The organism is Sporosarcina aquimarina (genome assembly GCF_019748715.1).
Classification (GTDB): Bacteria; Bacillota; Bacilli; order Bacillales_A; family Planococcaceae; genus Sporosarcina; species Sporosarcina newyorkensis.
On the sequence record NZ_JACLBZ010000035.1, the window covers coordinates 1 to 57,671 of the forward strand.

At 44.7% G+C, this 57,671-nt stretch carries 53 protein-coding genes, 1 pseudogene and 1 riboswitch (1 of these 55 running past the window's edge); of the genes and pseudogenes, 12 read left to right on the forward strand and 42 right to left on the reverse strand.

What is annotated here, in order from left to right:
• Nucleotides 1-198 precede the first annotated feature (198 nt).
• Both H7J92_RS15680 and H7J92_RS15685 read right to left on the reverse strand, forming a co-directional pair.
• Complete coding sequence (locus H7J92_RS15680; protein ID WP_139365970.1) at nucleotides 199-2,049, reverse strand: tetratricopeptide repeat protein; 1,851 nt, start codon at nucleotides 2,047-2,049, stop codon at nucleotides 199-201.
• A gap of 79 nt (nucleotides 2,050-2,128) precedes the next feature.
• On the reverse strand, nucleotides 2,129-3,631 hold the full coding sequence (locus H7J92_RS15685) for an MDR family MFS transporter (protein WP_221837847.1): 1,503 nt from the start codon (nucleotides 3,629-3,631) through the stop codon (nucleotides 2,129-2,131).
• 175 nt (nucleotides 3,632-3,806) lie between these two features.
• Between H7J92_RS15685 and H7J92_RS15690 the strand changes: the two genes are divergently transcribed.
• Nucleotides 3,807-4,691: a TetR/AcrR family transcriptional regulator gene (locus H7J92_RS15690; RefSeq protein ID WP_078817441.1), complete on the forward strand. Its 885-nt coding sequence runs from the start codon at nucleotides 3,807-3,809 to the stop codon at nucleotides 4,689-4,691.
• 50 nt (nucleotides 4,692-4,741) lie between these two features.
• Here H7J92_RS15690 and H7J92_RS15695 read toward each other — a convergent pair whose 3' ends face one another.
• Genes H7J92_RS15695 through H7J92_RS15725 form a run of 7 tightly spaced genes read right to left on the reverse strand, consistent with a single transcriptional unit; the run spans nucleotide 4,742 to nucleotide 9,704 of the window.
• A complete protein-coding gene (locus H7J92_RS15695) occupies nucleotides 4,742-5,704 on the reverse strand; it encodes a 2-hydroxyacid dehydrogenase (protein ID WP_221837849.1) in 963 nt (320 codons plus the stop codon).
• A gap of 13 nt (nucleotides 5,705-5,717) precedes the next feature.
• Nucleotides 5,718-6,737: a GTP 3',8-cyclase MoaA gene (gene moaA, locus H7J92_RS15700; protein WP_221837852.1), complete on the reverse strand. Its 1,020-nt coding sequence runs from the start codon at nucleotides 6,735-6,737 to the stop codon at nucleotides 5,718-5,720.
• Nucleotides 6,734-7,336: a molybdenum cofactor guanylyltransferase gene (mobA, locus tag H7J92_RS15705; RefSeq protein WP_176132521.1), complete on the reverse strand. Its 603-nt coding sequence runs from the start codon at nucleotides 7,334-7,336 to the stop codon at nucleotides 6,734-6,736. Before mobA ends, moaA begins: the two co-directional genes overlap by 4 nt.
• Complete coding sequence (moaD, locus tag H7J92_RS15710; protein WP_078817445.1) at nucleotides 7,303-7,536, reverse strand: molybdopterin converting factor subunit 1; 234 nt, start codon at nucleotides 7,534-7,536, stop codon at nucleotides 7,303-7,305. The genes mobA and moaD overlap by 34 nt, the downstream gene beginning before the upstream one ends.
• Nucleotides 7,537-7,538: 2 nt before the next feature.
• The gene (locus H7J92_RS15715; protein ID WP_221837854.1) at nucleotides 7,539-7,979 is read right to left on the reverse strand and encodes a molybdenum cofactor biosynthesis protein MoaE; all 441 of its coding nucleotides are present in this window, start codon (nucleotides 7,977-7,979) and stop codon (nucleotides 7,539-7,541) included.
• The gene (gene mobB / locus H7J92_RS15720; protein WP_078817447.1) at nucleotides 7,966-8,460 is read right to left on the reverse strand and encodes a molybdopterin-guanine dinucleotide biosynthesis protein B; all 495 of its coding nucleotides are present in this window, start codon (nucleotides 8,458-8,460) and stop codon (nucleotides 7,966-7,968) included. The genes H7J92_RS15715 and mobB overlap by 14 nt, the downstream gene beginning before the upstream one ends.
• On the reverse strand, nucleotides 8,448-9,704 hold the full coding sequence (locus H7J92_RS15725; RefSeq protein WP_221837856.1) for a molybdopterin molybdotransferase MoeA: 1,257 nt from the start codon (nucleotides 9,702-9,704) through the stop codon (nucleotides 8,448-8,450). Before H7J92_RS15725 ends, mobB begins: the two co-directional genes overlap by 13 nt.
• A gap of 60 nt (nucleotides 9,705-9,764) precedes the next feature.
• Here H7J92_RS15725 and moaC point away from each other — a divergent pair, with 60 nt between their 5' ends.
• Nucleotides 9,765-10,256, forward strand: coding sequence for a cyclic pyranopterin monophosphate synthase MoaC (gene moaC / locus H7J92_RS15730; protein ID WP_221837857.1), 492 nt, complete (start codon nucleotides 9,765-9,767; stop codon nucleotides 10,254-10,256).
• A gap of 100 nt (nucleotides 10,257-10,356) precedes the next feature.
• Here moaC and H7J92_RS15735 read toward each other — a convergent pair whose 3' ends face one another.
• The 14 genes from H7J92_RS15735 to H7J92_RS15800 all read right to left on the reverse strand — a co-directional run bounded on the left by H7J92_RS15735 (nucleotide 10,357) and on the right by H7J92_RS15800 (nucleotide 26,932).
• Nucleotides 10,357-10,878, reverse strand: a complete 522-nt coding sequence (locus H7J92_RS15735; RefSeq protein ID WP_078817450.1) for a MogA/MoaB family molybdenum cofactor biosynthesis protein — start codon at nucleotides 10,876-10,878, stop codon at nucleotides 10,357-10,359.
• Nucleotides 10,879-10,891: 13 nt separating this feature from the next.
• Entirely contained in the window at nucleotides 10,892-11,911 is a 1,020-nt protein-coding gene (locus tag H7J92_RS15740) for a ThiF family adenylyltransferase (protein ID WP_221837858.1), read from the reverse strand.
• Between the two features lie 42 nt (nucleotides 11,912-11,953).
• Complete coding sequence (locus H7J92_RS15745; RefSeq protein ID WP_009766328.1) at nucleotides 11,954-13,468, reverse strand: MFS transporter; 1,515 nt, start codon at nucleotides 13,466-13,468, stop codon at nucleotides 11,954-11,956.
• Between the two features lie 70 nt (nucleotides 13,469-13,538).
• Entirely contained in the window at nucleotides 13,539-14,072 is a 534-nt protein-coding gene (locus tag H7J92_RS15750) for a hemerythrin domain-containing protein (protein WP_221837859.1), read from the reverse strand.
• A 16-nt stretch (nucleotides 14,073-14,088) separates the two neighbouring features.
• Entirely contained in the window at nucleotides 14,089-14,739 is a 651-nt protein-coding gene (locus tag H7J92_RS15755; RefSeq protein ID WP_009766330.1) for a response regulator, read from the reverse strand.
• Nucleotides 14,720-15,802, reverse strand: coding sequence for a sensor histidine kinase (locus H7J92_RS15760; protein WP_221837860.1), 1,083 nt, complete (start codon nucleotides 15,800-15,802; stop codon nucleotides 14,720-14,722). The genes H7J92_RS15755 and H7J92_RS15760 overlap by 20 nt, the downstream gene beginning before the upstream one ends.
• Nucleotides 15,786-16,262: a GAF domain-containing protein gene (locus H7J92_RS15765; protein ID WP_221837861.1), complete on the reverse strand. Its 477-nt coding sequence runs from the start codon at nucleotides 16,260-16,262 to the stop codon at nucleotides 15,786-15,788. Before H7J92_RS15765 ends, H7J92_RS15760 begins: the two co-directional genes overlap by 17 nt.
• Before the next feature lie 30 nt (nucleotides 16,263-16,292).
• Nucleotides 16,293-16,988 carry a respiratory nitrate reductase subunit gamma gene (gene narI, locus H7J92_RS15770; protein WP_009766333.1) on the reverse strand — a complete coding sequence of 232 codons (696 nt, stop codon included), beginning with the start codon at nucleotides 16,986-16,988 and terminating at the stop codon, nucleotides 16,293-16,295.
• Complete coding sequence (gene narJ, locus H7J92_RS15775; RefSeq protein WP_040759004.1) at nucleotides 16,981-17,550, reverse strand: nitrate reductase molybdenum cofactor assembly chaperone; 570 nt, start codon at nucleotides 17,548-17,550, stop codon at nucleotides 16,981-16,983. Before narJ ends, narI begins: the two co-directional genes overlap by 8 nt.
• Nucleotides 17,543-19,153: a nitrate reductase subunit beta gene (narH, locus tag H7J92_RS15780; protein WP_221837864.1), complete on the reverse strand. Its 1,611-nt coding sequence runs from the start codon at nucleotides 19,151-19,153 to the stop codon at nucleotides 17,543-17,545. Before narH ends, narJ begins: the two co-directional genes overlap by 8 nt.
• The gene (locus H7J92_RS15785; RefSeq protein ID WP_221837867.1) at nucleotides 19,143-22,817 is read right to left on the reverse strand and encodes a nitrate reductase subunit alpha; all 3,675 of its coding nucleotides are present in this window, start codon (nucleotides 22,815-22,817) and stop codon (nucleotides 19,143-19,145) included. Before H7J92_RS15785 ends, narH begins: the two co-directional genes overlap by 11 nt.
• A gap of 401 nt (nucleotides 22,818-23,218) precedes the next feature.
• On the reverse strand, nucleotides 23,219-24,370 hold the full coding sequence (locus H7J92_RS15790) for a Ger(x)C family spore germination protein (protein ID WP_221837870.1): 1,152 nt from the start codon (nucleotides 24,368-24,370) through the stop codon (nucleotides 23,219-23,221).
• A complete protein-coding gene (locus H7J92_RS15795) occupies nucleotides 24,363-25,811 on the reverse strand; it encodes a spore germination protein (protein ID WP_221837872.1) in 1,449 nt (482 codons plus the stop codon). Before H7J92_RS15795 ends, H7J92_RS15790 begins: the two co-directional genes overlap by 8 nt.
• Before the next feature lie 20 nt (nucleotides 25,812-25,831).
• Entirely contained in the window at nucleotides 25,832-26,932 is a 1,101-nt protein-coding gene (locus tag H7J92_RS15800) for an endospore germination permease (protein ID WP_221837875.1), read from the reverse strand.
• Between the two features lie 397 nt (nucleotides 26,933-27,329).
• Between H7J92_RS15800 and scpC the strand changes: the two genes are divergently transcribed.
• Nucleotides 27,330-28,850, forward strand: coding sequence for a succinyl-CoA:acetate CoA-transferase ScpC (gene scpC / locus H7J92_RS15805; protein WP_040758581.1), 1,521 nt, complete (start codon nucleotides 27,330-27,332; stop codon nucleotides 28,848-28,850).
• A gap of 61 nt (nucleotides 28,851-28,911) precedes the next feature.
• The gene (locus tag H7J92_RS15810) at nucleotides 28,912-29,202 is read left to right on the forward strand and encodes a hypothetical protein (RefSeq protein WP_221837877.1); all 291 of its coding nucleotides are present in this window, start codon (nucleotides 28,912-28,914) and stop codon (nucleotides 29,200-29,202) included.
• Here H7J92_RS15810 and H7J92_RS15815 read toward each other — a convergent pair.
• The 5 genes and pseudogenes from H7J92_RS15815 to H7J92_RS17730 form a co-directional block, all read right to left on the reverse strand.
• Nucleotides 29,157-30,194 carry a ribonucleotide-diphosphate reductase subunit beta gene (locus H7J92_RS15815; RefSeq protein ID WP_221837879.1) on the reverse strand — a complete coding sequence of 346 codons (1,038 nt, stop codon included), beginning with the start codon at nucleotides 30,192-30,194 and terminating at the stop codon, nucleotides 29,157-29,159. The two genes, H7J92_RS15810 and H7J92_RS15815, sit on opposite strands and share 46 nt — an antisense overlap.
• Nucleotides 30,173-30,610, reverse strand: coding sequence for a flavodoxin (locus H7J92_RS15820; protein ID WP_221837881.1), 438 nt, complete (start codon nucleotides 30,608-30,610; stop codon nucleotides 30,173-30,175). The genes H7J92_RS15815 and H7J92_RS15820 overlap by 22 nt, the downstream gene beginning before the upstream one ends.
• Nucleotides 30,598-32,820, reverse strand: a complete 2,223-nt coding sequence (locus H7J92_RS15825; protein WP_221837884.1) for a ribonucleoside-diphosphate reductase subunit alpha — start codon at nucleotides 32,818-32,820, stop codon at nucleotides 30,598-30,600. The genes H7J92_RS15820 and H7J92_RS15825 overlap by 13 nt, the downstream gene beginning before the upstream one ends.
• A gap of 145 nt (nucleotides 32,821-32,965) precedes the next feature.
• Nucleotides 32,966-33,144: riboswitch (cobalamin riboswitch) on the reverse strand.
• A 118-nt stretch (nucleotides 33,145-33,262) separates the two neighbouring features.
• Nucleotides 33,263-34,690 (reverse strand): alanine/glycine:cation symporter family protein, encoded by a 1,428-nt coding sequence (locus H7J92_RS15830; RefSeq protein WP_221837886.1) that lies wholly within the window; start codon nucleotides 34,688-34,690, stop codon nucleotides 33,263-33,265.
• A 103-nt stretch (nucleotides 34,691-34,793) separates the two neighbouring features.
• Nucleotides 34,794-35,987, reverse strand: a pseudogene (locus H7J92_RS17730) (glycerate kinase).
• A gap of 404 nt (nucleotides 35,988-36,391) precedes the next feature.
• Between H7J92_RS17730 and H7J92_RS15845 the strand changes: the two are divergent.
• The 4 genes from H7J92_RS15845 to H7J92_RS15860 all read left to right on the forward strand — a co-directional run bounded on the left by H7J92_RS15845 (nucleotide 36,392) and on the right by H7J92_RS15860 (nucleotide 38,574).
• On the forward strand, nucleotides 36,392-36,568 hold the full coding sequence (locus H7J92_RS15845; protein WP_176132523.1) for a hypothetical protein: 177 nt from the start codon (nucleotides 36,392-36,394) through the stop codon (nucleotides 36,566-36,568).
• 130 nt (nucleotides 36,569-36,698) lie between these two features.
• Complete coding sequence (locus tag H7J92_RS15850) at nucleotides 36,699-37,136, forward strand: DUF4181 domain-containing protein (RefSeq protein WP_221837896.1); 438 nt, start codon at nucleotides 36,699-36,701, stop codon at nucleotides 37,134-37,136.
• A 103-nt stretch (nucleotides 37,137-37,239) separates the two neighbouring features.
• On the forward strand, nucleotides 37,240-37,995 hold the full coding sequence (locus H7J92_RS15855; RefSeq protein WP_221837899.1) for an arylamine N-acetyltransferase family protein: 756 nt from the start codon (nucleotides 37,240-37,242) through the stop codon (nucleotides 37,993-37,995).
• Between the two features lie 183 nt (nucleotides 37,996-38,178).
• Entirely contained in the window at nucleotides 38,179-38,574 is a 396-nt protein-coding gene (locus tag H7J92_RS15860) for a VOC family protein (protein WP_078817467.1), read from the forward strand.
• Nucleotides 38,575-38,615: 41 nt separating this feature from the next.
• Here the strand turns inward: H7J92_RS15860 and H7J92_RS15865 are convergent, their stop codons facing one another.
• Nucleotides 38,616-39,521 carry a chemotaxis protein gene (locus H7J92_RS15865; protein ID WP_078817468.1) on the reverse strand — a complete coding sequence of 302 codons (906 nt, stop codon included), beginning with the start codon at nucleotides 39,519-39,521 and terminating at the stop codon, nucleotides 38,616-38,618.
• Nucleotides 39,522-39,662: 141 nt separating this feature from the next.
• The gene (locus H7J92_RS15870) at nucleotides 39,663-41,717 is read right to left on the reverse strand and encodes a bifunctional diguanylate cyclase/phosphodiesterase (RefSeq protein ID WP_221837902.1); all 2,055 of its coding nucleotides are present in this window, start codon (nucleotides 41,715-41,717) and stop codon (nucleotides 39,663-39,665) included.
• 406 nt (nucleotides 41,718-42,123) lie between these two features.
• On the opposite strand from H7J92_RS15870, the gene H7J92_RS15875 reads away from it, so the two are divergent.
• A complete protein-coding gene (locus H7J92_RS15875; protein WP_078817470.1) occupies nucleotides 42,124-42,438 on the forward strand; it encodes a hypothetical protein in 315 nt (104 codons plus the stop codon).
• A gap of 44 nt (nucleotides 42,439-42,482) precedes the next feature.
• Complete coding sequence (locus tag H7J92_RS15880) at nucleotides 42,483-42,764, forward strand: hypothetical protein (RefSeq protein ID WP_221837905.1); 282 nt, start codon at nucleotides 42,483-42,485, stop codon at nucleotides 42,762-42,764.
• A 229-nt stretch (nucleotides 42,765-42,993) separates the two neighbouring features.
• Here the strand turns inward: H7J92_RS15880 and H7J92_RS15885 are convergent, their stop codons facing one another.
• From H7J92_RS15885 to H7J92_RS15920, 8 genes are all read right to left on the reverse strand, one after another.
• Entirely contained in the window at nucleotides 42,994-45,882 is a 2,889-nt protein-coding gene (locus H7J92_RS15885; protein WP_221837908.1) for a DEAD/DEAH box helicase, read from the reverse strand.
• A 22-nt stretch (nucleotides 45,883-45,904) separates the two neighbouring features.
• A complete protein-coding gene (locus tag H7J92_RS15890; protein ID WP_221837937.1) occupies nucleotides 45,905-46,312 on the reverse strand; it encodes a (deoxy)nucleoside triphosphate pyrophosphohydrolase in 408 nt (135 codons plus the stop codon).
• Between the two features lie 84 nt (nucleotides 46,313-46,396).
• Nucleotides 46,397-46,534, reverse strand: coding sequence for a hypothetical protein (locus H7J92_RS15895; protein ID WP_221837911.1), 138 nt, complete (start codon nucleotides 46,532-46,534; stop codon nucleotides 46,397-46,399).
• A 30-nt stretch (nucleotides 46,535-46,564) separates the two neighbouring features.
• Complete coding sequence (locus tag H7J92_RS15900; RefSeq protein ID WP_221837913.1) at nucleotides 46,565-48,385, reverse strand: DUF262 domain-containing protein; 1,821 nt, start codon at nucleotides 48,383-48,385, stop codon at nucleotides 46,565-46,567.
• A gap of 93 nt (nucleotides 48,386-48,478) precedes the next feature.
• Nucleotides 48,479-48,643 (reverse strand): hypothetical protein, encoded by a 165-nt coding sequence (locus tag H7J92_RS15905; RefSeq protein ID WP_176132524.1) that lies wholly within the window; start codon nucleotides 48,641-48,643, stop codon nucleotides 48,479-48,481.
• A 1-nt stretch (nucleotide 48,644) separates the two neighbouring features.
• A complete protein-coding gene (locus tag H7J92_RS15910) occupies nucleotides 48,645-49,112 on the reverse strand; it encodes a hypothetical protein (protein WP_078817475.1) in 468 nt (155 codons plus the stop codon).
• Nucleotides 49,109-50,389, reverse strand: a complete 1,281-nt coding sequence (locus H7J92_RS15915; protein ID WP_221837915.1) for a replicative DNA helicase — start codon at nucleotides 50,387-50,389, stop codon at nucleotides 49,109-49,111. Before H7J92_RS15915 ends, H7J92_RS15910 begins: the two co-directional genes overlap by 4 nt.
• Entirely contained in the window at nucleotides 50,390-51,160 is a 771-nt protein-coding gene (locus H7J92_RS15920) for a conserved phage C-terminal domain-containing protein (protein WP_221837916.1), read from the reverse strand. It lies immediately after the preceding gene.
• A gap of 159 nt (nucleotides 51,161-51,319) precedes the next feature.
• Here H7J92_RS15920 and H7J92_RS15925 point away from each other — a divergent pair, with 159 nt between their 5' ends.
• Nucleotides 51,320-51,670 carry a hypothetical protein gene (locus H7J92_RS15925; RefSeq protein ID WP_221837918.1) on the forward strand — a complete coding sequence of 117 codons (351 nt, stop codon included), beginning with the start codon at nucleotides 51,320-51,322 and terminating at the stop codon, nucleotides 51,668-51,670.
• Between the two features lie 266 nt (nucleotides 51,671-51,936).
• A complete protein-coding gene (locus H7J92_RS15930; RefSeq protein ID WP_139365974.1) occupies nucleotides 51,937-52,836 on the forward strand; it encodes an RpnC/YadD family protein in 900 nt (299 codons plus the stop codon).
• A gap of 327 nt (nucleotides 52,837-53,163) precedes the next feature.
• Here the strand turns inward: H7J92_RS15930 and H7J92_RS15935 are convergent, their stop codons facing one another.
• From H7J92_RS15935 to H7J92_RS15950, 4 genes are all read right to left on the reverse strand, one after another.
• Nucleotides 53,164-54,573, reverse strand: a complete 1,410-nt coding sequence (locus H7J92_RS15935; protein ID WP_078817480.1) for a sigma-54 interaction domain-containing protein — start codon at nucleotides 54,571-54,573, stop codon at nucleotides 53,164-53,166.
• Nucleotides 54,574-54,650: 77 nt separating this feature from the next.
• Nucleotides 54,651-55,850 (reverse strand): acetyl-CoA C-acyltransferase, encoded by a 1,200-nt coding sequence (locus tag H7J92_RS15940; protein ID WP_217698587.1) that lies wholly within the window; start codon nucleotides 55,848-55,850, stop codon nucleotides 54,651-54,653.
• Between the two features lie 25 nt (nucleotides 55,851-55,875).
• Nucleotides 55,876-57,609, reverse strand: coding sequence for a class I adenylate-forming enzyme family protein (locus H7J92_RS15945; protein WP_221837921.1), 1,734 nt, complete (start codon nucleotides 57,607-57,609; stop codon nucleotides 55,876-55,878).
• Between the two features lie 47 nt (nucleotides 57,610-57,656).
• On the reverse strand, nucleotides 57,657-57,671 hold the 3' portion of the coding sequence (locus H7J92_RS15950; RefSeq protein WP_221837924.1) for a carotenoid oxygenase family protein. Its footprint extends 1,416 nt past the window's final position; 15 of the gene's 1,431 nt are visible here — the last part of the coding sequence; the start codon falls outside the window, past its right edge — the gene reads right to left on this strand; its stop codon occupies nucleotides 57,657-57,659.

Genomic DNA, 57,671 nt, shown 5'->3' on the forward strand with positions numbered 1-57,671 from the left:
GGGGTCGGCCGTTGCCATGAGACAACTAGCGCTCTCTTTGCTAGTTGGCTCTTGGCGGGAGGCAATCCCCCAGCGGCGCAGCGGTGTCAATGTACAAACCCTGCACTTAGCTCGGTCACTTTAAAAAGTCGAGCAACGAAACGGAAAAAGCCGCTACAGCAAGTCCGATGAATGACTTGCCGTAGCGGCTGAATTTACTTACATCAAGTACCAAATATATTGTGCTTCATCCGGAGTGCCGGGTTTAAGGTCGGCGCTTCTTGGATAGTTTATTTTATCAGCTGACGTATGGATCAGCGCACCTACGTATGGGTTGGCTTGTTCAGCACGCTTGAATAGCTCTGCACTCTGTTCCGAATTCCCTTGAGATTTTTCCATCTCGATCAGCCACGCCAGATATAGATAAGCTGCGTCGCCTTCAGAAATTTCCGCGCCCGCTTTCAGGACTTGTTCGGCTTGTCCAATTTCATTCTGATAAATTAAGGATGAAATCGCCAGATAGCGTACACCTTGGTGATCGTAGAGATCAAGTGTCAATATACGTAAAAACAGTTCGCTCGACTCCATGTAACGTTCTCTATCATAAAGCCAGACACCGTAGCTCAGTAAAGCACGCAAGTATGGACGGTTCGTCGCGAACGCCCAGGCGTCTTCGGCACGGTCATCAAATTGCTTTTCGCCAGAGAAAACGGCTTGCTTCAAGAATTTCTCCTGCTCTTCATTGGAATCGGTCATTTGAGCTTGCAGCAATAATGCATCGACGTTCGTCGGGTCAGCACCATATGCTTGCTGCGCGAAATCGTAGCGCTGTTCGGCAGTCTCTGCGGCGTATGCCATATAGCAGAGCATCTGTGCTTCCTGCTGACGATTTTCCGGTTCGAACGGGTGCTGGATCGCTTCTTGGATATGGGCTTGCGCTTCTTCCATCGTAGCGAATTCATGCTTTGTGGACAGCATATGTACATGCCAATTCGTCTGTTCAATCGGGCGTGGATCGGTGCCGACATAATAAGTCGCCGAAGTATTGCCTTCCTGCATCATCGTTTCCAATTCACCGATTTTCTCCAGCAAGACATCCGTATGTTTTCTAAATGAAGAGACAGAAACTCCAAACAATTTTCCTACTTCTGCCTGCGTATACGTTTTTGCCATCATGCTTACCTCTATTGCGAGCTGAAATGCCGCCGCTGCAAGTACTTCGGGCTTACGGAATTTCGGTTGTTTTTCCGTAAAGTAATAGGCCATCAATGAAAGCAGCATCTCATAGGCGCCTGGATGTAATTCCTCATTCTCGAGCTTCGCATCCAGTACCTCGATCACTTCACGCTGCAACGGCGTGAAATTCTGCTCAACGACTTCCATCATTGTCTGTGCATCCAACTGACAGACGACTTCGTAAATATCCATAAGATAGTTTTTGAAGAAATCAAAGCTGTTCTTTTCATCGCTGACCTCTGCAAGCTTCTGCACTTTCGTTATTAATTCTTCACTCATATGCTTATTGACCGCAATCGCAGAAATTGGCATGACCCAGCGTTCGTCATTGCGCCATTCTTCCAGCACGATCGCCAAAACAGCCCGCACATCTTCCGGCTCTCCCGGTTCTCTTGCCAATAAATATTCACCGTCTCCAAGAATCTCTTTCATTCGGTAGACATGTTCGTCGGACGAAGTCACTTCAGCAAAAGTAATGAAGGCGTTTTGCCAACTTTTCAGTATAGTGCGCACTGCTTTGTTCTGCGTCCGATTCAGTGCCTTCACGATATGACGGCGCCAGAGGTCTTTTCGGACGATGAAGAAATAATAATCACTGACGTTCGTCACCAACTCTTTTTCTTCCATCCACTCACCAAGGTGCTGGCCCCATTCCGCTAACAGGCCTTCCAGCTCTTGAACTTCTGCAGGTGACAAGGAAGTTTCATAGTAGTTGTTCAGAACAGTCTTCAATTCTTCTTGAATTTGATTCTTGCCCGGCCCATCGGTTCTGCCGCAGCAGTCCTGTACGATCTTTTCACTTCCGCACGGGCATTTCTCTTTATTTCCTATCACATCGAACACAACCTTTTCTTTTTACTATAACATAAAAAAAAGAAGCCCCGCATGCCCACGACATGCGAAACTCCTTCTTTTACTTCTTAAATTCTTCGACAGCATCTGCAGAAGGTTCAAATTTTGGCGGAACCACTCGTTTAATGAAAAGCGCCAATATTAAGGCCCCAAGCGTAATGAGGGTAGAGATGAAGAAGGCATGATTGACTCCGTCAAGCATCGCAGTTCGTTCAATCTCCCCTTTCATTGCTGAGATGTCAACACCGGAAGCCATCAATTCTTTCGCCTGATTGGTAGCCGACTGCTCCAAGCGATTAGTCATGATAGTCAGCAACAATGCTGAACCGATAGCACCCGATACTTGCTGCAATGTATTGTTCATCGCTGTTCCGTGCGGATTGGATTTCATTGGCAATGAATTCATACCGTTCGTCATAATTGGCATCATGACCATCGACATGCCGAACATCCGGATCGTGTATAACATCATCAAATAGTAATATCCAGTATCAAGCTGCAGACGACTCAGGAAATAGGTCGTGACGACAGATATGGTTAAACCGGTATACGCAAGTGCACGCGGTCCGTACTTATCAAACAGCTTTCCTGTAATCGGCGACATGAGCCCCATAACCACCGCACCCGGCAACATGAGCAAACCCGCATGAAATGGAGAGATTTCCCGGACTTTCTGCACATAAAGAGGCGTCAGAATCATCCCGGAGAACATCGCAATTGATAGAACGATGGAAACTGCGGATGCCAAGGCAAACATCGGATGCTTATAAATACGGAAATCCAACATCGGCTCTTCCATTTTCAGTTGCTTCACAACGAAAATGATAAGGGCGATGGTTCCAATTGTGATCGTACCGTATACTTCAAGTGCTCCCCAGCCCTTATCGGCTGCAGAACTGAAGCCGTATAACAGACCCCCAAAACCGATACTTGAAAGCAAGAGTGACAAGAAGTCTAATTTGACATCACTATTCGGCGTAATGTTTTTCAATTTGAACACCGCAAGGACGATCGTCAAAATTGCGAACGGCAAGACAATTTCAAACAGTGTCCGCCATGAGTAGTTCTCCACAATCCATCCGGACAGCGTCGGCCCTATCGCTGGAGCCGTGAACATAACCAAACCGAACATGCCGAGTGCAGCTCCCCTTTTCTCGATCGGGAACGCTGTCAACATCACATTCATCAGTAAAGGCATCATCAAAGCAGATCCCGATGCCTGCACCATACGTGCCACGATCAGTAAGCCGAACGTAGGCGCGACGATTGCCAGAAAGGTCCCTAACGTAAAGAGTATCATCGCTGTGAGGAAGATTTTTTTATTCGTGAATTTCTGTATAAAAAACGCACTGGCTGGAATCATGATCCCATTGACCAGCATATAACCCGTCGTCAACCACTGTACATCGGATGGACGCACCGAAAATTCATCCATGATGACAGGCAGAGCAATATTGAGCAATGTATTGTTCAATACGGCGACAAAAGCACCAATGAACAGTATGGCAATAACCCCATATGGAGGTTTTTCATGCATTTTTTTAATATCTAATGATTCTTCCATAGTATCCTCCTAAACTTCATAAAAATTATATCAAGGATTCATTTTATACCGATAGTCCATTTATTTCAACTAAAAAAATTGAAAGTCTAAAAAAGTTGATAACAAAGGGTTTATTGTTTACTATACTAGTTGTACCCAAAGTATAATTCAAGTTAAAAGACATAGGTGATTAAGAGTGAATGATCGAAAAAAACATGTACTGCAAACTGCTAAACAACTGTTTACAGAGAAAGGTTTTCAATCTACATCCATTCAGGACATATTGGATGAAGCCTCTATTTCAAAAGGGACTTTCTATAACTATTTCTCTTCGAAAAATGAATGTTTGATGGCTATTTTGAGAGATGCGTACCACCTATCCTATTTACGGAGGAATGAACTCGCCATCGGGAAAGACTTGACCGATCCCCAGCTTTTATCCGATCAGATCCAAATTCGCCTGACGATGAATCGGGAGCAGAATTTGCTTCCTTTATTTGAAACGATTGTCCATTCGCCTGATGATGAACTGCGGCAGTTCGTCAAACAGATGCACTTCAGGGAATTGGCTTGGATCGCTAAGCGTTTGGTGAATATATATGGAGAAGAAGTGAAGCCTTATTCGTACGATTGTGCTTCTTTATTTTTTGGCTGCGTGCAACATTCGCTGCATATCTGGAAGGGTTCAACTACTGAACACCTAGATACGAAACAGCTAGTGGATTATGTCATGCAACGCATGGAAGCCATCGTTCCAGATGTCGTTAAAAAGAATGCGCATTTTTTGCCGCAAGATCTAGTGGAGAGGATTCTGGCGCATGCGGAATTTCATCCGATGACGCAAGAAGTGCTCGTCGGGGAACTGCGGGATTTCATCGGACAACTGCCCGCCGACGAAAATACCGGAAAGCTCTATGCACAGTTTCTTTTTGAAGAAATGACGAGTGAATCCCCCCGGATGTATTTGCTAGAATCGGTCGTACGCTCTTTCCGCCAGGCCTACGAAGGCACCGACCTGCAACATCGTACAATTGAGCTATCCGCTGCGATATGGTTGTTTATTGATAAAACGGATGGATAAAAAGCGCGGATAATCCTAATGGATTATCCGCGCTTCTTCATGTAGTTAACTTAAGTTACTCGATTGTTCGGTTCTTCGCCTTTGGCCCATGCCTGCAGTGCTTGTTCATTGAGTTTCATCATCGCCAAACGTGTTTGGACAGTCGCACTTCCGATATGCGGCAGCACCGTCACATTCGGAAGCGTCAGCAATGGATGATCTAGGGGGACAGGTTCCGTCTCGAAGACATCCAATCCGGCTGCATGGATTTTTTTCGTATGCAACGCTTGGAACAATGCCTCTTCATCGACGATCCCGCCACGTGCGACGTTGATCAGAATCGCTGTCTCTTTCATTTGAGCCAGTTCTTTTGCTCCAATCAACCCTTTCGTCTCCTCGCTGTACGGCACTAAGATGAGCACGAAATCAGATTGTGCAAGCAACTCGGGAAGCTCGGCGTACTGACAGCCGTACATTTCTTCCGTCTCCTGTTTCCTGCTGCGGTTATGGTACAGCACTTTCATATCGAAACCTTTCGCACGGCGCATGACTGCTTCACCGATCCGTCCCATGCCGATGATGCCAAGCGTCGAACCGTAGATATCCACACCTGTAAAACCAAGCGGCTCCCATGATGTCCATCTGCCTTCACGCAATGCATTTTCCGCCCCGATCAGATCGCGAGCGGTTGCCATCAATAAAGCAAATGCCAAATCCGCAGTTGTTTCCGTTAGAACATCCGGTGTATTCGTCACGATAATACCTCGCGCTTTAGCCGCTTCCACGTCAATATTATTGTAGCCGACTGCCATGTTCACAATGATTTTTAGATGTGAAGCAGCCTCCAGCACTTCTTCATTAATTTGATCGGAAATAACTGTCCATAACGCATTTGCGGTCGCGATTTTTTGCAACAGCACATCGCGTGGCACCGCCTCACTCGTGGATTGCCACATCTCCACTTCGTATAACTCACGAAGCGGTGCGATGAGTTCTTCCGGCATTTCACGACAAATATACAATGTAGGTTTCATAGAAATCGCTCCTTCAGCCACCGATATAGTTCATATCAATTTTCTTGCGGTTTTTCACGGTCTGCTCTGATCGTTCGTCCGAATATCGATCAGTTCTCCGTCTCCAAACCGCTGCAATTTCATCCAGCAACTCCTGATCCGTCTTGCCTGAGCGAATCAACTTTCGAATGTCAAAGCCTTCAGATGCGAATAAACACGTATACAACTTACCTTCTGAAGACAGGCGCGAACGCGTACAAGTTGAACAAAATGATTCGGAAACCGACGTGATGAAGCCGACTTCCGCTCCTGTATCCGTGTAGCGATAGCGTTTCGCCACCTCGCCGTAATACTCTTCTTCCGCAGGCTCCATGTCATAAACCGCGGCAAGCATCTCATAGATTTCCTTTTTAGTGACCACTTTACCGAAACTCCAGCCATTGTCATTGCCGACATCCATAAACTCAATATAGCGTAATGTGATCCCCATATTCTTGAAATACGATGCCATCGGGAGAATTTGGCTTTCATTGACTCCCTTTTGGACGACCATATTCACTTTGATCGTAAAGCCGATGTCTTGTGCCTTTTTAATATTTTTGAGAATGAGATCCGGTGAAATGCCACGGCCATTGATCTGACCAAACAGTTCTGCGTCGAGGGCATCCAAGCTAATGTTCAAGCGCCGCAAGCCTACATCGTATAGGGGCTGCGCATACTGCCCGAGCAATACCGCATTCGTCGTCAACCCGATGTCTTCAATTCCTTTGATGTCATGCAGCTTTCGGATCAATTCAGGTAAATTACGGCGCATCAAAGGTTCACCGCCGGTCAGCCGGAGTTTTTTTACGCCCAGCTCAGCAAAGATCCTTGCCAGACGTTCCAACTCTTCAAATGACAGCAACTCATCCTTCGCTAAAAACAGAAAATCGTCACCGAAGATTTCTTTCGGCATGCAATACGTACAGCGGAAATTACAGCGATCCGTCACTGAAATCCGCAAATCCCTGATTGGTCTTCCGAGCTGATCTACGATGGCATCCATCTTCCTCATCTCCTTTCTATTTCACATGGCGTATTAACATTTTTAAACACGAGTTTTGGTGAATCCGTCAGCGAACTTCCTTCAATCCATCGCCCGTTAAGCTGCGCCTGAACATGCATAACGCGACGATTATCCTCTATTAATGCCCGACGGATCATCGGTTTCGCAGAGGCTTGCCAAATCGAAACAAGCGGATGGCGTTTCCCTTCCACCGTCACTGCCGAAACGTCTCCAGAATGCTCGTCCACTAAACGCGCGATTACGCGTTGTTGTATGAACGGCATATCACACGGCAAAACAATATAATGATCGGCTTTGACTGCTTCCATGCCAGACAATATTCCCGCCAACGGTCCCATCCCAGAAAATTGTACGAGATCGGTTGTGACGCAAAGATCTTTCGGAAATTTATCGACAAACTCAGTACGCGTAGCGACAATAATTTCTTCACAAAAAGGGTTCAATGCCTGTAATGAATAGTGATAAAATGGAGCCCCTTTATATTCCGCAAATGCCTTTGGGGAACCGAATCGGCGTGACTGTCCGCCTGCCAATAAAATCCCGGCCGTCCGCTTCATCCACCACTCACCGGCGGAATGAATGCACACACATCGCCCGCTTGAATCACGTCTTCTTTCCGGGCATATTCTTCATTTACCGCCACATGAATCGTGTCTTTTCCAAAACCTGGATACGTCGTTTCCGCCCAATCCAATAATTCTTCCACTGTCAAAGGAGCACGATCCAATGATTCCTCTCCTTTACCCGTCAACTCTCGCAGCCTTGCAAAGTAATGAACTGTAATCATTGTTACCTGCTCCCTTTCTCTGGATATTTCTTTTGTGCACCGATCCACTCTTCGCCATCTTCCCAGATTTCCTTCTTCCAAATGGGCACAACTTCCTTGATTCGCTCGATCGCGTATTCATTCGCTTCATACGCAGCCTTTCTATGAGGTGATGAAACTGCGATCACGACGGCAATATCCGATATTTTCAGTTCGCCGATCCGATGCGCCATCGCCACTCGAACGCCCGGCCACTTCTCTTCCATCTCCTCACCGATTTCCGCGAGTTTCTTTTCCGCCATCGGAATATATGCTTCATACGCGAGATATAATGTACGAACGCCATGCGTCCATTCGCGCACATGCCCTGTGAAGACAGTCACTGCGCCAGCTGCTGGATGCAAGACGAACTCGCTGTATTTCTGCGGATCGATTGGTGTATCCACTAGTTCAAATTGTTTCATCTGTCATCGCCTCCTGAACCCATTCTTGCAGCCAGTTATCCAGTGCCATCTTGTCTGCGAAGATTTCCTCTGTGTTCACTACTTTGATGATTCCAGAGAGTGATTTCAACTCCGCCCAATCTTTTTCATGACGAATGAGCACCACTTTATCTCCGGCTTCCTTCTTATAGCCTTCTATCAGCAAAACATCCGGTTCCGCGGAAGCTGCCAGTGCCTTAAGCTCTTGAAATGAATGTTCTTTCTGTTGAATCAATTGTATCATACCCCCACCCGCCACTACGGTCGAGATGGCTCCTGCTTTCAGAAATTGTACCGTATCGGTATGATTGGGAGGCAGCTCAGGCGCGCCTCCGTGTCCATGATGCTTCAATACGGCGACCTTCATCCCAAGACGCTGAAGCACGGTAATCCAATGGGAGACCAACGTCGTTTTGCCGCTGTTCTTGTAGCCTACGACATGCAGTGTTTTCACAGTTCCCATCGCTCCACACCCTGCTCCGCTCCGAGTAAGAGCACGTCCACGGTCATTCCTTTTTCGAAGCCGCGTGTTCCGCTCGGCAAGACGATGATACAGTTGCCTCGTGCAATGGAAGACACCGCGCTTGATTTATTGAAACCAGCAGGTGTTGCGACAATCCCCTCAGATGTCATGCTCCAAGATGCCCGGACAAAACGAGTGAAAGGATTCGCTTTCTTGAAATCATCTCCGAGTTTCGCTTGGATCCGCGGCATAAACGGTGCAGTGCAACCCATCATTGAAAGGATGGCGGGACGTGTAAACAATTCGAATCCTGTAAAGCATGCGGACGGATTACCCGAAAGCCCAAACAGCAACTTTTCACCAAGCACCGCCACTGTCGTCACACTTCCCGGGCGCATAGCCACTTTATTGAATAGCACTTCCGCTCCAAGCCGCTCATATATCGCCGGCAAATAATCATAATCCCCGACCGATACTCCGCCTGTCGTAATAAGGAAATCCGTCTCCTGAAGCGCGCGCTCAACAATCTCCGTACACGCATCCAAGTCATCTTCCATCATGCCGTATGATTTCGACTCGACACCCATTCGCGTCAATTGTGCACGGATCATCGGACCATTGGAATTCCGGATCTTCCCCGGCACCAACTCATCCGCTACGTCGAGCAACTCCGTCCCAGTCGACAACACGCCGGCAATCGGCCGCTTCGCAACACGCACTTGTGAATATCCAAACGTCGCAAGCAGTGCAATCGTTCCGGGATGAATGACTGTCCCCGCTTCGATCAATCGCTCACCTTTCTTTGCGTCTTCCCCTTGTCGTGAAATATTCTCACCCGCTTCAAACGGCTTTCGCAACGTGAAGCCCTTTTCATTTTCCACCGTCTGCTCGAGCATAACGACCGCGTCCGCCTGTTCCGGAATCAGTGCTCCTGTCATGATGCGGTAGGATTCCCCTTCTTCAATCGACCGGTCCGCCACATGACCCGCTCCGATTTCACCAATTACTTGAAACGATTTGCGAGCATCTCCTGAAGCACCTGCTGAATCCGCCGCGCGAATCGCAAAGCCGTCATACGGTGAACGATCAAAAGGAGGGACATCATGCTTCGCGATGATCGGTTCCGCGAGCACTCTGCCGTATGTATCTTCTAAAAGAAGCATTTCTGTTCCCAACTTATGCACATGTGACATGACGCGTTCCACAGCTTCTGCCACTTGAATAGGTTTTCGAATTTCTACCACTTACATCTCCTCTTTCTTTTGATATACTAACGAGTACAATGAAATGAAAGGATGTTCAACATGTCCGAACTCACTCACTTTAATGAACAAGGTCGCGCCAAGATGGTTGACGTATCAGGCAAGGAAATCACTTTGCGCACCGCCATTGCGACTTCTTCGATCATCGTCAACGAGTCAATCCATGAACAGATCACCCACGGCACGAATAAAAAAGGTGATGTCTTCGCGGTCGCTCAAGTGGCCGCGATCATGGCCGCTAAAAATACGGCAACGATCATTCCGATGTGCCATCCATTGCCGTTAACCGGCGTCGACGTCCGATTTGATTGGGAAATTGACGAGGAAAACGCCCATTACGAAGTCCATATCCAAGCCGAAGTCAAAACGAAAGGTGTAACCGGCGTTGAAATGGAAGCTTTGACCGCCGCTTCCGCCGCCGCCCTCACCATTTACGATATGTGCAAAGCTGCCGGCAAAGAGATGGTCATCGGACCAACCATGCTGCAAAACAAAACTGGCGGCAAAAACGGAGACTACCAACGCGCAGACTGAATGTCGCGCGTTTTTTTATTGGCTGGGTTATGGAGCGGAAAATCTGTCAGCCCGCGATCATAAACCTCGAATCCACGCTCATACACCCAAACCAAATCACTCAACCTTCCAAATGCTTCGTCAACTCATGCGCAATATGCGGCAACTCCGGCAGAATCAACTTGTCCATCGCAAGCGCTACCGCTTTCGAAGAGCCTGGAAGCAGGAACACCACTTGCAAACCAATCGCCCCCGCCGCCGCACGACTCAACAACGCCTTCGAACCGACATCTTCGGTATAGCTCAAAAAGCGAAACAATTCGCCAAATCCATCCAACGGCTTCGTAAAATAAGGAGTTACCATCTCCACCGTAATATCACGTGCTCCAATGCCCGTCCCGCCTGTGAAAATCATCGCTTGAATCGAGGAATCCGCCAACCAATCCGATAGTTGCTTCACAATATGCTCACCTTCGTCCAAACAGATGCCATATTCCTTCACCTGATGCCCTGCATCCTCCAACTTCTCCCGAATGATTTTCCCGCTCTTATCATCCGCTTCTGTCCTTGAATCACTTATCGTCAATACAGCGACCGCAATGGACTTCTTGCGCGCTTGCTTTGGTAAATGAGATTCTTCCATATTCTGCTCCTCCTTAACCGAATAATGAATGATACAATTTCCTTCCAGTCCGCATGTCCTTCAGTCCATGTATGAGTAACCGACCATTGTCGAATAAAATGCAGCGATAATTCTCCGCATGGAACTCTACGAAAAATGGCGTTTCACGATATTTCATCCCAAGTTGCCGGGCGACACGCACTCCATCCGCTACCGTCAATTCGCGATCGGCATCCGGGATAATCTGTACGGTGTCGCGTCCGCAAAGCACTGCGTATTGCGTGCCGGATTGCACATGCAGGGCAGGGTATGTCGGATGACTTCCACACGTTTCACAATCGGGGTTCTTCATTCGACTAATTCCCGCTTCGACAGATGTATTGTTCCACACATCAAAATGCAGAAGTTTCGTGCGCATGGCGGACGTATTTCCTGTCAGCCATTTCAACGCTTCTGCACTTTGATGTGCCGCAGATATCTGAACGGCAGGCGCGATGACTCCTACTGTATCACATGTTTCATTAACAGCAGGGAGTACTGGAAGCAGACAGCGAAAACAAGGAGTCTCGCCCGGAATGAAAGGAAACGCGCTGCCGGAACTGCCGACAACTGCGCCATAGATCCATGGAATATTCAGTTTCCAAGCCGCATCATTGATCAGCAAGCGCGTCTCGAAATTATCCGTCGCATCGAGCAGCAGGTCAGCATCTTGGGAGATCTCTTCCAAAATGGGACCATCCACATGATCGAGCACCGTCCGGATTTCTACATCTTCGCGGATCGATCGCAATCGCCGTTCTGCCGCCACCACTTTCGGCACGCTTCCTTTCGCATCGGCTTCATTAAATAATTGTTGCCGCTGCAAATTGGAAGCTTCTACATAATCACGGTCAGCCAGCGTCACTTTGCCGATCCCCGCTCGCACAAGCGTCTCGGAAATTGCAGAACCGAGTGCACCGCAACCGATAATGACTGCATGCGCCTCCGTTAACTGGCGCTGCCCGAATTGCCCGATTGGCTGAAATAATGTTTGTCTCGAATAGCGATTTTCCACTTCATCTACTTCCTTTCATTTGACAAGAAGCAAGGGCATCGGTTAACTAAACCGATTGCCCTCGCCTGCAACAGGACTGATATCACTGAACGATCCGACATATCGGACCACGTCCCCCGTTCCATCTCTCACGGCACTGATAGAAAGGAACTCCAAATACTCTTCACCGTTTTTCTTCTTGTTCCAAATCTCACCATGCCAAACGCCCTCTTCTTCGATCTGCCGCCACATATCATCGTAGTATGCTCTCTCGTGCCGGCCGGAACTCAAGACGTTCGGACTTTTGCCAAGCACTTCCTTTTCACTATATCCTGTCAGTTCCGTAAACGCCGGATTGACCGATACAATGACCCCTGTCTGATTCGTCACGAGAATCCCTTGCTTTGTCGAATCAAATACTTCTTTTGACAGACTCACACGGTCCATGTAATAAAGCCAAACGACCAATACAAGACTGGCGAGTGAGACTTGAGAAAACGCCATGAAACCAATCGAATACGAACCTGTCATCGAGAAGATCGTCGCCAATAACAATGGAGGGAAAAAACCACCGAGACCACCCATCATCGAGACAATCCCATTGACCGTACCAGCTTGCTTACTGAAATAAAGCGGAACCAGTTTAAAGATGACACCATTTCCGATTCCTGCTGCAGCCGCGATCAGTATGCTGCCCACTGTATAGAGCGCGATATCAGGTGAAAATGCCAGCACAATGGAAGCCGCCGTCAGACCCGCAAAACAGCCCATTAATAAGAATAGTGGCTGAAACTTGTCACCCAACCAACCACCGACCGGTCGCAGTAACGTAGCAACGACGATAAAGCCCGCTGTCCGGAGTCCTGCATCCACTTTCTCAAGTCCAAAGTAATTGACGAGAAAATTCGGCAAAAATACGGTAAATGCCACGAATGAACCAAACGTGATGAAATAGAATAGCGAGAAAAACCAAAGCTTTTCATTTTTATAAACACCTTTAATTTGCTCAACAATCGGTGCTTTTACCTTCACTTCCTTGCGGTCACCGAAGAAAAAATTCAACGCGATGAACACAAGCAGCAAGACGAGATACATTTTGACAGTCAACGACCAGCCAAACTTCATAGCGAGCACAGGTGCAGAAAACGTAGTGATCGCCGTTCCGATATTCCCCATGCCGTATATACCGTTGACCAAACCATGTTTTTCCTTAGGATAATATTTCGGAAGCGATGTAACCCCAACGGAGAAAATCGCTCCGCCTACCCCAAGCAAAGTACCGCCAATCAATAGCCCTGTCACCGTTGAGGTCTCACTTATGTAGTAGACAGGAAATAATAACACGATAAAACTGATGAAGAACATAACACGTGCTCCATACACATTGGCATAATAGCCAAGCGGTATCCGTAAAATCGAACCGAGCACTACCGGGATTGCTGTGATGATGGCCACACGTTCAGGCGGGATATTAATGTCTTCACTGATGAACGGCAACAGCGAAGAAATAAGCACCCAAACCATGAAACCGACAACTAGATTCGCCGTCTGAAGCGGCAGTTGGATCTTTTGTGTCATAGGAATCCATCCAATCTGAAGTTAATTACTAAACAACCACAACATTCTTTTACTCTCTCGTTCTATTTGCTCAAGACTTAGGCAAGATCGATGTATACATTTGCTCAAAAAGTTCATCTTGCTCTTTCGCCCGCAACACAGACTCCACCATCGGGAACACCACATTTTCTTCCTTGACGAAATGAATCATGATGACCTCAAATGCCTCGCCTGCATCTTTCACCACATCTTCCATCATCTCAAGTGTGAACTGAGACAAATCTCCTCTTGTATGGTGAAGGAAATGACCGATATATGCATCGATTTCTTCGTGCTCCTCTTGAACCGCCTGGATCGGACCTTGCTCACTTCCGACATACTTTGAAAGCATTGGAAACAGATAGCCTTCTTCTTTTTCCGTATGGTTTTTCAACGGATCAATGAATTCGATGACCAACTTGCGCAATTGCTTGAGCGCATCCAACCCCTTCTCGCGGGAGTAGATTCCCTTTTCGAAATCCAGCACAATCGCATGCCATTCGTTCATCAAATGCGATAAGAAACGATGTTCATTTTCCAGCACACGCAAAACCGGCAGCGAATACGTAAACCCTGGATTGACCATCTTCCTTCACCTCCTATCAGAAATTCAAAAACTTCTTACGCAGCGCATATTCGACCAGTTCGGGACGATTCTTCAAATGAAGTTTGTCCATCATCTTCGACTTATGCGCTTCTACTGTTTTTACTGAGATATAAAGCATTTCTGCAATTTCCTTATTGCCGTAACCTTTCGCGACGAGCGGCAGGATTTCGATTTCCCGTTTGGATAAAATCTTGAACGGATCATCTTCGTCAGCCAGTTTCCTGTCTTTTTGCACAAACTCCCGCACAAGCGAAGTTGCCATGGACGGATGCACATAGGTTCCACCATCGTATACTTCACGAAGGGCGCTGATCAATTCTTCATCAGGCGCATTTTTTAAAATATAGCCTGACGCTCCATTTTTCAGGACGTGAAACATATACTCTTCGTCATCGTACATCGTTAAGATCACAATCTTTGTTTCAGGAAAGTCCTCATGTATTTTGCCTGTTGCAATCAGACCGCTTTGTCCGGGCGGCATGCTCAAATCAAGCAAAATGATGTCCGGCCGATGTTTGGCAACCAATTCATATGCTTCCAATCCATCTGCTGCCGTCGCTACGACTTCCATATCATCTTGGTAATTCAGGATATGCATGAATCCTGTGCGGACGACTGCATGATCATCAGCGATTATGATTTTCATTCGTTGCTCTCTCCTTCTTCACCGGAATCTCCACTTGGACTTTTGTTCCGGTTTGGGCACCAGATACAATCGTCAAGTCCCCGCCAACGAGCTCTACCCGTTCTTTCATCCCATAAAGGCCAAGACCCGTGCCCTGCGGCGTAAAGTTATTGACGTCGAAACCCACACCTTCGTCAAACACTTGTAATTGTAAAATCCCTTTTGTTTCTTTCAAACTCAAGTACACATCTTCCACTTCCGCGTACTTCATTGCATTCAAAATCGCTTCTTGGCCGATTCGATATACAACCGTTTCGATTTCACCTTCATAACGTTTTTTCTTCAGATCCGAGTCTAGATGAACATACAGACCATAATTCTTTTCCAAGCCTTTAATATGCGTCCGAAACGCGGCCTCCAAGCCAAAATCATCCAGGACAGCCGGCCGCAACTCGACAGACAGATGGCGGATTTCATCTAACAACCGCATCAGGGACCCTTCCGTCTGCCGCAGCTTTTCGAGTGCCTTGTCATTCACATCCATGTATTTCAAGACGCGCAGATCCACAAGAGAACTCAACATTTCTTGGGCCACGCCGTCATGCAATTCTCTGGAAATCCGTTTGCGTTCGTTTTCTTGTGCCAGAATTACTTGCTGCATGCGTAACTTTTGGTGCAATACTTCCTGCGTCTGCGTTTGTTGAGTTAAATTCCGCAACATCAATACAGAGATCTGTTGCTCTTTGTCTATCACTTGATACGTAGCACTATAAGGCAAGACGCCCAAATCTCTCGTCTCAAGATACAGTTGAAATGATGTCAGCGTTTCTTGCGGATGGGACATGAAACAAGAGACACATGTCATTTGCTCCTCTTCACTCGTATAGCCGCGGCACGTCAGGCAGATAGAACGCGCATCTCCTTCCAGCATCTTCTTATAGATTCCGGGTTCAATAATTTCCTTGGCCGCCTCGTTCATCGACAGGATTTGACCATCAGCTGCAAAGAAGAACATCGCTTCCGTTGTACGGCCATATAGTTTTTGCAGCAAGTTTGTTAGGCTTTCACTATTCGATAACGTCATCTTTCATTCGCTCCTTAAGGTAAAACGGTCCGAATTGCTTCCCGATTGCTTGTTTGAACTGTTCAAATGTTTCCTCCGTCATTTTGTTCGATTTGCGATACCCGATGAGCAGCACACCTTGCACATGATCGCCTTGGAATAATGGCATTGCTCCAAAGCTTTTGAGCTTTTCGAATAGAACAATCGGGTGGTTGTATAGATCTTGCGGATCCAACTGCGCCTCAACGTTCTCAATCATAATCGGTTTGCCCATCTTGAAAACGAGTCCCGCAACTCCTCTTCCCGATTGAAGGACGATCCTTCGATAACGAGTACTCAAGTTTCCACTGACATAACGCCACTTCAATTCATGACGTTTCTTACTGATATCCACAAGCGCCAACCCGACGAAGTCAAGCTGAAATGTCTCTCTGAGTTGTTCGATGGCCGACTGGAAATTAAAGCTCTGTTGTCCTTTCATAGACATGATCTCCTATTTCTCATCATCCGCTCACCGTGGTGTGTTTTTCGTCGGCTGATGTTTTCTATATAGAATATAACTTCTGCCTACATAATTCAACGGCACACTCCAGACGTGCACCAGACGTGTGAACGGCCACATCGCAAAAATGAGGAACCCGGTTAAAATATGCAACTTGAACGCAATCGGCACAGCGGCCATATACGCAGCTTCCGGCTGGAAAATAAGCAACGAGCGAAACCATACGGAAATAGTTGCACGATAGTCAAATCCCGGTGTTATATTATTGGTGATCAATGAGCTGTATACACCGATGAACACGATGAACAGCAACAACGAGTTGACGATCAAGTCGGAAGTGGATGATAATTTCCGAACGTTCGACTTCGTAAAACGGCGAGACGTCAAGATGATCATTCCGACAAGCGTCACGACACCGAAGAAACCGCCACCCCATACCGCTCCGAGATGGTACATATGGTCACTGATACCCATCGCCCGTGTCCACTCCATCGGAATTCCTAACCCCGCAACATGTCCCAAGATTACCGGGAAAATCCCGATATGGAACAGCAAGCTGCCGATCATCAATTGCTTCTTCTCAATAAACTCACTGGATTTCGCCGTCCAGCCAAACTGGTCGTTACGGTAGCGAAAAATATGTCCTACAATGAATACTGCCATACAGATATAAGGAAAAATGACCCATAGAAATTGACTAGTCATTGGCAGAAACCTCCCGTTGAATACACGATTTACATGTTTCACGCAGCGCCCGAATCAAATAGAAATAAGGGCTTTCATACTTTTCTAGCGCCTTCATCAAGAAGTAGGTTCCGTCTTCGATGACCGCTAGCAGCATGGAAAAGCTTTGCTGCGCTCGCGGATCACCCTTCCATTCGGCTGCGTAGATAAATTCGCACATCAACGGAAGTAAATCAGACAGTTCTTCATCCGGCATACTCAAACCGAACATTTCATACAGCACTTTCAATCTCGCCAGCATTTGTCCTCGCTCTTTGGAGTCCTCAAATTTCACAAATGTCATAAAAAGCGTGGCATCCTTTTGGAAGTCGAATGTGTATGTGTACAGCTCCTCAATTTCATCCAAACTATACGTCTTCATAGCTTCCCAATACGTTTGCAAGTCTTCATAACCTGCTGCGTCGGGTGTTACAAATTCTTCCCACATATTCGGATGAAACGTTAGTTTTTCGGGATAATTCAGTTGATTGGAGAAGAAACCGAAAATTTTTTTCTTTTCATATAAGAGGTCGAGATTAATCACGCCAGATCCCCCCATAGAAATTCTCCTCGTATATTTCCTTGCCTGTCTTCACAGGAGCCCCCGGAGACGCAGGCCCGCAGCCATCACAAGCACCGTCCGCGCCCATCACAGAATAGGTGTATGGGCTTTGATTCGGCACTTGTTCACCGTATGTGCCCATGCTGTCATACCCGGCGGAACCTTGCGAGCGGTAGACGTTCATCTGCCCCTCTTTATGAGAAGTCGGGATGACGAAACGATCTTCGTATTTGGCAATCGCAAGCAAACGATACATTTGCTTCGTCTGTTTCGCCGTCAAGCCGACACGCTCAAGCTTTGCCTCATCAAATTCCTTGCCGGAAGAAATCGCACGCATATAGGAACGCATCATCGCCATACGCTGTAAGCCACCTTTCACCGTTTCTACATCCCCCGCCGTCAGCATATTCGCCAAGTACTGGAGCGGAATACGCATTTCTTCGATTGCCGGGAAGATCATATCCGGATTTTTGATGGAGTCTTTTCCTTCAAAATAGTTCATGATCGGGCTAAGCGGCGGAACATACCACACCATTGGCAATGTCCGGTATTCCGGGTGCAATGGGAAGGCCAGCTTATATTCGATCGCCAATTTATAAACAGGTGAATTTTGTGCCGCTTGGATCCAGTCTTCTGTAATCCCGTCTTTGATCGCCTGCTCGATGATTTCAGGATCGTTCGGGTCTAGGAATAAATCACACTGCGCTTGATACAAATCTTTCGGATCGGGCGTGGCAGCCGCTTCCTGTACGCGGTCCGCATCATATAGCAAGACGCCGAGGTAACGGATACGCCCTGTGCAAGTTTCAGAACAAACCGTCGGCAATCCCGATTCCACACGCGGGAAACAAAATGTGCATTTTTCGGCTTTATTCGTCTTCCAGTTGAAATACACTTTTTTATACGGGCAACCTGTCATGCAGTAACGCCAGCCACGGCAAGCTTCCTGGTCAACTAGCACGATGCCGTCTTCGTCACGTTTGTACATCGCACCGGAAGGACAAGAAGCCACACAACTCGGATTCAGGCAGTGTTCGCATAGTCTAGGCAAATACATCATGAACGCTTGTTCGAAATTGAACTTGATTTCTTCTTCAATTTTCTCGATATTCGGATCAGTCGGTCCTGTAATATGCGCACCAGCCAACTGGTCTTCCCAGTTCGGGCCCCACTCGGGATCCATATATTCGCCTGTAACGACAGATTTCGCACGAGCGACCGGTGTATGCTTTTGATCCGGCGCGGCCGTCAACTTTTCGTAATCATACGTCCATGGCTCATAATAATCTTTCATCTCTGGCATATCCGGATTGTAGAAGATTTTACCGAGTGCGATCTTGGACAGCTTGGAACCCGATTTCAGTTCTAGCTTCCCCTTTCGCAATTGCCAGCCACCCTTATAAAGCTCCTGGTCCTCCCAACGTTTCGGATAACCGATACCCGGTTTCGTTTCAACGTTATTGAACCACATATACTCGGCACCTTCACGGTTCGTCCAAGTCGTCTTGCACGTCACACTGCACGTATGACACCCGATACACTTGTCTAAGTTCATTACCATTGCAACCTGCGCTTTAATTTTCAAGCCAGTTGACCTCCTTCATCTTGCGGACCGCGACATACACATCTCGCTGATTTCCGATAGGTCCGTAATAGTTGAATCCATAACTGAGCTGAGCATAGCCGCCCACCATTTGAGTCGGCTTCATGTGAATACGCGTAGGTGCATTATGGCTTCCCCCGCGCTGCTCGGTAATTTCCGAGCCCGGCATCTGAATATGCTTGTCTTGTGCGTGATACATGAACATGGTCCCTTTCGGCATTCGGTGACTGACAACCGCACGTGCGTTGACGACACCGTTCCGGTTATAAACTTCCAGCCAATCGTTATCGTCGATGCCGTGTTCTTCAGCGTCCAGATTCGATAGCCAGACTGTCGGACCCCCACGGAACAATGTCAGCATATGCTGATTGTCTTGATACGTGGAGTGAATGTTCCATTTACCGTGCGGCGTTAAGTAACGTAATACGAGTGCATCCTGACCTCCGGTAATTTCCGCGTCCCGATCCGCAAAGACGAAAGGCGGCAGTGTCGGTTTGTAGACAGGCAACGCTTCCCCAAATCCAAGGAAGAATTCATGGTCCACGTAGAAGTGCTGTCTGCCGGTCAATGTCCGGAACGGAACCAACCGTTCGATATTCGTTGTGAACGGCGAGTAGCGGCGTCCCAATTTATTCGACCCGCTAAATACCGGTGTCGGAATAACTTCGCGAGGCTGGGCGGTAATGTTGGCAAATGTGAAGCGCTCGGCCGCCCGGTCTGCTGAGATATCCTTCAGCTCGACGCCCGTATCTTGCTCGGCCGCTTCGAATGCACGCTGTGAGACCCGGCCATTCGTTGCTGAAGACAGCGTGAGCATGGCCTCTGCCGCATGTTTTGCCGTATAAAGTTTCGGCAGGCCGTCTTTGATCGTGTCGTCCTCATATATACCATTGATGCCTTTCATCAGTTCGTATTCCTCTGCCACGGAGAAACTGACACCGTGCGCTCCGGTTTTCCCTGTTGATAATAAAGGTCCAAGCGTAACGTACTTGTCATAGATTTTTGTAAAGTCACGTTCTACGATGGTCATGCCTGGCATTGTTTTGCCCGGAATTGCTTCAATTTCACCTTTACTCCAGTCGCGCACTTCGCCAAATGGCTGTGCGATCTCTTGAACCGAATCATGTGCCAATGGTGAAGTAACGAGGTCCTTATAGACACCCGGCAAATGAATTTTCGCCAATTCCGAGAACGTTTCGGCGATCGTCCGGTAAATATCCCAGTCCGAACGGGATTCCCATAGTGGATTGACCGCTGGATTAAACGGGTGGACGAATGGGTGCATATCCGTAGACGATAAATCTACTTTTTCATACCAAGTGGCTGCCGGTAAGACGAGATCGGCGTATAGCGGTGTTGCCGTCATCCGGAAATCCAATGCGACCATTAAATCCAATTTGCCTTCCACTTCATCTCGCCAAACCATCTCTTCCGGTTTCATGTCTTCATTCGGACTGGCCAGTAAACCGCTGGAAGCGCCGAGTAGATGTTTCATGAAATATTCTTGACCTTTAGCTGAACTGGAGATGAGATTGGAGCGCCAGATGAACAGTGAACGCGGGAAGTTTTCCGGTGCTCCCGGATCCTCTGCCGCAAATTGCAACTCTCCTGACTTCAGCTGATCAACGACATGACCGACGATTTCTTTTGTTTCGGTCTTACCTTGTTTCGCTGCTTCTTCAACGAGCATTAAGCTGTTTCTATTAAACTGCGGATAGGATGGCAGCCAACCAAGACGCGCAGCAAGTACATTGTAGTCCGCCGGATGTTTGTATCGCGCTTCGCCCCCGAGCGGTGACATGAGCGTATCGGCACCTGCCTCTTCGTACTTCCATTGATCGGTTGCAAAATAAAAGAATGACGTTGCATTTTGCAGACGCGGCGGCCCTTGCCAGTCTTTCGCAAACGCAATCGTGCTCCACCCTTCAATCGGACGGCATTTCTCCTGACCGACGTAGTGCGCCCAGCCACCGCCGTTGACGCCTTGTGATGCCGTCAGCGTGACCAAGTTCAGGATCGCCCGGTAAATCGTGTCACTGTTGAACCAGTGATTGATTCCCGCCCCCATGATGATCATCGAACGTCCACCCGTATCAATCGCGTTTTGTGCAAATTCCATCGCGATTTGCGTGACCAGTTCAGGCTTGACGTTCGTGATTGATTCCTGCCAAGCTGGGGTATATATAGAAGTAACATCATCATAACCAGTCGCTTCGAGCTCGCTGTCAATTCGATTGACCCCATATTGGCTTAACATGACGTCATACGTCGTCGCCACCAAGCGTTCCGTGCCATCTGCGAATTGGACTTTCATTGCAGGGATCGGTCGTTTGAATGTACCGTTACCTTTCTGGTCGAAATAAGGGAAATGGATTTTCTGCCACTCGGCTCCATGTTTTTCAACAGACAGTGCCGGTTCCACGTACGTGCCGTCTTCATTTTCAAGCTGCAAGTTCCACTTGACGCCCTTCTCCCAGCGCTGCCCCATCGTCCCGTTCGGTACAATAATTTCATCTTTCGCTTCATCGAATAACATCGGTTTCCATTCTGCATGCTCAGATTGCTGACCCAAATCGCTGGCACGCAGGAATCTGCCAGCTTTATAGGAATCTTCATGAGGTTCTAATAGAATCAAGAACGGCATATCAGTATATTGCTTCGCATAATTTAAGAAAGTCGGTTCTTTACGTTTCTGATAGAATTCATCCAATATGACGTGTGTCATTGCCTGCGCAACTGCCGCATCCGTACCTGGATTTGCTGCGATCCAATCATCTGCGTGCGTTACACTTTCCGCATAGTCTGGTGCCACTGAAACCACTTTCGTTCCTTTATAGCGAACTTCTGTCATGAAGTGTGCGTCTGGCGTACGAGTTAACGGTACGTTCGAGCCCCACATAATGATGTAGCCCGCATTGAACCAGTCACTTGATTCAGGAACATCTGTCTGCTCGCCCCAAATCTGCGGGGAGGATGGCGGCAGATCCGCATACCAGTCATAGAAACTCAGCATTTCTCCACCTAATAATGAAATGAAGCGTGCGCCGGATGCATAGCTGACCATCGACATGGCCGGAATAGGGGTAAACCCTGCTACACGGTCGGGACCGTACTTTTGCACAGTATAAATGAGCTGCGCCGCGATCAGCATCGTCGCATCACGCCAATGGATTCGGACATGTCCGCCTTTACCGCGTGCTTTCTTGTATTCATTCGACTTCGCCGGATCTTCAACAATAGCCGTCCAAGCCTTCACCGGATCTTTCGTTTCTTGCAGTGCTTCATTCCACATACGCCATAACTTCCCTCGTATATAGGGATACTTCACGCGAAGGGGACTGTACTCATACCAAGAGAATGATGCACCACGCGGACAACCGCGGGGTTCGAATTCCGGCATGTCCGGACCGCAGGAAGGATAATCGATCTGCTGGTTTTCCCATGTGATGATTCCGTTCTTGACAAATACTTTCCAGCTGCAGGACCCTGTACAGTTCACGCCGTGCGTTGTACGGACTACTTTGTCATGCGACCAGCGCTGGCGGTACATATTTTCCCAATCACGGTTCTTTTCTTCTAATACCGACCAATTCCCAGAATAACTTTCGACAGGTTTAAAATAATTCAGTCCAAATCTCTTTTTCATCGAACATTTCCACTCCTTCTCAGAATGTCGCAACAAAGAACACAGTCATACTAAACTTGTTACCCTAAAATAAATTAATTAATCCGAATTTTGGTAAGGGTATTCCCTAATTAAATTTTCTCACAATACGACTATCAAACTATTTTCGTCAAGTTCTCTTTATAATCCTTAATTATACGCGCATTCTAGACGTTCACCATTAGGGATTCCCCTATTTCCCTATTGGAAAGTTAAACCTCACAGGTTTCGATTAGGGAAAACTCTGACTCTATCAACTTCTGAATCATTCTGATACTCATATAACTAACAGTCTTTCCATATTCAGCCCTACCCGCAGGAAAAGCCGTAACGTTGGACGGCTTTTGCGAGCATAAGCGAAGTGTTGGTAGCACATCTTTGTGCTACCTATTTTTTTCCGTAAATGTTTTTCTATCCGAATTAAGTTCGATTATTTTAACATTCAGTGTGCGTATTGAATTCTCCGACAATCCGACCTTCCCCTTTTCTTGAAGTCGTTTCCACGCCTTGACATCCTTCCGATATAAATATTCAGACAATCGATAAATATCGACATCTAATTTTAATGCTTCCTTGTAGGTTTCTTCGATTTGCTTTTTAATTTCTTGTTCTGCTTTTTTTCTGATTTCATCCTTATTTATTTTTATAGGAATGGCGCTTACTTCTCCTTGCATCCGAACGTCAATGTCGAATTTCACTGTATCGCCTTCGACTACAGGCGTTACTTTCACTTTTATTTTCTGAAATATAGCTGTCATGAAATCTTCTTCCGAATTTAAAGAAAACGTGACTTCTCCTCTTTGCGTCTTCTCATTCATCCACTTCAATCCAGATAATTTTTCCACATCCAGGAATCCCTTGAATTCCTTCGGGGTAATTAACCCACCCCCTGCAAGCTGTGCTATTTTATCCTTGCCTGTTACCGTTTCCCAGTTTTCAGAAACCTCCATATATGGAATAACCATTTCGTGACCCGGTTCATTTAATCCGATAACCATTCTGCGTATATCAACTGGTTCGACAGACGACGATTGGTCATACGTATTCTTAGGATCCCCTAATCTTGACAATGTAATGGCTGTATTGACAATAGGAACTGTTAACAATACATCTTTTACGGAATCAGCCGTGCCGTACAGCAAAACTTGATATCTTGTCTCTCTATAACGAAGAAAAGTGTCCATAGCACTTTGCATGGCGCCATTTTTCAACGCTTCTTCAGATAGGATGATGAAAGTGAGCTGCCCCCAATAAATCCTTTGATCCGCTGAATTGTATATATTGAAGATTGCTTCGTCTATTGTTTTACCAGTGGCAAAGCCTGTTTCCGATTGCTTAGGATCCGTATTAGGTTGTTCTAATTTTGCCACTTTTTTATAATCAATAATTTGGACATATACATTATACTCACCGTCTTTATAATCAATACCGAGACCATACACATACAGCATCCGTTCTGGTTCATTTCGATTCCAACAACCTGAAAGCAAAGCAACTAGTAGTAAACTAAGAACAATCCACTTATTTCTACTCATGTTTCTTCCTCGTTTTATCTTTGAGATTTAAATCTTGCGGGCGCTCTGTGTAGTATTTACCTGGGGGCCGAAATATTGTTTTAATAATCTTAGACCAACTTAAATCTCCCGCAATAGACAAATACGGAACGCCGAACACTCTCATATTGGCTACATGAAGAACAATAAAGTGAAACGAGAGTAAAAGTCCGACCAGCCCAAAAAAAGATGTTAATATGATGCAAAAATATCTTAATATACTCACGGTCGTAACCAGTGTTTGGTTCACTAAGGTGTAGGATGCAATGATTGAGCCTGCTATGACGACAATCATTGCCGGACTTGTAACCCCCGCCCGGATTGCCGCATCACCGATTATTAAGCCACCGACAACTGATATTGTTCCGCCGATTGCAGCAGGAGCCCGTGAACCGAACTCACGAAATAAATCGAATATAAAAAGCATGAGGATCATTTCAAGGCCTGATGGCAATGGAAGTCCCGTACGCGATTGCACTACTGTCGCCAACAATTGTGAGGGCAGCTGGTTTTGGTGGAACGTCGTCAAGGCCAGCCAGAATGCGGGAAGGAACGCACCTATAAAAAGACCGATCAGCCTTAGTAATCGCCCAAGTGAAGTATAAACAACTGAATTCTCATTATCCTCACCCGTTTTAAAGAGTAGAAATAGATTCACCGGAATAATCACCCCATAGGCGACACCATCGATGAGGATAACGAATCTTCCTCTTGCCAGGTGTTGAATGGCAAAATCCGGTCTTCCGGTATAGTCATGCTTCGGGAATAAATAAGACTTTTTATCCAGGTGCTCCATTAAGATATTTCCGCTAAAGAGTATATCAATATCAATCTTATTTATTTTTTCCTTTATGCCTTTAAGAATTTCTTTATCTGCAATATCATCAAAATAAAGGACAGCAACCGCTGTTTTTGTCCTTCTTCCTACTTCGAATTTTTCAATGCACAGTGAATTCGTAGGCAGGCGTTTCCGAATTAAGGCAATATTGGTAGAGATATTTTCAATAAAACCATCCCTCGGCCCTTTCACAACTACTTCTGTGTTTGTTTCTTCCGTATTACGATTTGGCTTTTTGGAAATCGTACTTGAGTAAATGACATTATAATCTTCAAAATAAAGAAGAACATTTCCGGCATATACCTCAGTTATCATCTCATCTGTATCTTCCACTTTTTTTAATGCGGGAATGTGTAAATAACTTGACACCGCTTCTTCAAAGGACAACTCTTCAAGTTTATTAAAGAAAAGTTGAACGCGTTCAACAATTACATCATTTAATAAGTGTTGATCAATCATGGCTTCACAGGTAATAAACAGCACATTACGCTGATTAAACGTATAGACCTGAAACTGAACATCAGCAGATTTATGAAATAATTGTTTCAATGTTTCGGAATAATCGTTCGTATCGGCAGATTGCATACTTTTTCACCCTTTCCAGCTTACGTCTCATGCTTGAATCTCTTTGATGATCTACCTGAAAAAAAGGCAACAAACGCGAGAAACAGCGAAAAAGCAAAATACACAATAAAGGTGATCGGCAACATATATTTTCCTTTGATCTCATCGAATGTACTTCCACTCATCTGCAATAATGCTAAGCTGATAAAGAAAAATGCCGGTGCAATATATGCCCAGATCATTTTCTTTTTCCCATTCAGATTAAATAAGTCGACGATGATGTATAACATGAATCCAACTCTTATAAACGCACCTGTAATCCATTGATAAATCGAGAAAAAATCAAGATGTTCAATATAACGCCCGATTTGTACGAGTCCCCATTCTTCATAAGCCGGAAACCGTTGTTCATTTGCCTCACTGGGCCCGAACTCCGTAATCGCACCGACTAACGGTCCCAACGTCAGTCCCATCAAAATAAAGAACATGATCAGATAATGTCTAAAGCGAATCCGATCCTTTATTTTATGTTGGAGAAAGAGGAGTAACATAAGTTCGATCAGTCCTGAAGCAGGGTACACCATCGCTTTCAGTACAGGATCAAATCCGTGTTCAAAAAATGGCTGCAGCAATGCATAATCTTTTACCTGTAAATTCGTAAAAGCAGCAAAAAAACCAAAAGCAACAACACCCACCAAAACAAATACATTTATCATGACAATCGTCTGAATGGACGTTGTGATCAACATGACGCTTAGTATTGTAAAAAAAATCAACAGAGCGATGGAAGGCGTATCCGTCAAAAATGTATACTTTATCCATTGCAGCATTTCACTTGTCGTGAATGAGGCATGCACCAAAAGACTAGTGGCGAGCAAAAAAACGAAAATAGATGAACTGACTTTGCCGGTTTTCTGTCTTAGCCAAACTTTCATCGGCTCCATATTTGTTTTTTTATGAATATATAAAAGTAGGACGATCCATGGTAATAAAACCATAGTTGCTGACAGTACAGATATCCATCCATCCCTACCGGCAACATTTAATATCGCCGGAATAATTGTGACGTGATTTTTCAAACCAATAACTGTCATTGTTAGAAATATTATGTGCAGCATACTGATTGAACCGGTATGTTTCATAGTAAAAACCCTCTGTCATATGTTAATACCGTTTATCATTGACATGAATAAGAGGGATTATAAGCAAGTATGTCCTGAATTATTCGCGGAAATACCATCGGCGGTTGCGGTAAAAAGGTGATATTTGATCCGTTACTATGTATCCTTCATTGTAATGCGGCAAGTAAGCGGAGATGAAAAACGGTAAACCTCTTTCAACACGGACTTCGAAATTGAGTAACGAAGGGTGCAAAACCTCTTTTAAAGCTACACACACGTATTCCACGCTTGGACTCTATTTCTGTTCAACCTGTTATTTTTGGGAGATCATTCACTATAGTTCTCTTAATATTATGTTGATTTTATTTAGATTACTGATAGAATTATAGTTAAAATGAAAGGTTAGGTGGATGATACCGTGGCAAACGAATTAAACAAAGTTCTTCGTTGTGAAGCACTAAAAGACAAAATCGTAACAGCAGAAGAAGCAGCATCTTGGATTGAGGATGGGATGTCTCTAGGTTTAAGTGGATTCACTTTGTCTGGAGATGCGAAAGCGGTTCCATTGGCATTAGCGGAAAGAGGTAAAAAAGAAAAGTTGAAAGTAAACGTTTTCACTGGAGCTTCTCTCGGACCAAACGTCGATGAGTTGATGGCAGAAGAAAACATGATCAACTTACGTATTCCTTATCAAGGCAACCCAGCAATGCGCGGAAAAATCAACTCCGGTGAGTCTTTCTACATCGACCAGCACCTTTCCCATACAGCTGAGTGGGTACGCCAAGGCGTAATCGGCCCAATCGACTACGCAATCATCGAAGCGGCTGCTATTACGGAAGATGGACAAATCATCCCAACTGGATCGGTAGGCAACTCACCAATTTTTGTTGAGAACGCAAAACATGTCATCATCGAACTAAACGTCAATGTACCGGCTGAATATGAAGGTTTGCATGACATTTTCATACCTGCAAAACAAGGCGAAAGAAAAGAAATTCCTGTATACAGTGTAACTGACAAAATCGGTACGCCTGGTATCAAAGTTGATCCTGAAAAAGTACGCGGGATTGTTATTACAGAGAAAGGCGATATTCCTTCCCCTATCGTTCCTCCAGACGAAGAGACACAGGAAATCGCAAATAACTTGCTCGACTTCTTCCGTGATGAGATTAAAAAAGGACGCATGGACGAAACGTTGATGCCTCTTCAATCTGGTGTCGGCTCAGTAGCAAATGCAGTTCTTGACGGCATGAGAACTTCTGAGTTTAAAGACATCGAAGTATATTCTGAAGTCCTTCAAGATGCGATTTTCGACTTGATCGACGACGGCGTTGTAAAGTTTGCTTCTGCGACTTCATTAACGCTTTCTAAGAAGCGTTTGGACAGCTTGCAAGAAGATATCGGTAAATACCGTGACAAGCTTGTATTCCGTCCGCAAGAAGTGTCCAACCACCCGGAAGTTATCCGTCGTTTGGGCATCATTTCCTTCAACACGGCGCTTGAGCTGGACATCTACGGAAATGTTAACTCTACACACGTCAGCGGTACACGCATGATGAATGGTATCGGCGGTTCCGGAGATTTCGCGCGTAACGCACGAATCGCAATCTTCGTAACGAAGTCATACGCAAAAGGCGGCGATGTTTCATCCATCGTACCTTTCTGTTCTCACGTAGACCACACAGAGCACGATGTAGACGTAATTGTTACGGAACAAGGCTACGCAGATCTTCGCGGTCTGGCTCCAAGACAAAAAGCAGAAGCATTGATCGAGCACTGTGCGCACCCTGACTTCAAGGAAGAGTTGCGTGATTACTTCAACCGAGCAAAAGACCAAGTTGGCGGACAAACACCACACATCTTGGAAGAAGCACTGTCTTGGCACGTAAATCTTGCGAAGTACAAAACGATGCACAAAGAAGCACCTGTTCAGAAATAAATTTCTTTTTCAGCACAGCGAGCGGATTTTTAATCCGCTCGTTTTTTTGATTGTCTGGGGGTTGGATTGGTTCGGTGTGGTGTGGGTTTGGTGCGGTACGGCGCGGGGTTGGCTCGGTACAGCGCGGGATTGGCTCGGTACAGCGCGGGATTGGTTCGGTACGGCGCGGGATTGGCTCGGTACGGCGCGGGGTTGGCTCGGTACGGCGTGGGTTTGGTGCGGTGCGGCAAAACTTTTGCTTGCTTGCCGGCAATCATGTACGGAAAAAGGGAAGCGCGATTGGCGCTTCCCTTCCCTTTTCACTTCTTACAAATCATCAAAGCCATTCAAATCACTCGTCTTCACATACTGACGGCTTGTTTGTTCGAAGAAATCTGTCTTCGTATCATCGAAGTTATCGACATATGCGCGAATCCATTTCATCGGATTGTCCGTGAACTCGGGATAGATTTCACTCAATCCAAGCATGCGCAGCATTTTATTGGCACGATATTTGATGTAGCCTTCCATTTCCTCCATGTCGAGACCTTCGATTTCGCCTAGTACATAGCGGCTCCAAATAACTTCTTGATCGACGGAATGACGGAATTGATCATAGATCCAATCTGTGAATTCACCCGTATTGTATTCAGGGTTTTCAGCAAGCGCCGCGCGGAAAATATCACTGATCGCTTTTCCGTGTTGCAATTCATCTCTATTGATATACGAAATCATAGTAGATGTCCCGACCATTTTCTGGTGACGTGCTAAGTTATAGAAAAACGCAAACCCACTGTAGAAGAATAAACCTTCAAGCAATGTTGTATAAACCATCGCCTTCAAAACTGTTTCGATTGTCGGATTCTCAGCTAACTCATTATAGACTTCCACAATCCGTTCATTACGCTTCATCAACACTTCATCCGTACGCCCCATTTCAAATGAAGCCATTTGCTTGTCTAGATTGGTGACGGAAGACAGGACGTATGCATAACTATGGTTATGTTCACTTTCCTGGTCCGCAATTGTCGCCATAATCGACTTGACGGAAGGATCCGTCGCAAAGTCCGCGATCTTCATCGCTACAACTGTTTGCGGGCCATCCAATGTTGCGAGCAGGCCGATAATTTTCAAGAAGGCAGATTGCTCTTCTATCGAAAGGCGCGGGAATTGCTTTACGTCTTGTGTCATATCCACTTCATTCGCCGTCCAAAAAAGAGAACGGATACGCTGACGCAATGTATAGAAATGTGGATGCGCCAAGTCATTCCAGTTCAAAATGCCGCTTGCTTCCCCACCAAAAATAGCCGTCGCTTTGTTCGGATTTGCTGGATTCAATACTTTTACTCTTGTAAGTGTCGCCAATGGTCGAGCACTCCTTTCGTCCAATTCGTTACCAATTTTTCTTGCGTGCCACGCGGGCTTTGTTCGATCTTTAACGGTTCAAATGGTGAATGATAGAAGCGCGCTAACTTTTCTGCCGCTTTGCAAAACAACTCATCTCCACCAAATTGCGTATCCCCTGTGCCGAAGACGTAGACAGGCTCTGGCTTGAAGCCGATAGCCGCCACAAAGTCCTTCACTTCATCCGGCGTTGAACCTTTTTCCCATGTAAAGGAACCAATGCAGAATGCTTCATATTTATTTACATCCGGAAGGACCCCGATGCCGATCCGATGGGTGTCGACTTCGATTCCTTCACGGCTTATTTTATCCGCTATCAACTCCGCCACTTCCTCCGTATTGCCGCTCCAGGAAGTGTACGCAATCAAGAATGACACCACTCGCACTCCTCGATTTCAGAAGCTGTTGACCGCATATAATACGTTGTTTTCATACCGGATTTCCATGCTTGCATGTGCAAATCAAGCAGGACAGATGCCCGGATGGAATTCGGTACGTAAATATTGAATGAAATCGACTGATCGATATGTTGCTGGCGTGCGGCGTTTTGTTTAATTGACCAGCGCTGATCGACGATATACGCGGAACGGCGGTAGATATCATACGTGTTATGGTCCAAATCGGGTGCGATGACCGGCAATTTATAGTCTTTTTTCTCTTCATGATAGAACGGCTTGAAAACCGGGTCGATCGAAGCAGTGGAGCCCGCTATAACAGATGTCGAACTATTCGGCGCGACAGCCATCAAATAGCCATTGCGCATTCCGTTGATTGCTACGTCCATACGTAGCTCCCGCCATTTGTTCGAGTCGTATTCGCGTTGCTCGAAGTACTCCCCTGTCTGCCAATCGGAGCCTTCAAACAATGGATATGCGCCTTTTTCCTTCGACAGTTCCATCGACGCTTTGATCGTCAGATATGCAATGTTTTCGTAAAGTTCATCTGCATACTCCACAGCCTCGTCGGATTCCCACTGAATATTTTTCAATGCCAATAAATGATGCCAGCCAAATGTACCAAGTCCGATACCACGGTAACGCGCATTCGTACGTTGTGCCTGTACCACCGGAATTTTGTTTTGATCGATGACATTATCGAGCATTCGCACTTGGATCGTAATCAGGCGATCGAGCACGTTCGCCATCACCGCTTTTCCTAAGTTAATGGAAGATAGATTACAAACAACGAAATCGCCCGGCTTTGTGCGTGTAACGACCATATCGTCTTCCAATGAAACCGATTCGAATGTGGTAGCCGACATATTTTGCAAAATTTCTGTACACAAATTACTAGAATAAATAATTCCCTCATGTTTATTCGGGTTCATCCGGTTCACTTCATCGCGGTAAAACATGAATGGTGTGCCTGTTTCCAGTTGGCTGCGCAATACACGCTTCATGATTTCAATCGCAGATACCGTTTCGCGTGATAACTCCGGATTATTGACACATTCCTCATACTTCTCACGGAACGAGCCGGCTCCTTTTGTCTCATCATAAAAGTCTTCCAATGAATAACCCATCTTCGTCCGTACTTCATGCGGGTCGAATAAATACCAGTCTTCGCGCGATTCCACTTTCTCCATGAACAGATCCGGCAAGCAAACGCCTGTGAAAATATCATGTGCACGCAAACGATCGTCACCGTTATTCAGCTTCAAATCGAGGAATGTAAAGATATCTTTATGCCACACATCCAAGTACACCGCTACCGCACCCTGTCTTTGACCGAGCTGATCGACGCTGACTGCCGTGTTATTCAACTGCTTGATCCATGGCAGCACGCCGCTTGAAGCACCTTCAAATCCTCGGATAGATGCACCGCGTGAACGGACTTTCCCCATATAGACGCCAATTCCGCCGCCGAATTTCGATAAGTTCGCAATATCCGTATTGCTGTTGTAAATGCCCTGCAAGGAGTCATCCACTGTATCGATGAAACAGCTGGATAACTGACCGTGCATCTTCCCTGCATTCGACAGAGTCGGAGTTGCAACCGTCATGTAAAGATTGCTCATCGCCCAGTATGCTTCCCCAATTTTATGGATGCGCTCTTCCGTTTCATCCTGCATCAATGTCATCGCGATGACGAGCCAGCGTTCTTGCGGCAACTCTACCGGCTGCTTGGAGAAGTTTACTGTGACATAGCGGTCCACCAATGTTTTCAATCCAATATAAGTAAATAAAAGGTCGCGGGTCGGCTCCAGTAAACGGCCGATTTCGTCGAGTTCTTCACGGCTGTACTTCTCCGTCAACACCGACGTATAGAGCCCTTGCTCCACCAAGCGTTCTACATTTTTCGCAAAGTCAGTATAAACATCTGCGCCACGCAGCGCTTTTTGCTTCGCATACACATCATATAGATAAATCCGCGCGGCCACGAACGTCCAGTAGGTATTCGCTTCATCGATTCTGCTCAGTGATTCCAAGACCATCGCATTCGTCCAATCCGTTGCTGAACTTTCCGGATGCCGCTCTTGATATCGCCGGCTCGCTTCGACTAATGGCTCAACTTCCTGTTTCCCGAACTCTTCCTGTAGATTTTCCATCAATAAATCAAGACCGACTGTTTCATGAATAATAGCCATTAATATCCGCTCCCTCAAAAATAATAAAAAATAAAAAAAGACTCCCGATCAATCGGGAGTCGTCATGTGACGGATGGTAGTAAGCGGAAAACGACAGGCAAACAAAAACCTCTGCGTTTCGCTTCCACTCTCCAACCCCGAAGAATGTATCGCATGATGAATGGCAGGTCTCCTGGCTGGCATGTCTCTCTTCTGTCCATCCTTCCCGCCTAAGGCAGTGGATAATTACGGACAGTCGTCAATACCATCAGTTGCGGGGGCAGCTCCGTTTTTAGCGGATTCCCTTTTAAACCGTTATCGGTACCGATTCATCAAAATACTATATATAGTGTCTTATGTACAAGTTATACCCTAACATGTTGTATGTAAACTGTAAAGAACTAAAAAAGGTCGCAGTTCAGAATTGGACTTCTGAACTACGACTTTATTGTTTCAGCGGAACTCACCCACGCAATCGATCGTCTGGATCCGCAGGGGTTTCCTCCCAACATTCCGCGCCTTTTAGGCCAGGAATGCTTTCGGCTTTGAATACTGGATTTTTCCCTTGGCGTCTTTGAGCAGTGAAGTCGTCGAGGACTTGAAAAGCCACTTTTCCGAGAAGTAGGATGACGATCAGATTCAGGATTGCCATTACACCCATGAAGAGATCGGCCATATCCCATACGACTTGTACTTTTGCTACTGCACCGAAAAACACCATGCCTAGGACTAGAATCTGATAAAGCACTTTCCATCCTCTGCCCGCGTGAATGAATTCGATATTCGTCTCACCGTAATAATAATTACCGATGACAGAACTGAATGCGAAGAACATGATCGCGACCGCAATGAAATACGGAGCCCATGCCCCGACATGCACTGCCATCGATGCCTGCGTCAGCAAAATTCCATCCGTTTCACCAGACTGATATAGTCCGCCAAGCAAGATGATGAATGCCGTAGCCGAACAAATTATAATCGTATCGAAAAATACACCAAGACTCTGTACGAGCCCTTGTTTTGCCGGGTGCGAAACATTGGCTGTCGCAGCAGCATTCGGCACACTACCCATACCGGCTTCATTGGAGAATAGTCCTCGGCGAACCCCTTGCATGATCGCCATCCCAATTCCACCGCCCGCAATTTCCTTGATGCCAAATGCATGTTCAACAATCAACATGAACATGGCAGGAACCTGCGTAATATTCATGACAACGATAAACAACGCAACCAGAATGTAGAATACTGCCATCACGGGAACAATCGTCTGCGTCACTTTGACAATGCGCTGGACACCGCCGAAGATGATGATGGCTGTAAGTACTACCAATCCGAGACCGACACCCCAATCTGGAATACCGAAAACATTCATGAAGGATTGGCTGATCGTATTGGATTGTACTGCGTTGAAAATGAAACCGAAACATAGTGTCAACAAAATAGCAAAAGCGATTCCTAGATTCCGCTTTCCGAGCGCTTTCTGCATATAATACGCTGGTCCACCGCGGAACGTCTCACCATCTTTTACTTTATACACTTGCGCGAGCGTACTCTCGATGAATGCGGTCGCCATTCCAATGATCGCAATAATCCACATCCAAAACACCGCGCCGGGTCCACCAATTCCAATTGCAAGGGCGACCCCTGCCACGTTACCAGTCCCGACACGCGAAGCCGCACTGATGGTGAACGCCTGGAAAGGTGAAACTCCGTCATTCCCTTCCTTCTTTTCCACGATCAAACGAAACATTTCACGGAACAAACGCACTTGTACAAATTTCGTGCGAATCGTAAAATATACCCCAGCTGCGAGTAAAAGTCCTATTAAGATATACGTCCAAATAAAGTTATTCGCCGGTCCTACCAGCCAGTCCAAAGCATTTTGAAACATCTGACCACCTCCTTGTTTATCTATACCCTGCTAACTATCCGAATACGCATCGCAAAGCAAATAATCTCGCACTGACGAAACCGGATTTTATCAGTATACTATATCACAAGAATAAATCGCTGTTTTTTATTTCTGACATCAAATGGGCAGTCTCCCTGCAGAGCAGCCCGGATGCATTCGCCATCAACTCAACCAGCGTCTTGCTGCCGTCGTCTAAAGCACGCAGTTCAGAGAACCACTCACTCAATTCCCCGCACGTACCTTTTTCAATCGCCCCTGAAATGACGAAGACAGGAACTCCGCAAACTTTCGCTGACTTCGCAACTCCCAGCAATGCCTTGCCATCCAGCGTCTGGCGATCCGTCTTGCCCTCGCCCGTCAAAATGAAATCAGCAGATTGTATATGCTTTGCGAATTCAATGGCCTCCAACACTACTTCAATCCCGCTTTCCAATCGCGCCCCGCAATAAGCCAGCAAAGCGCCTGCACTACCTCCCGCAGCTCCTGCACCCTTCAGTTTATGGAGACGCATACCAGTAAGTTTGGCTGTTTTATCCGCAAAATGAAGCAATCCTTCATCCAGCAACTTCACCGCTTTTGTATCTGCTCCTTTTTGCGGTCCAAAAATGTACGAAGCACCATTTTCACCGACGAAAGGGTTTTCCACATCCGATGCAATCCGAATATCCGTTGTTACCAAACGCTTATCCATCTATGACACATCTACTTTATCGATGAGGGAAAGCGAAGAGCCGTTCATCTGCAGCAACTTCCCCTGCGCATCAAAAAACCTGACACCTAGCGCTTCCAACAAACCGGTTCCTCCATCATTCGTCGCACTTCCTCCTAAACCGATGATCAACTTGCGATGCCCTTCATCAAGCGCATGGCGAATCAATTCTCCCGTGCCAAATGTCGAAGCCTCCATCGGATTCAATTCACCAGGCCCAAGTAACATCAGCCCAGAAGCTTGCGCAAGTTCCACCACTGCCGTCTCCCCATCACCAAGTACTCCAAGTTGCGCTTCTACTAAATGCCCGAGCGGTTTGCGTACAGTAAATGTTTTATACACGCCTCCCGTTGCAGATATAAGAGCCGACAATGTGCCTTCCCCGCCATCTGCGACAGGCAAACACACTGTCTCCGCTTGTGGAAATACCTTTTTGACACCTGTCTGCATCGCCTCGGCAGCTTCCTCGGCTGTCAAACTTCCTTTGAATGCATCAGGCGCAATGATTACTTTCATCGTCTCACCCCCTTTTATTGGTAGTGTAGCAGATTTACAAAGAACAGACATTTCGAAACTGATATTTTCAATTTTTCTGAGAGTACGATATAATCAACGGCAAGTACGAGAGGTAAGCTAGGTGAACTTTCAGAAAGGAGAATGAACAATGAATAGTAAAATGTTTGTTCTACTATTGGTTATCTTAGTGATCAATACTTTGCGATATGGGTCCTATCTTCTAGAAGGGTCAACAAGTACATATTATTTACTATCCTTTTGTTTAAACTTGTTCGCTTTGATTGGAGTCATCCTGTCAAACATAAAAGGACGTATTAAAAATACTGATGGGAACGGAAGCACGGAAAGAAAACAGAGATTAATAGCTTGATGACGCCAACATAATAATTCCTTGTGTGGAATAACACGTGTAGGAATACAAGGTATTTAGATAACTTGAAAAAGGAGTGTGCAGGATGAATAACTACCAAAAACGTTCCGTGTATATTTCAATTATAGTTCTTGCTTTCTTTTTAGCATTATCCTTAATTACACATCAATGGGGATTCTTTTTGTGGAGTCTATTGCCTGTTTTTATTGTTTTGATGACTGTGTTTTCCAGCAAGATCAACAAAGGAAGCGGTAATAATTGAGAAGTTTTATTCACCTGCCGGACTTGATAAACGGATAAGCACAATCCCTATCAGTTCCAGATTGCAATATACAATTATCTTGCGTATAGATACCTTTTTAAATAAATAACTAAGGTGTGATGAGATAAATATGATTTATTTCGGGGTGGGATCATCTTTTTGGCCAACGTTCTTCCTTTTTTTATTCGTTGTTTGGCTGCTGTTTTTTTCGTTTAATGCCATTATGAGAAAAATCCTTAAAGTTAAAAGGAAGAAGTTATTTTCAGATAACCATATGAATGCATTGCATAAAAAGATTGATTGGACCATTCGAATTGTCTTTATTGTTGCTATCATAGTCGGAAGCATCGTCAATGTATCAAGACTGCCATCGGATCCAATCTTGTTTTTAGAACCTTACATTTTACTGTTTGCATTAATTTTCATAACTGAAATCGTTACAGCTATTATGGAATGGAAGTATGCAGAAAATAAAAATGCTTACATTTTAACAACTTCTCAATTAGTTCTTCTTGCAATGCTCTTACTTTCAATGTATTTGACTGATTTTTTCGGCTTGTTTGGGTAGACTTAAAAATATACACATACAGTACTATTGAAGCCAATTTTCTTAAAAGGCTTTACCATAGCAGACAGTAAATTAAATAATTTACGTAAAGGAGCATCCCGATATGGAAATTAGTCAATATTTGCAACGAATCGGTCTCAAGGACATAAAAGGGATAAGTATTGAAACGCTTTCCCAACTTCAGATGCAACATATGCTGCATATTCCCTTTGAAAATTTAGATGTGATGCACAATGTTCCGATTCCCTTAGACGTAGAAACGTATTACAACAAAATTGTACTGAATCAGCGCGGCGGTTTTTGTTATGAATTAAATGGGCTATTCAACTGGTTACTGCAAGGGCTTGGCTTCAACAATCATTTGATAGCTGGAACCGTGAGAACCCCCAAAGGCACTTGGGCAAAAGAAGAAAGTCATGCCGCCCAGATTGTCCAACTAGATCAGCCTTATTTAGTCGATGTAGGATTTGGCGACTCTACTAGAATGCCACTCCCCTTAACAGGCGAACCGCAAGAAGACGTCAGCGGGGTATACCGTGCAGAAAAGATAGAAGAGAGTATTTTTGACCTGCAAAGAAAAGGTAACGATGCTGAATGGAATACGTTGCTTCGCTTTGACATAACTCCTAAAAAGTTAATGGACTTTGAAGAGGCATGCCATTTTAATCAAACCTCCCCTGATTCCCATTTTACGAACAAAGAACTCATCACGATTGCCACTTCGGATGGCCGGATTACACTTTCAGGGGATACTTTAGTCGTCACTCACAATGGGGAAAAACAAGAGACAACCGTTCACAACAGCGAAAGGGCTGCTGTTCTGGAACGATACTTCGGTATTCATCTTAAGGAATCATGATATACTCTTTCATTAGGCTGACATGTCCCCAAAATGGTTGGTCGCATTCCCCTACCAATGAAAGAACATGTTTCAGCATCAGTCCACTACAAAGAAATGCAGCTTATTATGTATTGGACAATCGAAAAGAAGCCGGCAGTAGCATGTTAGAAACTTAAGAAAACAGAGGAAGGATTGATTTATATGGAGAAAGTTACACCATTTTTAATGTTCCAAGATGGCAATGCAGAAGAAGCAATGAATTATTACACATCACTTATTGAGGACTCGGCAATTACAAGCATCACCCGCTACGGAGCGAATGAAGCCGGGGATGAAGGAACGGTGATGCATGCGACCTTTTCTTTGAAGGGGCAGGAATTTATGTGCATCGACAGTAATTTAAAACATGAATTCTCCTTCACTCCTTCGTTTTCAATCTACCTCACTTGCACTTCGGAAAAGGAGCTGGACGATCTTTACGGGAAACTGATCCAGGATGGACAAGCTCTTATGCCGCTGGATGACTATGGTTTCAGCAAGAAGTTTGGCTGGCTAAATGATCGGTACGGTATTTCCTGGCAATTAAATCTTCCGTAATAAATAAAGGAGGCTCCAGAATCAACTGGAGTCTCCTTTTCTTACAATATATACTTATCGATTTTCAATACAAGCTCGGCAATTTCCGGCTTGCTCACTTGATCGTCCGCCCCGACGCTCAATCCTTTATGCTTAAGATCGTCCGTGATTAGCGAAGAGAAGATGATGACCGGCAATCCAGCAAGCTTCGGATTCTCGCGAATTCGTCTCGTAAAGTGATGGCCGTCCATTTGCGGCATCTCGATATCCGTGATGACGAGCTGGACTTCTTTTTTCACGTCGATCCCTTGTTCCACAATGCTTTCCAAATAATCGAAAGCATCTTTACCGTTCTCATAAAAGTCCAAGTTGCCATAGCCTGCTTCTTGCAACGTATCATTCAATAATTTACGCAACAGAGGTGAATCTTCTGCAATCAAAAGACGCTTGTCAGATCGCTCTCGTTTGCCTAATTTCTTCACCTGGTCCACATTTATGCCCGCGTCCGGATTAATATCGAGAATAATCTTTTCGAAATCCAGCAATAACAGCATTTCGCCGTCTAACTTGATGACACCGATGACTTGGGAATTCTCGGCTGCATAGATGCCTGAAGGTTTCTCGATCTGATCCCATGAAATCCGATGAATCTGTGTCACATTGTGTACTTGGAAAACGACGGTCTGTTTATTAAACGAAGCGACGATATATTTTTCATCTGAAGGATTGCTTGAAGGAGCCATCCCTAAAATCTTTTCCATGTTGACGACTGGCAACACTTCGCCGCGTAACTGGACAATTCCCTCCACCGCAAAATGCGCGTGCGGAATCGGGGTGATCGGCAACGGCATAATAATCTCTTTCACTTTGATAACGTTGATACCGTAACGGTTGCCTCCCATTTCAAACCCGACAATCTCCAGCTCATTTGTACCACTTTCCAATAAAATCCCTGAATCGTTCGCCAACTTCTTCCACCCTCTCAGACGATTTGTCTATCTATTTATCAAAAATTCACAGTATCGTATTCATTTTGGTGCCATAGGACTACTATACCATATGGATCACCTATCAATCTATGACAATACGAAGAAATATAGTAGCCCCTTTTATTTTGAAGGCTGCTTACCGAGTTGCATTACTCGTTGGCGCTCATCCGATTTATCAACCCACTTCACCAACTGGTCGACAGCCATCGGTCTCGCGAAGTAATACCCTTGGAAAATCAAGTCCGGCTGAAGATCAAGCAAGAACTCCACTTGCTCTAAGGTTTCTACTCCCTCGATGACGATTTTCAGATCCATGGATTGCCCGATGTTCAGGATGGCATTGAGCACGGCGCATTCTTTTGGCGACGCAGGAACTACATCCGTGAACGACTTATCGATTTTCAATGTCGTGATCGGCAATTGCTGCAGATAGGACAGCGAGGAGACACCCGTACCGAAATCATCCAGCGCTACCGCGAAACCATAGCGCTTAAACCTCTTCAATGCGGTCATGGCAAGCGTGATCGATTTCGCCGTACTCGTCTCCGTGATTTCCAGCTCAATCCGGCTTGGCTCGATACGGAATGCGTCCGTCTCTTTCCATAACACGTCCAATAAATGCGGCTCCGTTACGTATTCGCCCGGAATATTGATGGCGACTTGTGGAATATGCACACCTTGCGCGTCCCAGTCGTGAATCTGCCTGCAAACTTTATGGATGATCCAGTCGGTCACTTCCCCCATCCGTCCATCTGATTCTAAAAATGGTACGAATACAGCGGGCGATATCGGTCCGAGTTCAGGGTGATCCCATCGCAGCAGAGCTTCTACTCCGACAAATTCAGTAGTGGCGCCCTTCACTTTCGGCTGATACACAAGATGAAGATGCTCTTCCTCCATCGCTTTCGAAATATCCCGCAACACTTCTTGCTCATAGGACGTTCCATAAATAGCCGGGTCAAACGTAACCAAGCCCCACTCACGAGAAAGAGTCGCTTGATCGACGACCATCAGCGCTTCTTGGTACAATTGCTTTTTCGTTTTCCGCTGATCCGCTTTCGCTAATGCACACGTATAGCGCATCTCCTGTCGTTTGATCGGCAGCAATTGGTCAATCTCTCGTTGAAGAATGACCAGATTTTTATAGAAATCCGCCGAACGTCCGGATTGATTGACGCAGAATAAATATCGATTTCCACTTACCCGATATAATTGCGCGAACTTTGGCTTCCATTTCGACAATAGTTCGCCGATTTGCTGCAAGATCTTGTCGCCAGCCTCATAACTATATAACTGATTGACACGCTGCAAATCAGGGAAATTCCAGACCGCCACATCTCCTGCCGCTACATCATCCGTCAGTTCACGTTCCCAATTCCGTCGATTGGGCAGCTTCGTCAATACATCAAAATACTTCAGCCAATAGTCCAAATAGCCGTCAATATAGGTTGTCAATAACATGACGACCAGCAATACACCGACACCCACGCCAATAACCGAATTCAATAAAAGCATATGATTGACTGCTTGATCCATGAATGGCTGCCCGTTTTTTATATAATAGCGAGTCCCGAGCAAACCTAAATAATGCATGGCGGCTGGTGCCAACGTCAAACATAGTATGGCAATCCATTTTCCAGCAGTCGTGTTTTTCGGATTACCGATGAGCCGGAAGGTGATGTAAGAAAACAGGCCGACAATCACGTTCGCCACCAGAAGCAGTTGCCAGTCATGTTGGACCACAGCCTCGACTTCCATTGATTGCATACCCAGCACATGCATGGCCGTCATGCCTTCTGCGAACAGCACAGCCGCAATCGTATATTTCCAATTAGGTTTCATGGGGCCTTGAATAAGTTGGAATGCCAGGAAAGAAGCAATGATGGCCGGCAACATGGATAGAAAACTGGTCATGTAATTGACATGCATATCCAGCGGGAGCGATAAGGAGTTCATCGATACAAAATGAGTTGCCCAAATCCCGAAACCCATGGCCAACGAAGCCAGGACAAGCCAGATTTCTCGCTTAAAGAAGCTCGGTTTCTGCATCCGGTCATAAAGCGACAACGTGGTGTAGGATGTGAAGCCTATGACAAGTAGAGACAATAAAAGTATACCGATTGAATAGGTGCTCGGGATTTCAACATATTGTTGGTAGTCTGGTGGAGTAAACATATTGCCTCGCCTCCTTAGCCTATGACAAAAGGGGAAATTTCACTTCTTGGTGATTCTAAATGCTCATTCTCGTATAATGTCTATAAATCTAGTTAGTATTTATTATTTACTATATTCCTATTCTAGTCAACGACTTTTAGAGGGGTTTGTGTTGAAAAACCGCAAAACGAATAGAATAATGAATCTTATGGTGGACGAAAGCTGTCTAAGCATGACATCCTTCTCTTTCGCTATGGTAGAACATAGGGAATAGTGAAAGAATAGGAGAAGATAAAATGCCGGTCTATAATAAATTGGTGCGTGATCTGATTCCACAGATCATCGAACAGGATGGTAAGACGTGCAAGACATATATATTGAAAGTTGATCCTTATATAACAGAAGTGAACCGTAAGATGCACGAGGGGTGGCAGAGTATGAAGATACCTACAATGCAAAAGATCCAATCGAGGAACTGGCCTATTTTCTGGAATTAATTCAGACCGAGACAGCAGTGATTGATTTGCTGGAAGCGATGAAGCAGAATGAACCGATCCAGCAGCGGCTGGCGGATGCTTATTTCGGATTGAAAGTGGAGCTGGGTTATCGACCGACGTATTTGGAATTTCATTTGAAGGCGACAGAGGATTCGAGAGCCATCCAGCAGAAATTCAAGACCTACCCGCATGCCGACGAATTAGATGCATTGAAACAGGAAGTGCTTGATCGGTATAAGGATTGATTGATTGATTGATTGATTGATTGATTGAAGTGAATCGGACGCTCATGCATAAGAACTATAAGACGGTCGTGCTGAAGTATATGTTTTTGAGGAGCCCTGGTGAATGGTATAAGTCTGTGACGGCTATGGAAGCAGCCCTGTTTTTTCATGCGTATTTAATGGAGAAGCCTTATGGGAGAGATGCGGATTTGGCGGATCAGCGCGGGAAGTCGTTACATGTGTATGATGAGATGAAAGTTGCGAGATTGATTGCGGAGATGCCGATGACGAAGTGGAGGGTTCTTCGAAGGGGAAGATTACTTTTGAGGTTGGGGAATTTTATTTAGTTGGATGCAAGAGATTTGTCAGTATCAGTTGCATTGGTATTTTGAGAGGAATACTAAAACAACATATTAAGAATGCATGAGGACTTACATTATACCGTACCAATTGTTATTAGATATTAAATACGGCACAACTAGCAGATATCTAATTGTGCCGTTTAATTGATAAAAGAAAAAACTTCATTTACTTATGATACGGTTCAACGTACTATAAATAAAACCTTCTTTTTTACTACTCCATCAAATAATGATACAACTTCCCCTCTACGGCATGCTCCATCACCATGTTCATATGCACAACAGGAAGGGCCTTCCCATTTTTATCGACCATCTTGTCTTCTTCAACTGACAACTTGTCGGGAAATCCTCTTCCTAGATAATAAAAGTCCGTTTCTTTCTTGCTTTTCTGTATAAAAATATGGATATCAAGATCATTGTCATCTGAGTATATAATTTCTTGAACTTCTTTGGATTGAAGCTTCCTATTATTTTTAGAGTACCATTTAAAAAGAGCTGGATTTATAAATTCATCCCCATAATTTATACTTGATTCAACAGTTTCCTCTTTTTCATATGTAACAAAAATAGGACATGAGCCGTACTTTGACCTATAACCATAAACTGTTGAGCTTTCATCTTTACTCCAATTCAACAATTTACATGCGTCTTTTCTTGTATATTTTTCGTATAACGTAAGTGGCTGGTCACATTGATACTTTTCCGCTTTCCTATTTGCGCTGTCTATGACATCTTTAATCAGTTTTGTGAAATATGGATTGTTCGCCAAACTTTCTCGTATAGATGAATTGAGCTGATAGTCGCCCTCTCCATTCAATTCCACAATTGGCATGTCCCCATATTTCTTTTTATAACTCTGTGTAAAAAACGACAGATCTAAAATTCGATTTACTGAATTAAGGGTTGCCTCATCTTTCCGACAACCATTGGCTTCTAACTGAGCCAGATAATCTTGATGCGAAAGTACACCCTTTTTTAACAACATTTCAACCAAAATAATTTCATGCTTACGCTTCCCATTCAATACTTCCACTGAAAACATTGTCAGTACTTTATCTTCATATATACTTATTGCCGGAACTTCTTCATTCATTTTCAGTAAAAACTGGTAGTAGTTCACATACTTATCTGCAATGACGGTCGGATCAATGGAGTGATTAACGACAAAATCATATAAGTATGGGATTCTACCAATCCTCTTTTTCAAATCCTTATAGGCGTCTCTCAAAATCTTTAATGCTGTTAGGTTGCTTTGATTGATGGAACTAAAGATTTTTTTCTTGGCGATTTCTTCAAAATTAATCGTTGAAACACCCTTTATATAGCTCGTATCTTTTGTATATCGGCGTATATTATCTTTATTCAGGGACTGATCGCCTGACAAAGCCACAGGAATGAGATAGTTGTTTTTATAATTGCCGATAAAATCAATGATTGTGACATAACTCTTTGACTCATGTTTGCGCAGCCCTCTTCCAAGCTGTTGGATAAAGATAATACTCGACTGCGTTTGTCTCAGCATGACGACCTGATTGATGCAGGGAATATCGATTCCTTCATTAAAAATATCTACGGTCAAAATATAATCAAGAAAACCATTTTCCAATAGACTAATTTGGTGTTCTCTTTCCTCTGGAGAATGGTCCCCCAACAAAGCCACAGTTCGTAATCCCTTTTCATTCAACGCTTGCGATAACTGTACTGCTTCATTTTTTCGACTGCAGAACATTAACCCTTTAACACTCTCACCAGAAAATCCATAGTAATTTATTTTCTCTAGGATATGATTGACCCTTTCTTCTGTAACGAGCTTGGATAATAGTGTTGCGTCATCAATTTCCTCTCCATTATGTTCAAAGTCCGTTACGCCAAAGTAGTGAAATGGGCAAAGCATATCTTCTTCAAGGGCTTCCTGTAATCGAATTTCATATGCAATATTGTAATCGAACAGTTCATATATATTAAAGTCGTCTGTCCGTTCCGGGGTCGCTGTCATTCCCATTAGGAATTTTGGTTTAAAATAATCAATGACTCTTTGATAAGATGCTGCGCCTGCCTTATGTACTTCATCTATCAATATATAGTCAAAATCTGCCGGATCGAATTGGCTAAGGTTCTCTGGCTTTGAAAGGGTTTGGATACTAGCAAATAGGTATTTTTTGTCTACTTGTTTACTTTCACCTACATACAATCCAAAGTCCTCACTGATCCCCCCAAGAATTCTCTGAAAGTCATTTTTCGCCTTGTTTAAAATTTGTTCTCGGTGAACAATAAACAGCATGTGCTTAGGTGCAAAGTTCCTTACGTCAAATGCTGATAAGTAGGTTTTCCCCGTGCCTGTTGCAGAAATAACAAGACCCTTATCTTTTCCTTCATCACGAACCACCTGAATTTGTAACAATGCTGCTTGTTGCATAGTGTTCGGGATTATTTTTAAAGACTCTTCGATTGCGTTAGTCGTATACTGCTCTGGCATGTCAATTACTTGCCCAGCTATCGTTTTATCCGCATTCTCATTGTACTTTGCTTCATAACTTTCAATCCATTTTTCAGTGAGTAATTCCGAGCCAGCCCACACTTCCTCAAATTGATTTTTAAAATGATGAACAATATCGCCATTTTCATGAGATGTTAATTTCACATTCCACTCGTAATTTACCTTTAGTGCATGCGCAGTTAAATTAGAACTTCCTACAATCAATGAATAATGAGTCCTATGTTTAAATATGTATCCTTTCGAATGGAATCCTTTTAAAGTGGTTAAGCGTACTTCTATATTCGTTAATTTCATAAGTTCTTTAAATACTTTAGGTTGATTAAAATATAAATAAGTGGAGGTCAATATCCTTCCAGTAACACCCTTTTTTTCAAGATCGAAAAACAAGGACTTTAGTGTAGCTAGTCCACTCTCCGTTATAAATGCAACTGAAAAAAGGAAATCCTCACTACTTGCAAGTTCCTCTTGTATTGTGTTTAATACATAATTATTTTTCTTTTCATTGTTAATGAGAAGTTCTGGTTTAAAGCGTCCAAAATTACTCTGACCTTTATCTATAAATCCCTTATGTAATGATGTTGTTAAGTTACGAATAAAGTCTTCCATATGAACATCACGTCACTTTTCACTAATATTTATCCAGATTACAATTTGATAACTTTTCAATCGCAGGAATATCTGCTGGCGCCCAGTTAAGTGATGGCAATTCTTGTCTAGTCATCCACTTTAGCTTTGCGTGTTCGGAGGCTACGGGTGATCCAGAAACAACTTTTGCCATAAACGTCTCTAATCTTACTATGACTTTTTCGTATTCATATGTGGTATCTTCTATATGCTCAAAAACTTCAATCCCACAACCCAACTCTTCTTGTATTTCTCGCTTTAGTGCTTCTTCCTTTGATTCACCTGACTCTATTTTGCCTCCCGGAAATTCCCAGTAGTTTGGTAATGTCATTTCCGGTCCTCGTAGTGCACAAAGAATTTCGTTTTGTTCATTTTCAATAATTGCTCCTACAACATGTACCTTCTTTTTAATGATTCTCACCTATTCCTTCTAATCGTATTAAATCTTGTTCGAAATTGTCTGTATGCAATATTATCAAACATCCATCCCAATATTTCAAATTGCCAATTCATTTTCCCGTATAATCACTTGCTTCAGATTAACCGCTGCGCCCATAACAAACATGAAATTTCCTACATTTATGTTTGTTGAATGGATCATGAATGTTTTAACAAACACATTTTCTTCTTGCAACCTTCCACCTCTATGTTAATCAGGGTTATTTCAATCTAGCGTCACACCAAACCCCTTCACGACATCTTCGCCATCCAAATTGGAAATCGGTTTGCCCATTGCATTGCTAATTAAATCGAGCAGTGACTTCGCCCTCTTTATAAAAAATTCATCAAAATCGTCTTTCTTCAGATCTTCGACACTCATTAAATGTGATACCAGATAATTGTTCAGATCTGTTTCCGTCGCCTGTTTCTCCTTTATGATCTTCCCTATATACTTACTTGGTGCGGATCCTCCTATGCTACGATTCGTCTTCGCAAATAAAGGAGTTTTGTTCACGATAGAGTTCCATTTCCTTTTTTCCAACCCATGCTCTTCGCAGATTTTCCGAGGGAAGATGTGATGGATATCCGTTCCTTCATCCAAAAATTTTGTGAAGTCCATTGCACTGCCCGTGATAAAATCCAAACACCCCTCTTTGAGAATCAATGCCATGATGCCTTTGTAGGCTGCACTTAAACGGGATTGCAAAGATAGTAATCTCGTTGGTTGGAAATAGGCGCGTTGAATAGTATCAGGCTCTTTTCCTCCCGCGATCCAATCCATCATTCCCGAAACATCCGTAGCAAACCGAGTTTCATTTGCACCGCCATACATTTCACCAAATACCCCACACCAATACCAACTGGAGATCTTCTGTTTTACTGCGCTATCATGTGCCTTACCCTTCAAGATGGTAAACATGACTGACAATGGAATCAACTGAGTGCTGTACGGCAAGTCTCGCGCAGTAAAAATACGTTGTTCCTTCATGAATTTAGCAGCCTGAATAAAACCCTCCAATAGCTCGTCGGCATGTTTCACATAGATATCCAACGTCAGTTTCAAAACATCTCGTTTTTTACAACTGATTGCTTCCCCACCATTTTTCTTTACATAATAACGTTCCAATAATGTAATGGCCGTCAAAAAGTCAGATGATGAAACTATTTTCAACAGGGCTTGGTCTCGATTCGCAAAGGATAAGGCAGACGCATCGACCATCTTTTCCTTTCGTTTTTCCCAGTCTTTGCGGAGTTCAAAATTATCTGCAGCGAACGTCGCTGTCACCAGTTCAAATACTGTCAGTGAAACTCCACCCGTATTTACATTTTCGAAAACTTGGCATACCGCGTCTTTAGGGGTGTTTTTCCCCAATGTAATTACAGGCACTTTATACGTTTGGATTGGGACGATTACTTCTTTATTGAATTCCACGTATTGTTGAAACACGATTGGATCATAGGCGTGGAATTTCTGGTACTCACTCATCCACATCATGCATTCAATCGAATCATAGACAATATTTAAAGGAAACATTTTATTGACGAATTCCCTATCGCGCGTACTTAGGTCTAATTCAATATCCCTGCCGAAATTGGTATGGATTATCTTGTTTTCAGGAACCGAGATGACTGCCTCTACCCGATCAGTTGTACTATTCAGGCTCTTTTCGATATCCAAATAGTAATAACGGTAGACCTCTTTATTTTTCTCAGTACGCGTCTGCACCGGTTTTCTGGAATACAGCGAATTAAAAATAGATGTCATCCGTTGCTGCCCATCCAACACTAAAGTTTCCGGACTATTTATTGCAGTTGCTCCAGTGAAAGGACGATATTTAAAACGTATCTCGCTATTATTACTGAACTCCAAAAACATCAGGGCCCCCACAGGATATGCATTTGAAACACTTGCAATTAATGCCTTTATGCGATGGTTATCCCACACCCATCCGCGTTGGAAATCTGGTAACTGAATTTGTCCATGCTCTATGTTTTTTAAAATATCCGCTATTGCTGTGTCATTTGATTTAAACGTGCTACTCATTATTATCCCCTCTTTATTTACTTATTACTTCAAGAATAACACGTATATGCAGTTTCAATGCCAAAAGAATTCAAAATAATAAGACCTTAACTACTAACCGAATGAAACAGCATAATCACCAAGAAACACGAAAATAATAGGATGGAATTGAAAACACCCAGCCTCCACACAACCCCGAATTCCTTCAGAGTCATGTAAGACCAGGCATTTTTCATCTACATCCATCCTATCACCAAAAATCTCTGCCTTTCCATCCATTTCACCCCACCTGAAACATCACCAGCTCCCCCGCCCTCGCATGCCCGACGTAAGCGGGGAATTCGGCCATGCGTTTCTTCCGTTCGAACAGGAACTCTTCTTTTCCGGTCTCGGCGGAAGCCATCACTCCGCACAGGAGGCGGTCAGCGGGCAGGAGGTCCACGTTGTTCTCGCCGAATTTTTCCCGATGCAGCTGGAATACGTCCATTGCCTGTTCGGCGAAGTAGAAGGCGAACCAGTCTTTCGTTTGGGTTTTGACGGCATACAGTTTGATGCGTCCGGTGCCCAATAGATTGGTTTTGTGCAAGCGGAGGATTTCCGCTTCGTCGGATTGCACCTTTTTTAGTTTTTCCATGTTGTCGTTTGCATCCACTTTGCCGTTTGTCAGCGCCCAATAGATTGAATGCGCGACGAGGCTCATGTCCATTTCCACTGCAAATTCAAAAAGTTCCCCGACTGTGATTTTCATCCTGTTCCGCTCCCTCGCCGGGCAGATCGTTCGATGTCACTCAGCTTGCCCGTCTCTTTAATGTACTTCACGGAAATTCTGCCGGTCGGACCGTTCCGGTGCTTGACGACGTCAATTTCTAGTTCATCTGACGGCATGGTTTCTTTCTTGTAATAGTCTTCCCTATAGAGAAATGCCACCACATCGGCATCCTGTTCGATGTTCCCCGAGTCCCGCAGATCACTCATGAGCGGACGCTTGTCCGGGCGATGTTCCACTGCCCTCGACAGTTGCGACAATACGACCACGGGGCAGTTGAATTCCTTGGCCATATTCTTCAGATCGGCACTGATTTGGCCGATGATTTGGTTTTGGTTGACTGGATTCCCTTCAGGCCGGATGATCTGTAAATAGTCGATGAAAATGATCGGGCGTTTGTCCGGGTTCCCTTTGATGATTTTCCTTGCTGCAGCTTTAATTTGGCTTACTTTCAAGGCGCTTCTGTCGTCGATATGGATGTTCGAGTCATCCAGCCTGCTCATGGCGACGCTCCAATCTTCCTTTTGCTTATCGGTGAAATGCCGGTAAGGATCTCGCATACGTAATCTGCTATAGCCTGCCGTTGCGGCAATTAATCGGTCAATCATGGACTTCCTGCTCATCTCGAGCGAAAAGATGATCGGCAGATGACCTGCCCAGCCTGCACTCAATGCGAAGTGGTTCAGAGTATCTGTTTTCCCCATCGAGGGTCTGGCCGCCACGATGATGAATTCACTGTCTTGAAAGCCGTTCAGAACCCGGTCCAAAGCAGCAAGCCCTGTTCCCGTACCGGTATTTTCATCCATCGGCTTAAATGGCCGTTCATATTGCGCGACCAACTCATTCCTCAAGGAAGTCTCCACACCCGCCGTGTTCTCATCCTGCAGGGCATCGAATGAGTGCTGGATTTCGGAAAGGGACCAGTTATCTTGTTGCGCCAGCTGCAGCAGTCTCGTTTTCTCGGCTTCTTTCCATTTGCCGATGATGATTTCCTTGTATTCATCGAAGCGGGCAGGATGGGCGAAGCTTTTGAGTTCCACCAGATAATTCGCTCCGCCGAGACTCGCCGGTTCCCGGATCGTCAGGAGGGTGATGTAGTCAGCCGCCCGATTCGCACTGGCCAGTTCCCGCATCGCGCTGTAAATCCTCTGGTGGATATAGGACTCGAAAAACTCTGCCTGAAAGTCGCTGTCCAAGATCAAGTGGTTCTCCTTCATCATGCTGCCAAGCAGACTCTTCTCAGCTAACACATGACTCATTTATTCCTCCCCCTTAGTGAAATCCAGCTCGAAAGGCTTGAATGGCTGTGCCTGGCTTTTCACCGGCTCGCCTTCATTCATATAGTTCTCAAAGTTGCTTGAATTGAACAAGGTGGAAGGCCGCAAGTAGTTACGGAATTTCCTGTCCGGCAGCCATTGTGTTGTTTTCAAGTCGATTACCCGTTTGATGTCATCCACAGAATAGCCTTCATTCATTCGGGCATTGAGAAGTCTTCTGGTGGCTGATGCGTTGGTCTTGAACTTTTTATCGGTTTTCAGGTTGAGGTATTCAATGATCGTCACAATCTCGTCGTGGTGAATCCCGACAATCTCTTTTTTAGAGTTCTTAAGTTCTTTACTTATTGGTCTGCTCAACTCGGGCAGCTCCTTCTGCTCGTCATGGGCAGTTGCAGTTGCCTGTTTCGGGTTGTGATTCGGGTCTTGGACAGCGACAAAATCGATAGTGGAATAATCGACGCGGTACCATTTCGTCTGGTCGGCTTTTATCTTGTTGTGTTTGGAGGTGGAAATCAAATAACCTTTCGTCTCCAGGTTGCCGATCATGCGCCGGATGGTAGTGCGCGACCAGAATTCAAACTCTTTCCCCCAGTCCTCATACGTTTTATACACCCACTTTTCACCTTCAAAGACATTGGGTGAGACAAGTGACCGGAAATGCAATTGTTGCAGAAAGACCGCTTCATTCAAACCCACTTGCTTTACAAGCGATGGCAAGATCAATAATGGCGATTCGTTGATCAGTAAATTCATCGCGACATTCCTCCCTGTTAATTTTTGAAAAGGACTTCATTGCCCTTCTGCAAGCTATATAGGGACATTTCGCGAAAAGGATACAGGTGAGGTCAGAATTGTTCTCCGTGTATCCCTTTTTGGTCCCCCGGCTATATAAAGGGCAAAAGGAGTGATGAGTTGGCGAATCATTTAGCAGGCCATACTACATTCACGAGTCGGCAGGAGTTGGATTCGGCCGTCCGCCGGCATCTGAAAGGGAAACGGCACAAGACGAACCGCACGGACCGGACGGTATTCGAATTGATCCATTCACATTCCGGTCCATTTTTGGTGGCACAATTGACGCAAAAGCAGATGGAAGACGAATTGTACGTATCCAATTCCACCATTCGGCGGACAATCCGAAAGCTGATTAAACTGGAGATGATCCGGCGGGTAGCATTTATCGAACCAGAAACGCAAGGCCCCGGGGCCAATATCTATGTGATTCTGCCGGCAGGAGCATGGAATGATGTGGATGCAGATTAAGCCGAAAAGGAGCCGGGAGGACGGCTGAGTCCTTCCGGCTGCAAATTTAATCGTTGCGTGCAGAACGAATGTATTTTTAAGGTAACGGGCATAGGCGAGTCTTTGTGATGGCCTGTCACACAGGTTTGTTTTGTCTTTTTATTGAACGTATGTTCTTGTTGTGTTACAATTAACTGAATAGTTGGTTTATATTGGAGGGGTGAGCAGATATCGGCATTACACACATTAGGGAACATTCTGCAACGTATGCTGTTGATCAAGATGGTTTGTGGAAGAAAGTGATCGGTGATCTATTTGAAGACTTCCTGCTGTTTTTCGAACCGAATCTGCATGCGCATATCGATTTTTCAAAAGCACCTGACTTTCTTCAGCAAGAGCTTTTTCAATTAGTCAATGATAAGAAAAAAGGTCGCGGGGTAGCCGATCAGATTGTGAAAGTGCAATTGAAAGAAGGTAGGGAACAATGGATTCTCATCCATGTGGAAGTCCAAGGCACCGATCATGCGGACTTTTCTGCCCGCATGTTTCAGTACTTCTACCGGATCTATGACCGTTATCGCGAAAAGATCATTGCACTCGCCATTATGACATCTCCACACGAAAGCAAAGCCCCAGTCGATTTCCGATACCAATATTTTGGCACGACGCTGCATTATGCGTATACTAATCGTAAACTCCTCGACTATCCCGTTGAGGAACTGCAGCAGTCCGACAAGCTGTTCAGTAAGGTCGTATTGGCCGCAAAGTACCTGCATTCAACGAATGACAAAGAGCTGCAGCGCTACCAATTCAAAATGAAACTTATGCGCGAAATCGTTCGAAATGAGAAATACCCGCGTACAGCAGTTCAAGCCGTGTTTCACTTCATTGACTACCTGTTGAAATTGCCAAAGGACCTGGAACAAAAACTTTCGGAAGTTATGTATCCCATCTTAGGAGAGGAGAAAAAGCTGATGGAACTTTATAATAAGGAGAACGCGTCGCCCACAATCGCAAATGCTTTTGAAATGGAACGAGTGGAAGGTAAGACGGAAGGCAGAATCGAAGAGCGTTTGCGTCTTGTCCAAAATATGTTGAAAAAGGATTTGTCCCTTGAAGAAATTGCGGATTTGGCGGGGCTTTCTGAGGATGAGGTTTTGGCAATCCGTAATGAACTGCTTCAGTAGGGTGCAGCGTATCGATGGCGCGCGAAACGACTTTGACTCAATTTGGAATCGTTCACTAATTGCTTCGCGCGCCAATTAACTATTTAATTGAAGCCAATTGCAGATAAAAGAATGGTTTTATTATAGCAAAGCAAATCTATTTCAAACAGTTGTCAATCTGATTGTTTCAATTGTATCCTGGCCTAATACAACATACTAAGGATGCAATGGACACCATCCGCGTCCACGTGGAAATTCATTAGAAACGATGCTCCGTCCGATAAGTCAATCAGTTCCTATTGGCTATTAAATTCAAGATTATTACTAAGACGTTGACCCGCCAAAAATTCAATCTTCATATGAAATCCCATACTTTTTTATTTTCTTCACAACTGCGGATTGGCTAATGCCCAGCACCTGAGCCAATTTTCGCGTAGTTCGGTATGTCTGTAGTTTTTCCAAAATAATCTTTTTCTCAATTTCCTCTAAAGTCGCTTTCAAAGAATAATGTTCACTTAGATTGGGATGATCGGCAATAAAAGGCAAGCTACTCCAGCTGATTTCGTCATGTTCCGCCGTGACGACAAGCCGCTCAATCATATTCTCCATTTCTCGAATATTTCCTGGCCAATCATATTGATGAAGCAATTCCACCAAACCCGGCTGAAAATGTCGTTCAAGCCCGTATTTTCGATTTGTGCGGTTTAGAAATAAATGAGCTAGCTGCTGTATATCTTCCGGGCGTTCACGCAAAGGCGCAATATGAATCGGGATAATATTTAGGCGATAGTATAAATCTTCCCGAAATGCTTCTTTTTCAATGAGTTCTTCAAGATTTTTATTTGTGGCAGATACAATGCGAACATCAATTTTAATATCTTTTGTTCCACCTATACGCCGAATTTCAAATTCTTGCAGAACCCGTAATAGCTTAACTTGTAAATCCATCGGCATATCACCGATTTCATCCAAAAACAATGTGCCACCGTTTGCCACTTCAAAAAGGCCGGCTTTCCCCTGCTGATTGGCACCTGTAAAAGCTCCTTTTTCGTATCCAAACAACTCAGATTCCAGTAAGTCGCGGGGAATCGCCGAACAATTGATTTTAATGAATGGATGGCTTGCTCTGGAGCTGTTTTCATGAATGAATTTGACCACAACTTCTTTGCCTACACCTGAATCCCCTAAAATCAGGATCGAAGAATCCACTTTTGCCACTCTGGCTGCCAATTGAATAACTTTTTTCATTTTAGGGCTAGCGGCAATGACATTTTCCGTATGAATCAAAGCAGCAGAATTGGAGAGTAGCGGACTCGTAAGTTGTTCATTTTTGCGGCGCAACGCAATCGAAAGCAATACATCTAGTTTCAAATTGTTCAACTCAGAAATATCACGTACATTTAAGATGATATATTTCAGATGACCGTTTTCATCCATTACAGGATTTCCTGTTGCTAAAATTTCGACACCACGTACGCTAATCACTTCGGTGACAGTTTTTTTTGTTTTAATTATGATCTCTGTGATAGATTTTGAGATATATCCTTTTTGGAGTGCTTGCTTGGCTGTTTCTCCAATAAACTCCTCTGCTGAAAAACCAGTGATGCGCTGTGCAGCTTTATTAATTTCAAGGCCCTCGCCTTGTGGATTAAACACACATATACCATCAAAGCTATTTTGAAATGCTTGTTTATAAATGTCTGCCACCATTTCACCCCATTTAATTCGATTGAGTTGCTTTCGAATCAAAGCTTTCATTCTATATTATCTCAAAAGTCTAATAATTAAAACAGAAAAGCAGAATTCTCCGAAGAGATATTCTGCTTTTCTATATTTTATATACGTTCGAGGATAAGCGCCGTCCCCACACCACCGCCGCCGCTAATGGCAACCAGTCCACGTTTTTTTTCGGTTCTTTCCAATTCGTCTAAAATCGTAGCAATCAACATGCCACCCGTACCCCCAAGTGCATGGCCCATTGAGATAGCGCCGCCATTGACATTTACCTTTGAAGGATCGATTTTTTCATCTTGGATAAATTTTAAGACCGTCGCTGCAAACGCCTCATTATACTCAATTAAATCGATATCATTAAAATTCAAATTGGTCTGATCAAGCACTTTTTTGCAGGCTGCTTGACCGCCTGTCAGCAAATACGGACTAGCCGAAGTATTTGCGATGCCAAGAATTTTTGCACGCGGCTTCACGTTCAATGCCTTTGCAGATTGTTTATTACCGATGACTACTAACGACGCCCCATCCGCTAACGAAGGAGAATTTCCCGGATGATGCAGATGCTCAATTTTCCCGAGAGTAGGAAATGCCTCGTAAATTTTATCCTCCGCTTCACCTACCCCATATTTAATGAAGGAAGGCGTGAGTGCAGCCAAACTTTCTACTGTGCTGTTTTCTCGAATTAATTCATCTTTGTCGAGTAAAAGATTACGATTCTCATCATAAATCGGAATGATCGACGAGGCTAAATAACCGTTGTCTCTGGCATATGCTGCACGTTTTTGGGATTCCACTGCATATTCGTCCAATTCCCTTCTTGAAAACCCTTCTAACGCCGCGATAACGTCAGCGGAAACACCCATTTGTACGAATCCAGTTTTTTTACTGACCTCCCGATCTGCATACCATGCACCTTTATCGGAAAACATGGGTACCCGGGAAACGGACTCCACACCTCCTGCCAACACAACATTTTCAAATCCCACCTGTACTTTTGCGGCTGCTAAACCGACAGCATCTAAACCTGATGCACAAAAGCGGTTAATTGTTACACCACTCACTGTTTCCGGGAGCCCTGCATAGATTGCAGCGATTTTGGCCAAATTCCCTCCTTGATCTTTTACCTGTGTCACACATCCGAGAACAAAATCCTCAATCAACGCTTTATTGAATGAATGTCGTTCCTCCAGTGCATGTAACAAAGCGGAAATAAGCTGTATTGGCTGGACAGATGCTAAAGAACCGGATACTTTACCTGCTCCTCTGGGTGTGCGGATTGCTTCATAAATGTATGCATCCATGATACCTTCTCACTCCTTTTACCGGTCATACCTCTAATTTTACGTCTTCTGGTGAATTTAGGACCTGCTGTTTCAAATGATACTTCAGTATTTTGCCGACAGGATTACGAGGCAGCTCGTCGAGAAAGTACACGTATTCAGGTATTTTATATATCGCATAATCATGATCTTTGAAGTACTGTATTATTTCTTCTATTGTCAGCAAACTACCAGGATCTTTTAAAACGATACAAGCGCAGGCTTTTTCACCCATACGTTTATCAGGAAGACCGACAATCGAAACTTCCGCCACCTTGGGATGTGTTTGAAGTAAATATTCTACTTCTGCAGGGCTGATATTGACACCGCCACGGATGATGATTTCCTTTGTTCTGCCGACAAAGCGATAAAATTTCTGCTCTCCTTCTTTTTCAATGATTTCAAATAGATCACCTGTGCGGAAGTAACCTTCTTCATCAAAAAATTCATTTTGGGCATCTTCTTGTCCCCAATAGCCTGGAAATACGCTGGCCCCTTTAATACGCATTTCACCAGGTATACCACTTTCCGTTATGACGGATCCAGTTTTCACATCTACCAGCTTGCTTTCGAAGTAATGAGCAATTCTGGTCGTCCATTCCAGCCCTTTTACTCCTAGACGCGGAAAGTAATTGGCACGCTGTTCCGGATCGGGAATATCACGCGGATCACTTATAAATGTCGCCCCTTCATTTGAACCGAAATAATTAATGATGGAGATATCAAATTTATCTTGCCACCCTTTTACCATCCAGGGAGATAGCGGAGTAGAACCGGATCCGATTGCCCGCAGCGATGAAAAGTCTGCATTTTTTAGGATTCCTTCATTATTCAGCATTGCATTCAGCAAAGCCGGCGGGGCCAATGTATAGGTAGCACGGGCTGAAGCAATTTGGCGCAAAAATGTCGGAAGATCGAAAGGATGGTGCATGATCAAAGTGCAGTTTGTAAGTAACCAAGGGACGAACATACCCGCAATCCCTGCCATGTTAACCATCGGGAATGTATTCAGTAAAACCTCTTCTTCTGTAAATGCTGCCGCATCGACAGACGCATACGAAGAGATGATCCACTCATTATGTGTACGCGGGACGCCTTTAGGTGTTCCTTCAGTCCCGGATGTCCAGCAAATTGTAAACACATCATTCGCTGTGTTTTTTGTAGCAGTACAGATTTCTTCTGCTTTTTGACGATCTTTTTCAGACATGTTGAGATTATTTAAAGAGATTACACCTTCCGGCACATTGTCTCCCCAAGCAAAAATATGTTCCAATGAAGAAACTTCTGGTTTTACCTCTACAAAGTCCTGGGCGGCATGATGCTTTAAAATATTCGTCATAGTAATTATGGCTTTTGCTTCTGTAAAATTTAAAAGTGTTCTGTATTCATGTTTCCTATACTGAACAGGAAAGGGTGTCGCGATGGCACCGATTCGAAGGATTGCTAAATATGTCAGGAGCATTTCAACCGTGTTTGGCAGCTGAATTCCAATAATGTCGTCTTTTCGAATACCGTTCTTCAGCAAGTAAATCGATAGGGTTTCAACTCGTTCCAACAATTCTTCATACGTGTACTGCTGCGGAACTCCTGAGCAGATGGCTTCCCTATTTAATGGATCGGCTGCGGCTAGGGATTCCGGTTTGTTTTTGACGTTCCTCAAAAATAATTCATATAATGTTTCCGTTCCCCAAAATCCTTTTGCTGTATACTCATCAATCTTTTTTTGATCTGCCAATATCATATTCCCGCCCCCTCATTTTTAAAAGCTTGATGCATTCATTGTACGGTTTACGCTTCGGAACC

Excerpts from the sequence above, each read along its gene's own strand:
- H7J92_RS15685 (WP_221837847.1), bottom strand. The coding sequence starts at position 3,631 with ATGGAAGAATCATTAGATATTAAAAAAATGCATGAAAAACCTCCATAT.
- H7J92_RS15695 (WP_221837849.1), bottom strand. The coding sequence starts at position 5,704 with ATGAAACCTACATTGTATATTTGTCGTGAAATGCCGGAAGAACTCATC.
- moaA (WP_221837852.1), bottom strand. The coding sequence starts at position 6,737 with ATGAGGAAGATGGATGCCATCGTAGATCAGCTCGGAAGACCAATCAGG.
- moaD (WP_078817445.1), bottom strand. The coding sequence starts at position 7,536 with ATGATTACAGTTCATTACTTTGCAAGGCTGCGAGAGTTGACGGGTAAA.
- H7J92_RS15715 (WP_221837854.1), bottom strand. The coding sequence starts at position 7,979 with ATGAAACAATTTGAACTAGTGGATACACCAATCGATCCGCAGAAATAC.
- mobB (WP_078817447.1), bottom strand. The coding sequence starts at position 8,460 with ATGGGAACTGTGAAAACACTGCATGTCGTAGGCTACAAGAACAGCGGC.
- moaC (WP_221837857.1), top strand. The coding sequence starts at position 9,765 with ATGTCCGAACTCACTCACTTTAATGAACAAGGTCGCGCCAAGATGGTT.
- H7J92_RS15735 (WP_078817450.1), bottom strand. The coding sequence starts at position 10,878 with ATGGAAGAATCTCATTTACCAAAGCAAGCGCGCAAGAAGTCCATTGCG.
- H7J92_RS15745 (WP_009766328.1), bottom strand. The coding sequence starts at position 13,468 with ATGACACAAAAGATCCAACTGCCGCTTCAGACGGCGAATCTAGTTGTC.
- H7J92_RS15750 (WP_221837859.1), bottom strand. The coding sequence starts at position 14,072 with ATGGTCAATCCAGGGTTTACGTATTCGCTGCCGGTTTTGCGTGTGCTG.
- H7J92_RS15755 (WP_009766330.1), bottom strand. The coding sequence starts at position 14,739 with ATGAAAATCATAATCGCTGATGATCATGCAGTCGTCCGCACAGGATTC.
- H7J92_RS15760 (WP_221837860.1), bottom strand. The coding sequence starts at position 15,802 with ATGACGTTATCGAATAGTGAAAGCCTAACAAACTTGCTGCAAAAACTA.
- H7J92_RS15765 (WP_221837861.1), bottom strand. The coding sequence starts at position 16,262 with ATGAAAGGACAACAGAGCTTTAATTTCCAGTCGGCCATCGAACAACTC.
- narI (WP_009766333.1), bottom strand. The coding sequence starts at position 16,988 with ATGACTAGTCAATTTCTATGGGTCATTTTTCCTTATATCTGTATGGCA.
- H7J92_RS15785 (WP_221837867.1), bottom strand. The coding sequence starts at position 22,817 with ATGAAAAAGAGATTTGGACTGAATTATTTTAAACCTGTCGAAAGTTAT.
- H7J92_RS15790 (WP_221837870.1), bottom strand. The coding sequence starts at position 24,370 with ATGAGTAGAAATAAGTGGATTGTTCTTAGTTTACTACTAGTTGCTTTG.
- H7J92_RS15795 (WP_221837872.1), bottom strand. The coding sequence starts at position 25,811 with ATGCAATCTGCCGATACGAACGATTATTCCGAAACATTGAAACAATTA.
- H7J92_RS15800 (WP_221837875.1), bottom strand. The coding sequence starts at position 26,932 with ATGAAACATACCGGTTCAATCAGTATGCTGCACATAATATTTCTAACA.
- H7J92_RS15825 (WP_221837884.1), bottom strand. The coding sequence starts at position 32,820 with ATGGCTATTATTCATGAAACAGTCGGTCTTGATTTATTGATGGAAAAT.
- H7J92_RS15830 (WP_221837886.1), bottom strand. The coding sequence starts at position 34,690 with ATGTTTCAAAATGCTTTGGACTGGCTGGTAGGACCGGCGAATAACTTT.
- H7J92_RS15845 (WP_176132523.1), top strand. The coding sequence starts at position 36,392 with ATGAATAACTACCAAAAACGTTCCGTGTATATTTCAATTATAGTTCTT.
- H7J92_RS15850 (WP_221837896.1), top strand. The coding sequence starts at position 36,699 with ATGATTTATTTCGGGGTGGGATCATCTTTTTGGCCAACGTTCTTCCTT.
- H7J92_RS15855 (WP_221837899.1), top strand. The coding sequence starts at position 37,240 with ATGGAAATTAGTCAATATTTGCAACGAATCGGTCTCAAGGACATAAAA.
- H7J92_RS15860 (WP_078817467.1), top strand. The coding sequence starts at position 38,179 with ATGGAGAAAGTTACACCATTTTTAATGTTCCAAGATGGCAATGCAGAA.
- H7J92_RS15870 (WP_221837902.1), bottom strand. The coding sequence starts at position 41,717 with ATGTTTACTCCACCAGACTACCAACAATATGTTGAAATCCCGAGCACC.
- H7J92_RS15880 (WP_221837905.1), top strand. The coding sequence starts at position 42,483 with ATGCATAAGAACTATAAGACGGTCGTGCTGAAGTATATGTTTTTGAGG.
- H7J92_RS15885 (WP_221837908.1), bottom strand. The coding sequence starts at position 45,882 with ATGGAAGACTTTATTCGTAACTTAACAACATCATTACATAAGGGATTT.
- H7J92_RS15900 (WP_221837913.1), bottom strand. The coding sequence starts at position 48,385 with ATGAGTAGCACGTTTAAATCAAATGACACAGCAATAGCGGATATTTTA.
- H7J92_RS15905 (WP_176132524.1), bottom strand. The coding sequence starts at position 48,643 with ATGGATGGAAAGGCAGAGATTTTTGGTGATAGGATGGATGTAGATGAA.
- H7J92_RS15910 (WP_078817475.1), bottom strand. The coding sequence starts at position 49,112 with ATGAAAATCACAGTCGGGGAACTTTTTGAATTTGCAGTGGAAATGGAC.
- H7J92_RS15915 (WP_221837915.1), bottom strand. The coding sequence starts at position 50,389 with ATGAGTCATGTGTTAGCTGAGAAGAGTCTGCTTGGCAGCATGATGAAG.
- H7J92_RS15920 (WP_221837916.1), bottom strand. The coding sequence starts at position 51,160 with ATGAATTTACTGATCAACGAATCGCCATTATTGATCTTGCCATCGCTT.
- H7J92_RS15935 (WP_078817480.1), bottom strand. The coding sequence starts at position 54,573 with ATGAAAGCTTTGATTCGAAAGCAACTCAATCGAATTAAATGGGGTGAA.
- H7J92_RS15940 (WP_217698587.1), bottom strand. The coding sequence starts at position 55,850 with ATGGATGCATACATTTATGAAGCAATCCGCACACCCAGAGGAGCAGGT.
- H7J92_RS15945 (WP_221837921.1), bottom strand. The coding sequence starts at position 57,609 with ATGATATTGGCAGATCAAAAAAAGATTGATGAGTATACAGCAAAAGGA.